The sequence below is a fragment of the Proteiniborus ethanoligenes genome, assembly GCF_900107485.1.
Taxonomy (GTDB): domain Bacteria; phylum Bacillota; class Clostridia; order Tissierellales; family Proteiniboraceae; genus Proteiniborus; species Proteiniborus ethanoligenes.
Map to the genome: position 1 here is coordinate 1 of NZ_FNQE01000019.1, position 57,671 is coordinate 57,671.

The 57,671-nt window shown below is 32.6% G+C and carries 53 protein-coding genes (1 of these 53 running past the window's edge); 39 read left to right on the forward strand and 14 right to left on the reverse strand.

Annotated features, from left to right (window positions below; translation table 11 throughout):
* Positions 1-168 precede the first annotated feature (168 nt).
* The 18 genes from BLV37_RS08830 to BLV37_RS08915 all read left to right on the forward strand — a co-directional run bounded on the left by BLV37_RS08830 (position 169) and on the right by BLV37_RS08915 (position 19,442).
* A complete protein-coding gene (locus BLV37_RS08830) occupies positions 169-879 on the forward strand; it encodes a PrsW family intramembrane metalloprotease (protein ID WP_091730167.1) in 711 nt (236 codons plus the stop codon).
* A gap of 84 nt (positions 880-963) precedes the next feature.
* On the forward strand, positions 964-2,190 hold the full coding sequence (locus BLV37_RS08835; protein ID WP_176967931.1) for a CapA family protein: 1,227 nt from the start codon (positions 964-966) through the stop codon (positions 2,188-2,190).
* A 242-nt stretch (positions 2,191-2,432) separates the two neighbouring features.
* Complete coding sequence (cdaA, locus tag BLV37_RS08840; RefSeq protein WP_091730172.1) at positions 2,433-3,254, forward strand: diadenylate cyclase CdaA; 822 nt, start codon at positions 2,433-2,435, stop codon at positions 3,252-3,254.
* Positions 3,247-4,464, forward strand: coding sequence for a CdaR family protein (locus BLV37_RS08845; protein ID WP_091730175.1), 1,218 nt, complete (start codon positions 3,247-3,249; stop codon positions 4,462-4,464). Before cdaA ends, BLV37_RS08845 begins: the two co-directional genes overlap by 8 nt.
* A gap of 21 nt (positions 4,465-4,485) precedes the next feature.
* On the forward strand, positions 4,486-6,210 hold the full coding sequence (locus BLV37_RS08850; RefSeq protein ID WP_091730177.1) for a sigma-54 interaction domain-containing protein: 1,725 nt from the start codon (positions 4,486-4,488) through the stop codon (positions 6,208-6,210).
* 237 nt (positions 6,211-6,447) lie between these two features.
* On the forward strand, positions 6,448-7,542 hold the full coding sequence (gene buk / locus BLV37_RS08855) for a butyrate kinase (protein WP_280140130.1): 1,095 nt from the start codon (positions 6,448-6,450) through the stop codon (positions 7,540-7,542).
* Entirely contained in the window at positions 7,535-8,440 is a 906-nt protein-coding gene (locus BLV37_RS08860; RefSeq protein WP_091730181.1) for a phosphate butyryltransferase, read from the forward strand. Before buk (BLV37_RS08855) ends, BLV37_RS08860 begins: the two co-directional genes overlap by 8 nt.
* 12 nt (positions 8,441-8,452) lie before the next feature.
* Positions 8,453-9,529 (forward strand): butyrate kinase, encoded by a 1,077-nt coding sequence (buk, locus tag BLV37_RS08865; RefSeq protein ID WP_091730184.1) that lies wholly within the window; start codon positions 8,453-8,455, stop codon positions 9,527-9,529.
* Positions 9,530-9,541: 12 nt separating this feature from the next.
* The gene (locus tag BLV37_RS08870) at positions 9,542-10,222 is read left to right on the forward strand and encodes a nucleotide-binding protein (RefSeq protein ID WP_342026603.1); all 681 of its coding nucleotides are present in this window, start codon (positions 9,542-9,544) and stop codon (positions 10,220-10,222) included.
* A gap of 64 nt (positions 10,223-10,286) precedes the next feature.
* Positions 10,287-10,517 carry a 4Fe-4S dicluster domain-containing protein gene (locus tag BLV37_RS08875; RefSeq protein ID WP_091730189.1) on the forward strand — a complete coding sequence of 77 codons (231 nt, stop codon included), beginning with the start codon at positions 10,287-10,289 and terminating at the stop codon, positions 10,515-10,517.
* A gap of 20 nt (positions 10,518-10,537) precedes the next feature.
* Positions 10,538-11,599 (forward strand): 3-methyl-2-oxobutanoate dehydrogenase subunit VorB, encoded by a 1,062-nt coding sequence (locus BLV37_RS08880; RefSeq protein ID WP_091730192.1) that lies wholly within the window; start codon positions 10,538-10,540, stop codon positions 11,597-11,599.
* Complete coding sequence (locus tag BLV37_RS08885) at positions 11,599-12,345, forward strand: thiamine pyrophosphate-dependent enzyme (RefSeq protein ID WP_091730195.1); 747 nt, start codon at positions 11,599-11,601, stop codon at positions 12,343-12,345. The genes BLV37_RS08880 and BLV37_RS08885 overlap by 1 nt, the downstream gene beginning before the upstream one ends.
* A gap of 1 nt (position 12,346) precedes the next feature.
* Positions 12,347-12,892 carry a 2-oxoacid:ferredoxin oxidoreductase subunit gamma family protein gene (locus tag BLV37_RS08890; protein ID WP_091730198.1) on the forward strand — a complete coding sequence of 182 codons (546 nt, stop codon included), beginning with the start codon at positions 12,347-12,349 and terminating at the stop codon, positions 12,890-12,892.
* 63 nt (positions 12,893-12,955) lie between these two features.
* The gene (locus tag BLV37_RS08895) at positions 12,956-13,183 is read left to right on the forward strand and encodes a hypothetical protein (RefSeq protein WP_091730201.1); all 228 of its coding nucleotides are present in this window, start codon (positions 12,956-12,958) and stop codon (positions 13,181-13,183) included.
* 171 nt (positions 13,184-13,354) lie between these two features.
* The gene (locus BLV37_RS08900; RefSeq protein ID WP_091730323.1) at positions 13,355-14,317 is read left to right on the forward strand and encodes a P1 family peptidase; all 963 of its coding nucleotides are present in this window, start codon (positions 13,355-13,357) and stop codon (positions 14,315-14,317) included.
* Between the two features lie 506 nt (positions 14,318-14,823).
* A complete protein-coding gene (gene glmS, locus BLV37_RS08905; protein ID WP_091730203.1) occupies positions 14,824-16,650 on the forward strand; it encodes a glutamine--fructose-6-phosphate transaminase (isomerizing) in 1,827 nt (608 codons plus the stop codon).
* A gap of 223 nt (positions 16,651-16,873) precedes the next feature.
* Positions 16,874-18,070, forward strand: coding sequence for a helix-turn-helix transcriptional regulator (locus tag BLV37_RS08910; protein WP_176967932.1), 1,197 nt, complete (start codon positions 16,874-16,876; stop codon positions 18,068-18,070).
* Positions 18,071-18,206: 136 nt separating this feature from the next.
* Positions 18,207-19,442 carry an MFS transporter gene (locus BLV37_RS08915; protein ID WP_091730207.1) on the forward strand — a complete coding sequence of 412 codons (1,236 nt, stop codon included), beginning with the start codon at positions 18,207-18,209 and terminating at the stop codon, positions 19,440-19,442.
* Positions 19,443-19,508: 66 nt separating this feature from the next.
* Here the strand turns inward: BLV37_RS08915 and BLV37_RS08920 are convergent, their stop codons facing one another.
* A complete protein-coding gene (locus BLV37_RS08920) occupies positions 19,509-20,471 on the reverse strand; it encodes a GIY-YIG nuclease family protein (protein WP_091730210.1) in 963 nt (320 codons plus the stop codon).
* Positions 20,472-20,544: 73 nt separating this feature from the next.
* Complete coding sequence (locus BLV37_RS08925; protein ID WP_091730213.1) at positions 20,545-21,606, reverse strand: AI-2E family transporter; 1,062 nt, start codon at positions 21,604-21,606, stop codon at positions 20,545-20,547.
* Positions 21,607-21,820: 214 nt separating this feature from the next.
* Between BLV37_RS08925 and glnA the strand changes: the two genes are divergently transcribed.
* The 3 genes from glnA (at position 21,821) to BLV37_RS08940 (ending at position 25,950) form a co-directional block, all read left to right on the forward strand.
* A complete protein-coding gene (glnA, locus tag BLV37_RS08930) occupies positions 21,821-23,173 on the forward strand; it encodes a type I glutamate--ammonia ligase (RefSeq protein WP_091730215.1) in 1,353 nt (450 codons plus the stop codon).
* A gap of 120 nt (positions 23,174-23,293) precedes the next feature.
* Positions 23,294-24,640 (forward strand): phosphoglucosamine mutase, encoded by a 1,347-nt coding sequence (glmM, locus tag BLV37_RS08935; RefSeq protein ID WP_091730217.1) that lies wholly within the window; start codon positions 23,294-23,296, stop codon positions 24,638-24,640.
* 194 nt (positions 24,641-24,834) lie between these two features.
* Entirely contained in the window at positions 24,835-25,950 is a 1,116-nt protein-coding gene (locus BLV37_RS08940) for a C39 family peptidase (RefSeq protein ID WP_091730219.1), read from the forward strand.
* A gap of 88 nt (positions 25,951-26,038) precedes the next feature.
* Here BLV37_RS08940 and BLV37_RS08945 read toward each other — a convergent pair whose 3' ends face one another.
* From BLV37_RS08945 to cuyB, 7 genes are all read right to left on the reverse strand, one after another.
* Positions 26,039-26,584, reverse strand: a complete 546-nt coding sequence (locus tag BLV37_RS08945; RefSeq protein ID WP_091730222.1) for a hypothetical protein — start codon at positions 26,582-26,584, stop codon at positions 26,039-26,041.
* A gap of 59 nt (positions 26,585-26,643) precedes the next feature.
* Positions 26,644-27,714 carry an SGNH/GDSL hydrolase family protein gene (locus tag BLV37_RS08950; RefSeq protein ID WP_091730224.1) on the reverse strand — a complete coding sequence of 357 codons (1,071 nt, stop codon included), beginning with the start codon at positions 27,712-27,714 and terminating at the stop codon, positions 26,644-26,646.
* Positions 27,715-27,723: 9 nt separating this feature from the next.
* On the reverse strand, positions 27,724-29,166 hold the full coding sequence (locus BLV37_RS08955) for an MBOAT family O-acyltransferase (protein ID WP_244270509.1): 1,443 nt from the start codon (positions 29,164-29,166) through the stop codon (positions 27,724-27,726).
* A 162-nt stretch (positions 29,167-29,328) separates the two neighbouring features.
* Positions 29,329-29,559, reverse strand: coding sequence for a phosphopantetheine-binding protein (locus BLV37_RS08960; protein ID WP_091730230.1), 231 nt, complete (start codon positions 29,557-29,559; stop codon positions 29,329-29,331).
* 2 nt (positions 29,560-29,561) lie between these two features.
* On the reverse strand, positions 29,562-31,085 hold the full coding sequence (locus BLV37_RS08965) for an amino acid adenylation domain-containing protein (protein WP_091730232.1): 1,524 nt from the start codon (positions 31,083-31,085) through the stop codon (positions 29,562-29,564).
* A 44-nt stretch (positions 31,086-31,129) separates the two neighbouring features.
* The gene (locus tag BLV37_RS08970) at positions 31,130-32,359 is read right to left on the reverse strand and encodes a transglutaminase domain-containing protein (RefSeq protein ID WP_176967933.1); all 1,230 of its coding nucleotides are present in this window, start codon (positions 32,357-32,359) and stop codon (positions 31,130-31,132) included.
* A 344-nt stretch (positions 32,360-32,703) separates the two neighbouring features.
* Positions 32,704-33,411, reverse strand: a complete 708-nt coding sequence (cuyB, locus tag BLV37_RS08975) for a cysteate racemase (protein WP_091730237.1) — start codon at positions 33,409-33,411, stop codon at positions 32,704-32,706.
* Positions 33,412-34,127: 716 nt separating this feature from the next.
* On the opposite strand from cuyB, the gene BLV37_RS08980 reads away from it, so the two are divergent.
* From BLV37_RS08980 to BLV37_RS09005, 6 genes are all read left to right on the forward strand, one after another.
* Complete coding sequence (locus tag BLV37_RS08980; protein ID WP_091730240.1) at positions 34,128-34,334, forward strand: hypothetical protein; 207 nt, start codon at positions 34,128-34,130, stop codon at positions 34,332-34,334.
* 107 nt (positions 34,335-34,441) lie between these two features.
* Positions 34,442-35,176 (forward strand): OmpA/MotB family protein, encoded by a 735-nt coding sequence (locus BLV37_RS08985; protein ID WP_091730241.1) that lies wholly within the window; start codon positions 34,442-34,444, stop codon positions 35,174-35,176.
* A gap of 235 nt (positions 35,177-35,411) precedes the next feature.
* On the forward strand, positions 35,412-36,602 hold the full coding sequence (locus BLV37_RS08990; protein WP_091730244.1) for a carboxylate--amine ligase: 1,191 nt from the start codon (positions 35,412-35,414) through the stop codon (positions 36,600-36,602).
* 34 nt (positions 36,603-36,636) lie between these two features.
* Entirely contained in the window at positions 36,637-38,121 is a 1,485-nt protein-coding gene (locus BLV37_RS08995; protein WP_091730247.1) for a UDP-N-acetylmuramoyl-L-alanyl-D-glutamate--2,6-diaminopimelate ligase, read from the forward strand.
* 13 nt (positions 38,122-38,134) lie between these two features.
* Positions 38,135-40,012: an asparagine synthase (glutamine-hydrolyzing) gene (asnB, locus tag BLV37_RS09000; protein WP_342026604.1), complete on the forward strand. Its 1,878-nt coding sequence runs from the start codon at positions 38,135-38,137 to the stop codon at positions 40,010-40,012.
* Between the two features lie 117 nt (positions 40,013-40,129).
* Positions 40,130-40,450 carry a putative heavy metal-binding protein gene (locus tag BLV37_RS09005; protein WP_091730252.1) on the forward strand — a complete coding sequence of 107 codons (321 nt, stop codon included), beginning with the start codon at positions 40,130-40,132 and terminating at the stop codon, positions 40,448-40,450.
* 65 nt (positions 40,451-40,515) lie between these two features.
* Here BLV37_RS09005 and BLV37_RS09010 read toward each other — a convergent pair whose 3' ends face one another.
* From BLV37_RS09010 to BLV37_RS09020, 3 genes are all read right to left on the reverse strand, one after another.
* Positions 40,516-40,983 carry a demethoxyubiquinone hydroxylase family protein gene (locus tag BLV37_RS09010; protein ID WP_091730255.1) on the reverse strand — a complete coding sequence of 156 codons (468 nt, stop codon included), beginning with the start codon at positions 40,981-40,983 and terminating at the stop codon, positions 40,516-40,518.
* Positions 40,984-41,064: 81 nt separating this feature from the next.
* Positions 41,065-42,342: a UV DNA damage repair endonuclease UvsE gene (uvsE, locus tag BLV37_RS09015; protein WP_091730258.1), complete on the reverse strand. Its 1,278-nt coding sequence runs from the start codon at positions 42,340-42,342 to the stop codon at positions 41,065-41,067.
* A 137-nt stretch (positions 42,343-42,479) separates the two neighbouring features.
* Entirely contained in the window at positions 42,480-43,259 is a 780-nt protein-coding gene (locus BLV37_RS09020) for a TetR/AcrR family transcriptional regulator (protein WP_091730261.1), read from the reverse strand.
* A 488-nt stretch (positions 43,260-43,747) separates the two neighbouring features.
* Here BLV37_RS09020 and BLV37_RS09025 point away from each other — a divergent pair, with 488 nt between their 5' ends.
* Complete coding sequence (locus tag BLV37_RS09025) at positions 43,748-45,448, forward strand: methyl-accepting chemotaxis protein (RefSeq protein WP_091730264.1); 1,701 nt, start codon at positions 43,748-43,750, stop codon at positions 45,446-45,448.
* A 12-nt stretch (positions 45,449-45,460) separates the two neighbouring features.
* Here the strand turns inward: BLV37_RS09025 and ytaF are convergent, their stop codons facing one another.
* Positions 45,461-46,084 carry a sporulation membrane protein YtaF gene (gene ytaF, locus BLV37_RS09030; protein WP_091730266.1) on the reverse strand — a complete coding sequence of 208 codons (624 nt, stop codon included), beginning with the start codon at positions 46,082-46,084 and terminating at the stop codon, positions 45,461-45,463.
* Between the two features lie 179 nt (positions 46,085-46,263).
* The gene (locus tag BLV37_RS09035; RefSeq protein ID WP_091730269.1) at positions 46,264-46,647 is read right to left on the reverse strand and encodes a helix-turn-helix domain-containing protein; all 384 of its coding nucleotides are present in this window, start codon (positions 46,645-46,647) and stop codon (positions 46,264-46,266) included.
* 90 nt (positions 46,648-46,737) lie between these two features.
* Between BLV37_RS09035 and BLV37_RS09040 the strand changes: the two genes are divergently transcribed.
* From BLV37_RS09040 to BLV37_RS09090, 11 genes are all read left to right on the forward strand, one after another.
* Positions 46,738-46,983, forward strand: coding sequence for a hypothetical protein (locus tag BLV37_RS09040; RefSeq protein ID WP_208975239.1), 246 nt, complete (start codon positions 46,738-46,740; stop codon positions 46,981-46,983).
* Positions 46,984-47,291: 308 nt separating this feature from the next.
* A complete protein-coding gene (locus BLV37_RS09045; RefSeq protein WP_176967934.1) occupies positions 47,292-48,596 on the forward strand; it encodes a GGDEF domain-containing protein in 1,305 nt (434 codons plus the stop codon).
* A gap of 181 nt (positions 48,597-48,777) precedes the next feature.
* Positions 48,778-49,362 (forward strand): rubrerythrin, encoded by a 585-nt coding sequence (gene rbr / locus BLV37_RS09050; RefSeq protein WP_091730276.1) that lies wholly within the window; start codon positions 48,778-48,780, stop codon positions 49,360-49,362.
* A gap of 145 nt (positions 49,363-49,507) precedes the next feature.
* Positions 49,508-50,725 (forward strand): oxygen-binding di-iron domain-containing protein, encoded by a 1,218-nt coding sequence (locus BLV37_RS09055; RefSeq protein WP_091730279.1) that lies wholly within the window; start codon positions 49,508-49,510, stop codon positions 50,723-50,725.
* Positions 50,726-50,806: 81 nt separating this feature from the next.
* Positions 50,807-51,757 (forward strand): copper amine oxidase N-terminal domain-containing protein, encoded by a 951-nt coding sequence (locus tag BLV37_RS09060; RefSeq protein WP_091730282.1) that lies wholly within the window; start codon positions 50,807-50,809, stop codon positions 51,755-51,757.
* A 171-nt stretch (positions 51,758-51,928) separates the two neighbouring features.
* The gene (locus BLV37_RS09065) at positions 51,929-52,633 is read left to right on the forward strand and encodes a TraX family protein (protein WP_091730284.1); all 705 of its coding nucleotides are present in this window, start codon (positions 51,929-51,931) and stop codon (positions 52,631-52,633) included.
* Between the two features lie 39 nt (positions 52,634-52,672).
* Positions 52,673-53,563 carry a GGDEF domain-containing protein gene (locus BLV37_RS09070; protein WP_091730287.1) on the forward strand — a complete coding sequence of 297 codons (891 nt, stop codon included), beginning with the start codon at positions 52,673-52,675 and terminating at the stop codon, positions 53,561-53,563.
* 64 nt (positions 53,564-53,627) lie between these two features.
* Positions 53,628-55,253 carry an amidohydrolase gene (locus tag BLV37_RS09075; protein ID WP_244270510.1) on the forward strand — a complete coding sequence of 542 codons (1,626 nt, stop codon included), beginning with the start codon at positions 53,628-53,630 and terminating at the stop codon, positions 55,251-55,253.
* 212 nt (positions 55,254-55,465) lie between these two features.
* The gene (locus tag BLV37_RS09080; RefSeq protein WP_091730293.1) at positions 55,466-55,945 is read left to right on the forward strand and encodes a permease; all 480 of its coding nucleotides are present in this window, start codon (positions 55,466-55,468) and stop codon (positions 55,943-55,945) included.
* Positions 55,942-56,478, forward strand: a complete 537-nt coding sequence (locus tag BLV37_RS09085) for a permease (RefSeq protein ID WP_091730295.1) — start codon at positions 55,942-55,944, stop codon at positions 56,476-56,478. Before BLV37_RS09080 ends, BLV37_RS09085 begins: the two co-directional genes overlap by 4 nt.
* Positions 56,479-56,711: 233 nt before the next feature.
* On the forward strand, positions 56,712-57,671 hold the 5' portion of the coding sequence (locus BLV37_RS09090) for an anaerobic nitric oxide reductase flavorubredoxin (protein ID WP_091730298.1). 228 nt of this gene lie beyond the right edge of the window; 960 of the gene's 1,188 nt are visible here — the first part of the coding sequence; it begins with the start codon at positions 56,712-56,714; the stop codon falls past the right edge of the window.

The window sequence follows — 57,671 nt, forward strand, 5'->3', positions numbered from 1 at the left end:
AATGTCTTTATCAGGAAATCGTAGGTAGGTCAAACGCAATGAGAACCAAATTTGCACGACTGGAGGGAGTGAACAAATTTGTGTTTCGAAACTGCTGAAAATAATCTGAATTAATTATACTTTTATATCAAATAATAATAGCTATAAAGGATGAAAGGGTGAGAAGCATTGAATACTAGGTTGTTTATTATTGCAATAACGCCAGCAATATCCATAGCAGTTGCTGTATACTTAAGTGATAGATATGATAGAGAGCCCATTTCTCTATTAGCTAAAACATTTATATTTGGTGCATTGTCAGTTATTCCCACTATAATTGTAGAAAGATTTCTCTCATCAATAAACATATTCTCAGGATTATTAGGAATAGCATTTACAGCATTTGTAGTTGCAGGCTTTACTGAAGAATTTTTTAAGAGGCTAGTAGTACTTAAGTTAATGTGTAAGGATAAGCATTTCGATGAAAAGCTAGATGGAATAGTATATGCTGTGTTCTCTGCCTTAGGCTTTGCAACAGTGGAGAATATAATGTATGTAGTATTTAGATTTAGCTATAACCCGTATATAGGATTATATAGAGGAATTTTATCTGTGCCTGCGCATGCTATTTTCGGAGTGACTATGGGCTATTATTTATCCTTAACTAAATTTGCATCAAATAAAGCAAGGGAAAGAGCAAATCATAGGAAGTCTTTATACATGCCTTTAATCTTGCATGGAACCTTTAATTTTATACTAATGGCTGGAATTCCCCAGTTTGGAATAGTATTAGCTCCTTTTGTAATATATTTGTGGATAAGTAGCCAAAGAAAGTTAAACACATATATTTTTGACTCTCAATCAAGATTCGACAGATTAAACCTAGATGACGAAGAATAAGATAAAAGAGTTATAGAAATAATTTTAGAAATAATATAGAATAGATAAAAAGATGTTTATTATTTCAAGGAGAGAATGATTCCAATGAACAAAAAAAGGCTTACTTTAGGAATTATCATAGTACTATTCTTTATATCTTTATTATCCGCTGGCTATATTGGGGAGAAAATTAAATCTATACATAGGGATGATATTCTCGCTGGTGAAATTGAAGTAGAGGATCCCAATTCTGAAGATTTAGAGACAATAGCTAAGGAAGAGGAAAAGCTTCCTTCAAACATAGAAGTTACAGTCACAGCAGTTGGGGATATAATGTTTCATGCTCCTCAGATAAAAGGCGCTTATATACCTGAAAAAAAGGAGTATGATTTTAATTTTTCTTTTGAACATGTGAAGAAATATATAGAAGCTGCTGACCTAGCTATTGCAAACTTTGAAACTGTAACAGCTGGAGATGAATATGGCTATAGAGGGTACCCAATGTTCAACTCTCCCAAATCATCTATTGAAGCATTAAAAAATGCTGGTTTTGATGTGCTCTCCACTGCAAATAATCATAGCCTAGATAAGGGAAAGAAAGGAATAACAAACACTATAGATAATATTAATGAATATGGGCTTAAAAATGTAGGAACTTATAAAGAGCCTACTGACCAAATATATATACATGATATAAAAGGTATTAAAGCAGCTATTCTAGCATATACATATGGTGTAAATGGACTAGAAAGCTTGCTAACACCAGAAGAACTTGGCTATATGGTAAATATAATTAGAGAAGAAAAAATAAAAGAGGATATAGCAAAAGCTAAAGAAAATAATGTAGATGTGACGATTGTATGTATACATTGGGGAAATGAATATCAAAGACAACCATCAGAGTTTCAAACTGATTTAGCTAGCAAAATGTTTGAGTGGGGAGCCGATATTATACTAGGAAGCCATCCCCATGTAATTCAAAGGTCAGAAATGATAGAGCATAATGAAGATAAGAAATTCATAATATATTCAATGGGTAATTTTTTATCAAATCAAAGAAGAGAGACACTAAGCATTAATAACAGAAATTATACAGAGGATGGAGTCATAGTACAGCTAACTTTGGAGAAGGATTTTTCATTAGGAAAGACTATAGTAAAGGACGTGGACTATATCCCTACATGGGTTTATAGATATGGGGAAACTGGTGTGCAAAAGCATGTCATATTGCCTACAACTGAATATTTAGAAGGAGATAGTAATAGCTTAAGCAAAGAGGTTATGAAGAAAATACAAGAGTCCTATAACAATACAATTAAACAAATGAACTAGAGATATAAAAACATCTCTAGTTTTTTTCGATAAAGCATATTAGCAAATAAGGAAGACAAAATCAAGTGAGGATTTCTATGGAATACATGGAATGAATATGCATAAGCCCAATAGGAAAAGCATAATGTAATTTTCTGCAAAAATTACTATTCTAGTCTTTATTCACTATTTAAATATAAGTATATTTATTATATAATTAAGAATAGGACTAATAGTTAAATATAATCTTTTGAGGTGCGACAATGCAATATTTTACAAATTTATTTTTAAACATAAGATTTAGAGATGTTATAGATATTTTAATAGTTGCTTTTGCTTTTTATAAGCTGTTTATGCTCATAAGAGAAACTAGAGCAGAGCAGCTTATTAAAGGAATTGTAGTTTTGCTTGTGGCTACAAATCTAAGCGAAATCTTAGAGCTATATACTGTATTTTGGATATTTGAAAAGACTATGACGGTTGGAGTTATTGCTCTTTTGATTGTATTTCAGCCAGAGCTTAGAAGGGCCTTAGAGCATATTGGTAGAACAAGGTTTTTTACTAAATCCTTTGCAGAGATAAAAGACGAAGACATAAACACATTGGCTGAGGAAATTGTAGAGGCTGCTGCATCTCTTTCCAGACAGAAGATAGGTGCTCTTATAGTTTTTGAAAGAGAAACAGGGCTTAGTGAAGTTGTAGATACTGGCACTAGGATTAATGGTAAAGTATCCAGCGGACTTTTAATAAATATTTTTATACCAAACACACCTCTTCATGATGGGGCAGTAATAATAAGGGAAGATATGATAAGAGCAGCGGGCTGTTTCCTACCATTAACTGATAATGCAAACCTAAGTAAGGATATAGGAACTAGACATAGGGCTGCCCTTGGAATAACTGAAAGATCTGATAGTGTTGCCATAATAGTTTCTGAAGAGACAGGAGTTATCTCTGTGGCAGAAAACGGCGTATTGACAAGATATTTAGACATAAAAGCACTAAGAGAGATATTAGTTAACATGTACAAGCCTAAGTCTCCAAAGACAAACTTTTTATCTAAATGGAGGGATAGGTATGAATAAAGGAAAAAGAAATAATATTACTATAAAAATCGTATCTGTGTTGATAGCAGTTATTATGTGGTCATATGTAATGAGTGAGGTTAATCCAATACGAACTCAAGAGTTTCCTGGTATAAAAGTTAACTATTTAAATCAAAACTCATTATCAGAGTCAGGACTTCAAATAATGGAGCCTATAGAAGCTACAATTTCGGTAAAGCTAACAGGTAGAATAAGTGATATTAAATCTATTAATCCAAATGATATAATAGCACAAGTTGACTTATGGGGTTATTCTGAAGGCTTAAATAGGGTTCCTGTAGAAGTAAAGGTTCCTGAAAATGTTTCATTAGAATCCACTAATCCTAAATATATACAATTTAAGATGGACAGCATAATAACTAAGGAACATAAGGTGTTTTTAAGAACTACTGGAAAAACAGAAGATGGTTATACTCTTGGAGAAGAAGATATAAGACCTAGTACTGTACTGATAAAAGGTCCAAGAAGCTGGGTAAACCTAGTGTCTAAGTGTGTGGCTACAGTGGAGTTAACCAATATAACATCAGACATAAAGACTAGCGTGCCTATTAGAGCAGTAGATGATAGTGGAAATGAGGTTAGGGGAATAGAAAAAGAGCCTAACACAGTAGAAATAGGAATCGTAATGCTTAGAACTAAAAACATATCAGTTGAACCCAGAATCAAAGGAGCACCTTTAGATGGATATGAAATTACAGATATCCAGATAAGCCCAGCTAATGTAATGATAAAAGGGCGAGGCGAAATATTGAAAGATATTGAGTTCATAGAAACAGAGCCAATAGATGTTGAAGATATTAGTGCTTCAAAGGAAGTATCAGCAAATATTGTACTACCCGAAGGTGTAGAGCTTATGGGTGGAGGTTCTAAAACATCAGTTAGTGTAAAAGTAGAAAAAATAGTTGAAAAAGATATAGAATTAAATACAAACAGGCTAACCTTTATTAATTTAAATACTAGATTATATATAGATAAAGAAAGCTTGCCAGAGACAATAACATTGACTGTTAGAGGAACGGAAAGCATAATTACAGAGCTAGATGAGAGAGATGTTACATTCTATGTTGATTTATCAGGTCTAGAACTAGGAACCCATAATGTAAACATTAAGACTATAATTCCTGATAATGTAGAGCTCATAAACATAAATCCTGACACTATTCAACTGAACATTAAAGATGAAGTTTAGACCTTTTTAAGGAGGATAAATTTGAGAAAAGACCTTGAAGTAGTTCTAAATTCAACATATGATGCCATGCTTGCAATAGATAAGGATGGCATCATAACAATATTTAACAAAGCAGCTGAAAAGCTTACGGGGATAAAATCAGAGGATGCTCTAAATAAATTTGTTGTAGATGTAGTTCCAGATACAAGATTAATGCATGTAATCAGAACAGGTGAGCCTGAGCTTAATAAACAGCAGAAGCTAGGAGATATTATGATAATAACTAGCAGAATGCCTATTAAAGAAGAAAATGGCCAAATCATAGGTGCTGTTGCAATATTTAGAGATATAACAGACTTTTTAGATTTAGCAGCCCAAATTACAAATTTAAAAGAGATACAAAGTATGCTTGAAGCCATTTTTCATGCAACTCAAGAGGCTATTTCAGTAGTAGACCAAAACGGAATAAACCTAATGATAAATCCTGCATATACAAAGGTAACAGGACTTAGAGAAAGTGATATTATAGGCAGACCTGCCTCTGCTGATATAGCAGAAGGGGAAAGCGTCCATATGAAAGTATTATCTACTAAAAAACCAGTAGAAAAAGCAAGACTTAAGGTTGGACCAAATAAAAGAGATATAATAGCAAACGCTGCTCCTATAATAGTAGACGGTGAGCTAAGGGGAAGTGTTGCTATACTAGATGATGTTTCTGAAATAATTAAGCTTACTAAGGAGCTAAAGGAAGCAAAGCAGATAATTAGAAAACTAGAAGCAAAATACACCTTTGACGATATTGTAGGCTACAATAAGCTTATAATTGCTGCCATTGAAAAGGCTAAAATAGCAGCTGATACTCCTGCCACAGTAATATTAAGAGGTGAAAGCGGAACAGGAAAAGAGCTTTTTGCACATGCAATACACAATTTAAGCAAAAGAAAATTTAATCAATTTGTTAGAGTAAATTGTGCAGCCCTTAGCGAAAACCTTCTTGAAAGCGAACTGTTTGGCTATGAAGAAGGGGCTTTTACTGGTGCCAGAAAAGGCGGGAAAATAGGACTCTTTGAGCAAGCAAGCGGAGGAACCATATTTTTAGACGAAATAGGAGACATAAGCTTAAGCACCCAGATAAAACTCCTAAGAGTATTGCAGGAAAAAGAGGTAGTTAGAGTTGGAGGAACAAAGCCAATAAGCATAGACGTGAGAATAATAGCAGCTACAAATATGAATCTAGAGGAAGCCATTAAGGATGGCAGATTTAGAGAGGATCTTTATTATAGGATAAATGTAATCCCAATAGTAATACCGGCATTAAGACAAAGGAAAGATGATATAAATATACTAGTTCATCATTTCATTAATATATTTAATCAAGAGTATGGTAGAAGTATATTGGACATTTCTGATTCTGCAATAGAAGCATTAAAAGGCTACGATTGGCCAGGTAATGTTAGAGAGCTAGAGAATATTATAGGAAGAAGCATTATCAATATGACTCATAACGAAAATATAATACAAGTAGCCCATTTACCCAAGCTAAATAGCAGATATGAAGGAGATAATCATGAGCTAGATTCATATATTAAGAGCAATAAGCAATATAGAGATATAACTCTTGAAGAGGCAAGTATAGAAGCAGAAAAGAGAGCCATTATATCAGCACTGAATAAGTATAATAATAACAAAACTCAAGCAGCAAAGGTCTTAAACATTTCTATAAGAACACTTTATTATAAGATTGAAAAATATAATATCCAAGCATAAGTGCAATTATTTGCAAACCACAGTACTTGCAAATAATTGCATGCAAAAAATTGCAAAACATGTTAGCTTAGATAAAAAGGCACAAGATTTTAAAGGTATAAAATATATTTTATACCTTTTTATATTGTGAATCCAACTCTACGGAGAAGGACGAAGGATATAAGATTTATATAGAAAAATATTGGCACAAATATTGCTATAATATAATTATTAGGTAATACACCTTAAGGGGGAGATATTGTGGAAAGAAAATATATTTTAGTAATAAATCCAGGCTCTACATCAACGAAGGTGGCTATATTTAATGGCGAGGAAAAGGTTTTCACCAAAAACATAGTACATCCAAATAAAGATATTGAACACTATAATAATATTATTCATCAGTATGATTACCGCCTAAATGTAATACTAGAATGGTTAAAGGAAGTAAATATTACACCAGATTTATTAAGGGCAGTTGTTGGACGAGGAGGTATGCTCAGACCTATGCCTGCTGGAACATATTTAGTTACTGATGCTATGGAAAAGGATTTAAAGGATGCTATAGGTGGAGAGCATGCATCAAATTTAGGAGGATTACTTGCTAGGGGAATCGCAGAAGAAGAGGGGATAAAGGCTTATATAGTAGATCCTGTGGCAGTCGACGAGATAAATGACATTGCTAGGATATCAGGTATGCCAGAAATACAGAGGAAATCACAGCTCCATGCATTGAATATAAAGGCAGTATCCCATAGATATGCTGCTGAACACAATATAGACCTGAAGAGCATTAACCTAATAGTTGCCCATCTGGGTGGGGGAATTTCTGTAGCGCCTATAGAAAAAGGACGGATAATAGATGTAAATAATGCAAATGAAATGGGACCATTTTCTCCAGAAAGGACAGGAGGACTTCCTGTAGGAGATCTTGCAAAAATGTGCTATTCAGGAAAGTATACCATCAATGAAATGAAGATGAAGCTTAAGGGCAAGGGTGGTTTAGTAGCTTATCTTGGAACTAATGATGCTAAAGAAGTAGAGGAAAGGATTAAGGACGGAGATGAAAAAGCAAGGCTTATATACATGGCCATGGCATATGGAGTATCTAAAGAAATTGGAGCGATGTCTACAGCACTATATGGGAAAGTAGATGCAATAATACTAACAGGAGGATTAGCTCACTCAAAGCTGCTTACGGATAAAATTCAAAGCATGACAAGATTCATAGCGCCTGTAGTATTATATCCAGGAGAAGATGAGCTAGAAGCATTGAATCAAGGTGTACTTAGAGTATTGAAAGGACTAGAGATAGAAAAAATATACGAAAACGAGGTGGATATTTATGATTAAAAGCTTTGAAGAGGTGTTACAATTAGCTAAAGCCCGTGGACCTAAAACTATAGCTGTGGCAGTTGCACAAGACAAGGAAGTACTTTTAGCAGTAAATGAAGCAAAGAACTTAGGAATAGCAGATGCAATCCTAGTGGGAGATAAGGAAGAAATTATCAAGATAGCCAACCATATTGCAATGGACTTAAAGGAGCTTCCAATTATAGATGTTAAGGATACTATAGAAGCCTCAAGAAAGGCAGTAGAACTCGTCAGCACAGGTGAAGCACATATAGTAATGAAGGGTTTAGTTGATACCTCAATTATCCTTAAAGCAGTTTTAGATGAAGAAATTGGTCTTAGAACAGGCAACATATTAAGTCATGTTGCAGTATTTAATATAGATACATATCATAAGCTACTTTTAGTTACAGATGCTGCTATGAATATAGCTCCAGACATAAATCAAAAGAAGCAAATCGTAGAAAATGCAGTATTCCTAGCACATTCTCTAGATATAGAGAATCCAAAGGTAGCAGTAATATGTGCAAAGGAAAAGGTAAATCCTAAAATGCCTGCAACAGTTGATGCAGACCAGCTTGTAGGGATGAATAACAAAGGAATTATAAGTGACTGCATGATAGGTGGCCCCTTTGCATTAGACAATGCAATATCAAGAGAAGCTGCATTTCACAAAGGTATAAGTCATCCTGTAGCAGGAGATGCTGATATTGTCCTTGCTCCAAATATAGAATCAGGAAACATACTGTATAAGGCTCTAGCATTTTTAGCAAAATCAAAAAATGCTGGTATTATAGTAGGAGCAAAGGCTCCAATAGTGCTTACATCAAGAGCAGACAATGATGAGGCAAAGCTAAACTCCATAGCTTTAGGAGTGCTGATGGCATCAAAAAAATAAGGGGGAAGAAAAATGACACAAGTATATAGACTTTTGGTTATAAACCCAGGCTCTACTTCTACTAAAATTGCTATATTTGATAATGAAAAGCTTGTTCTAGAAGAAACCTTAAGACATTCCTGTGAGGAATTAGAAAAACACACTACAATATTTGACCAATACGAGTTTAGAAAAAATATAATTTTAGAAATATTAAATGAAAAAGGAATAAATATTACAAAGTTAAACGCTGTAGTAGGAAGAGGAGGCTTATTAAAGCCTATACAAGGAGGAACCTATAGAGTTAACGAAAAGATGCTAGATGATTTGAAAAAAGGTGTGCTTGGAGAGCATGCTTCAAACCTTGGGGGCGTTATAGCAAATGAGATTGCCTCCCAGCTAAATATTCCATCTTTCATAGTAGATCCAGTAGTGGTAGACGAAATGGAAGACATAGCCAGAGTTTCAGGGATGCCTGAGATAGAGAGAAAAAGTATATTTCATGCTTTAAACCAAAAAGCTGTTGCTAGAAGATTTGCTAAGGAAAAGAGAAAAAGATATGAAGACATTAATCTAATAATTGCTCACTTAGGTGGTGGAATTTCTGTAGGTGCTCATAGAAAAGGGAAAGTAATAGATGTGAACAATGCATTAGATGGAGAAGGACCATTTTCACCTGAAAGGAGTGGAGGCCTTCCAGTAGGAGATTTAATGAAGCTTTGCTATTCTGGGAAATACACATTAGATGAAATAAAGAAAAAAATAAAAGGTAATGGAGGACTTGTAGCATATCTAGGAACAAATGATGGGAGAAAAGTAAGCAGTATGATTGAGGCAGGAGACCAAAGAGCTAAGCTAGTATATGAAGCAATGGCATATCAAATAAGTAAAGAAATAGGCAGCTTAAGCACAGTACTAGAAGGGGAAGTAGATGCAATTATATTAACAGGTGGAATAGCTTATGACAAAGAGTTTGTATCTTGGATTAAGGAAAGAGTAGAATTTATTTCAGAGGTTATAGTATATCCAGGAGAGGATGAGCTTATAGCATTAACTGAAGGAGGACTTAGGGTGCTAAGAGGAGAAGAAGAGGCTAAAGAGTACCTATAAACACAAAGGGTGATGAAAATGTTAAATGACAATAGAATTAGAATCATAGTAGGACACTATGGCAGTGGTAAAACAGAATTTGCAGTAAATTATGCTGTTAAGCTGGCCAAATTAGGGAAAAAGGTAACTCTAGCTGATTTAGATGTGGTAAATCCATACTTTAGGAGCAGAGAAAAGGAAGAAGAGTTGGAAAGACTAGGAATCAAGGTTCTAGGAAGCTCTATTAAAGGAGGTGCTGTAGACGTACCTTCTGTGTCCGCAGAAGTTTATGGGCCATTACAGGACAATAGTGTAGAGGCCATATTAGACGTAGGAGGAGATCCGGCAGGAGCTAGAGCCTTAGGCAGATATTACAGCTATTTTGAAGAAGGAAAATATGATATGCTTTTTGTAGTCAATGCTAATAGACCTGAAACTCAAACACTAGATAATGTATTAAAATATATACGAGAAATCGAAGGAGCATCCAGAGTTAGAGTAACAGGGCTCATAAATAATACTCATTTACTAAAGAGTACTACAGTAGAGGATGTATTAGGGGGACAAAAGCTAATAGAAGAGGTATCTGATTTTTTAAATATACCCATAAAGTATGTATCAGCCTTAGAGCATGTGGCAAAAGATCTTCCACATGATATAAAAGGAGAAATATTTCCTATAAACTTATTCATGCGAGAAGATTGGATGATATAGTCTGATTTTTATCTCGTTAATTCTTAATCTTTAATTCTTAATTAAACCAAAGGGGGGGAGACAAATGGCAAAGGCAAAAGGTAAGGTTACCTTTAATGAAGACAGATGCAAAGGCTGTGAGCTATGCACAACAGTATGTCCTACAAAAATCGTAGTGATGAATAAGGAAAAAATAAACGTAAAGGGGTACCATCCAGCAACAGTAATCGAAATGGAAAAATGTATTGGATGTGCAAATTGTGCACTAATATGTCCAGATACAGTAATAACAGTAGAGAGAATAATGGTTGAATAACTTTAAAGGAGGGAGATTAAATGTCTAAAGTCTTGATGAAAGGAAATGAGGCTATAGGTGCTGCTGCTATTAAAGCAGGATGTAAATATTTCTTTGGCTATCCTATTACGCCACAAAATGAGTTGCCTGAATACATGTCGAGAGAATTACCTAAAGTTGATGGAGTTTTTCTACAAGCTGAAAGTGAAATAGCTGCTATTAATATGGTTTATGGTGCAGCTGGAGCAGGAGCAAGGGTAATGACATCTTCTTCAAGCCCTGGAATCGCATTAAAACAAGAGGGAATATCATATACTGCTGGAGCTGAGCTTCCATGTGTAATAGTTAATATAGTAAGAGGAGGGCCAGGCTTAGGTGGTATACAGCCTGCTCAGTCTGATTACTATCAGGCTACAAGAGGAGGAGGAAATGGGGATTATAGACATATAGTATATGCCCCAGCAAGCATTCAAGAAGCAGTAGATCTAGTTATGGAGGCTTTTGACGTAGCAGATTATTATAGAAATCCTGTAATAGTCCTTGGTGATGGAATGATAGGTCAGATGATGGAACCGGTAGAATTTAAGGAGCCTGTGAAAAGAGAGCTACCTCCAAAGGATTGGGCAACAGTAGGAACAAAAGGAGAAAGAAAGCCTAATGTTATTAATTCATTATATATAGATCCTAAAGCGCTAGAGGATCATGTTATAAAGCTAGAACAAAAATATGCTAAAATGAAGGAAAATGAAGTTAGATACGAAGAATACAACCTTGAAGATGCAGAAGTAGTTATAGTAGCTTATGGAACCACATCTAGAATAGCTAAAAATGCTATTGCAAAATGTACAGAGGAAGGAATAAAAGTAGGACTTATAAGACCAATTACATTGTGGCCATTCCCAGATGCAGCATTTGATAAAATTACTGATAAAACTAAAGCAATCCTTACAGTAGAAATGAGTACAGGTCAAATGATAGATGATGTAAAAATAGCCATAAATGGAAGAAAGCCTGTTTATTTCTATGGCAGAACAGGTGGTATGGTACCTACTCCAAATGCTATCCTAGAAGAGATAAAGAAAATCGTTGGGGGTGACAAATAATGGCCATAGTATTTGAAAAAACTAAAGGACTTACAGATAAGCCTTTCCATTATTGCCCAGGCTGTACCCATGGTATTATTCATAGATTAGTAGGAGAAGTATTAGAAGAGCTAGGAGTTTTAGGAGATACTATAGGGGTAGCACCTGTTGGCTGTGCAGTATTTGCATACGATTACTTTAATGTTGATATGCAAGAAGCAGCTCATGGTAGAGCGCCTGCTGTAGCTACAGGAATAAAAAGAGTACACCCAAATAAAGTTGTATTCACATATCAAGGAGACGGAGACTTAGCATCTATAGGAGCAGGTGAAATAGTGCATGCTGCCGTTAGAGGAGAAAAGATAACTACCATATTTGTAAATAACGCTATATATGGCATGACTGGGGGACAAATGGCTCCAACTACATTAGTAGGACAAAAAGCAACTACAGCACCATATGGTAGAGATGAAAATCATGCAGGAAAACCAATTAGAATGGCAGAAATGCTAGCAACTATTGACGGAGCAAAATTTGTAGAAAGAGTTTCAGTACATGATCCAGCCAATATTAGAAAGGCTAAAAAGGCTATAAAAAGTGCCTTTGAGCTTCAGCTATCAGGAAAGGGCTTCGGTATAGTAGAGGTTCTTTCAACATGTCCTACAAACTGGGGAACTACCCCAGTAGAAGCACTTAATTGGTTAAAAGAAAATATGATTCCATATTTTCCACTAGGTAATTTAAGAAAACCTGAGGAGGTGGAGTAAAATGGAAGAAAGATTAATAATAGCTGGTTTTGGTGGTCAAGGTGTTATGTCTATGGGACAGCTGCTCACATATTCAGGCATGATAGAAAATAAAAATGTTTCATGGCTTCCATCCTATGGTCCTGAAATGAGAGGTGGAACTGCAAACTGTAGCGTAATAGTTTCAGAGGACCTTATAGGCTCTCCTGTAGTTACAGAAGCATCTACAGCAATAGTAATGAATAAACCATCTCTAGATAAGTTTGAGAAGGATGTTATAGAAGGTGGAAATCTTCTAATAAATAGCTCACTAATAGATAATAAGGCTAAGAGACATGACTTAAAGGCATACTATATTCCTGCAAATGACATAGCAAACGAGCTAGGTGATAATAGGATAGCTAATATGGTTATGCTAGGGGCATACCTAGAACTTACCAAAGCAGTTGAAATAGAGTCAATTATTGAAGCCTTCAAAAAAGTATTTGGAGAATCGAAGACACATTTAATTCCAATGAATCAGCAGGCACTAGAAAAAGGAGCAGAAGCAGTTAGAGTACTACTGTAAGAATAAAAAACCTCCATATGGTAAAGATATCTATTAAATAGATCAAAAAATGGAGGTATTAGAATGAAAGACATCTTAAAGTCACAATTAGAGTCCTATAAAAGAGACAATAGTAAAAAAAGCAAACAAGCCATGCTATCTACTCTGAATGCCATGGTAGGGACAATGACAAATAATGACAGCTCAACATTAAATTCAATACAAACAGCTAAAAGTGCTTTAACAAGTAGCTCTAGCAATAAAAATGAGATAGTTCAATCAGTAGAAAATGTAATATCAAATCTAAGTTAAAATCATATAGTTTTATGTGATAAAGAATTACTTAAAAATCATGGATAAATATCAGTTTTCATACTGATTGCTCCATGATTTTTTTGTAAAATTATATAATAGGATTAATATGTGGAGGTTTTTAAAAATTATTATAGAATAAGGTATATAGCAAATAAAAGAGGTGGAGAAATGAAAGAAATAAAATTTACAGACATAGATGGAATCAAAGTAGGCCATGAACAAGATTTAGAAGCTGCTACAGGCTGCACTGTAATAATATGTGAAGAGGGAGCTACTGCAGGAGTAGATGTAAGAGGAGGCTCACCTGGAACTAGGGAGACAGATCTATTAAACCCTGTAAATATGATACAGCAAATACATGCAGTTATGCTATCAGGAGGCAGTGCCTTTGGATTAGACGCTGCATCTGGAGCTATGAAATATTTAGAAGAAAAGAATATAGGCTTTGATGTTGGAGTAACCAAAGTTCCGATAGTTTGCTCAGCTGTGTTATTTGATTTAGTAGTGGGAGATCATAGAGTAAGGCCAGATATGATTATGGGCTATAAAGCTTGCAGTAATGCCACTGACAAAGAATGCCTAAACGGAAGTATAGGGGCAGGGACAGGAGCTACAATAGGCAAGCTTTTAGGTCTAGAAAGAGCCATGAAAGGTGGGCTAGGTAGCTTTGCACTACAGGTAGGAGATTTAAAGGTGGGAGCAATAGTAGCAGTAAACTGCCTAGGAGATGTTGTGGACCCAAAAACTGGGGAGATAATAGCAGGATTATTAAACGAAGACTTACATACATTTGCTGGAACAGAAAATTTAATGGCAGCACAATATGATAGCAAGAAAAACATATTTAGTGGAAATACGACAATAGGAGTAGTTGCAACTAATGGAAAATTTACAAAATCAGAAATCAATAAGATAGCCTCTATGGCACACAATGGATATGCTAGAACCATGAGGCCAGCACATTCAATATTTGATGGAGACACTATATTTGCATTATCAACAGGAAGCGTTCAAGCAGATATTAGTACAGTAGGATTTTTAGCAGCTAGAGCTATGGAGCAAGCAGTTATAAATGGAATAAAAAATGCAGAGTCCTTGCAGGGAATAAAAGCATATACTGATACAAAATAAATATTTATTCAAATCTAATAAACTATATCTATTATATTTACATTTTTTGTTTGTAGATAGACTTTAGTTATGTTATTATTAAAAATGGAATAAATTCATAGGGAGTAAATCCTCCCTATGAATTGCCAAATATTTTCACTAGTATTAGCTTTTAAATCTTATTACTAAAGTAAAGGTGGTGTTGCTTATGATACATGAAAGTAAAAACTAAATATTAAGCGCCAGAGCTCAATATTTTGAGTTGACGAGGACATGGTTTATCGAAAATTCGGCGGATGCCATGCGGTGCAGCTACCATCGTTAGTAGTCCTACAAATACCACAAGTGATTGTGGAGACAAAAGGATTAAGTAGATATAAACTCATTAAAAAATGGGTTTGTTTGCCATGCTCAAAAACAGAGCATAAATGTATATTAATACTTTAATGATTTAACTTAAATGTAAGTGGATTTAAATGCTGATAGTGATAATAATATAGATAAAAATATTGAAGAAGGTGATATATATGTGTGGAATAGTTGGATATATAGGAGATAAACAGGCTACTGATATACTTATTGAAGGACTTGAAAAGCTTGAGTATAGAGGATACGATTCTGCAGGAGTTGCAGTATTAAACAATAGTAGAATGCATTTAAGAAAGTATAAAGGCAGATTAAACATATTGAAAGAAAAGATTGAAGAAAATCCAATAGAAGGAGTAGTAGGTATTGGGCATACTAGATGGGCAACTCATGGTGAGCCTTCAGATGTTAATTCTCACCCCCATAAAAGCAGTGATAATAAGATTGCAGTAGTTCATAACGGCATCATAGAAAACTATGCTGAAATTAAGGAAGGACTACAAGAAAAGGGATATAGCTTTGTATCCCAGACAGATACAGAGGTTATAACTCACTTGTTAGATTATAATTATAAGGACGATATTTTAGAGGCAGTAAAGAAGACAATTCCCATGCTTGAAGGAGCATATGCACTAGGAATAATTCATAGTGATTATCCAAATATGATGATAGCCGTTAGAAAGGATAGTCCACTAATAGTAGGCATAGGGGAAGATGAAAATTTCATAGCTTCGGATATACCTGCAATATTAAAGCATACAAGAAATATATATATATTAGAAGAAGGAGAAATGGCAGTAATAAAAAAAGACAGTATAAAGCTTATGACAATAGATGGAGCACCAGTAGAAAAACAAGTATATAGAGTAACATGGGATGTAGAGGCAGCAGAAAAAGGTGGATATGAACACTTTATGTTAAAAGAAATATATGAGCAGCCAAAGGCTATTAAGGATACATTATTGCCAAGACTGAGAAAGTCTGATGAAATAAAGCTAGATAGCATAAAAATAACTGTGGGAAATATAGAAAATCTGAAGAGAATATATATAATTGCATGTGGTACAGCTTATCATGCAGGACTTCTTGGCAAAGACATGATAGAAAAACACACTAAAATACCAGTAATAGCAGAAATAGCATCTGAATTCAGATATAGTGAGCCCCTTATAGACAAAGAAACATTGATGATAGTAGTAAGCCAGTCTGGTGAAACAGCAGATACGTTAGCTGCCCTTAGATTAGCAAAGGAAAAGGGTGCAAGGGTCATAGCAGTAACCAATGTAGTAGGAAGTACAATATCTAGAGAAGCAGATGATGTGTTTTATACATGGGCAGGTCCAGAGATTGCAGTAGCCTCCACAAAGGCATATACTACCCAGATAGTATCCCTTGCATTGATAGCATTAGACATAGCTATAAAAAAGGGTAGTATTTCAAATGAAAAATATAAACTAATACTAGAGGAGCTTAAGTCTATTCCATCAAAGATAGAAAAAGTGTTAGAAGATTCGGAGGAAATAGAGAAGCTTGCAGATATCCTATGTAAAAAAGAGAATATTTTTTTCATAGGAAGAGGGATAGACTATCATGTGTCTAGAGAAGGCTCACTAAAGCTCAAGGAAATATCCTATATACATTCAGAGGCAATGGCAGCAGGAGAGCTAAAGCATGGTACATTAGCACTCATACAAAAAGACACTCCAATAATAGCTTTAGTAACACAGGATAAGCTATATGACAAAACAGTAAGTAATATAAAAGAAGTAAAAGCAAGGGGGGCATATGTAATAGCAGTAGCAAAAGAAGGAAATACTGACATAGAGAAGTCAGTAGATAATGTAATATATATTCCAGAGATAATAGACGAAATATCCTCATTAGTAAGTATAATTCCCCTACAACTATTATCATACTATGTAGCATACAAAAGAGGCTGTGATATAGATAAACCAAAAAATTTGGCAAAAAGTGTAACGGTAGAATAGATTTTGTCGAGAAAAGGTGGATTTTATTCCTCCTTTTCTTTTTTTCTCTAATATTTAAGAAATATAAATTTAAAAATCTTATTTATCTAAACACTTTGCAAATTATGGTATAATACAGACAGGATTATCCATTATGCTTTGAAGCCATAAAAAACTTAAATAATGAAGAAATAAGATGAAGATAACAATTATTAATAGAAAATTATTAGAATTGGAGGTTACCATGGATAAATCTAGAAAATTAGCTGGAAGTCTAATAAAGTATCATAGGGAAAGACTTGGAATTACCCAGAAAGAGCTATGCAGTGGTATATGCGTAGTTTCTCATTTAAGTAAGATCGAGAACAATAAGGTAGACTCAAGCCCACAAATTATTCAAGAATTATTTCAAAAATTAGGTATGAATTATTATGATGATGAAGATTTTATTAAAAAAAATCAATATAATTTTGAAAAGTTTTATTCTAATATCAACTATCATAGGAAGACAGACAGTATAGTTGAAGAAATTATAAAAGAGAAAGATAGACTTATTAATAGTCCTTTAATCATAGATTATCTTTTAGTTGAAGCCTATTCTGATATCAACAAACATAACAATATAAAAAGACTTTCTGAACTAGAAATCTACATGAACACACAGCAAATAGGTTGGTTCTATATAGTAAAAGCTTGGAATTGTGGTAAAAGCAAAGAGGATAATGTTAGAGAGTTACTCTCTAGAAGCTATGCATTATTAAGAAACAGTTATTCATTATTAACATTGATGAGTCTTGAATTAGGAGAAGGAAATTTTTACAAGGCTATAGAATTAGGCTCTGAGACTATAAGTCTAGCACTAATTGAAGGCAATGTGATGGCAATAGCCAATGTTAACTTGCTTATAGGCAACTGCTATGCTGCACAAAATTTACCAGATTTAATGTTGCCTTATTATGAAAGAGCTAAGAATATTCTTTTTGAATTAGACAGGCAGGATTTAATCGCAGCTATTAATTATAATATTGGAGCTACTTTTTTTGAGAGTGGTCAGCATGAAAAGGCCTTATATTATTTAGAAAAATCACATGACAAAAGATCAATGGAGGATTATTCTGCATTTCTTTTATATCATAAATTAGGCTTAGTGCATTTGAGATTAGATAGCAATAATAAGGCTAAAGATTATATCGAGAAAGCAAAAGAAAAGTTGAACCTATTATCGGAAGACTATGATGTTAATTCTCTCATGATAGAAGTAGCTGAATTACAGCTAGAAAATGGTTATTTGGATAATCCAGTTTATTTAGAGAAATTGGAGAAGCTATGCAGGATATTAAATGTTCAACATCCTAAAGGATTTTATCTTTTTCACAAAAGGATGTTAGAGCAAGTATATTGTCACTTAAGGCAATACAAAAAAGCTTACCTTCTTAAATAAGTTTCCTAGCAAAACATAAAAACTGCTATTAAATATGATTGTTAACCATAATATTTCCCAAAATTAAAAGATTGAACTAGTTTTAGCAAGGTGGTACAATTAATTCAGCAAATATGTATTTCAAGGAGCTGGAAAAATGAAAAGAGAAAATGTGTGGTCTAAGGACTTTACACTAATCACCATAGGTACGATTATATCTGCCATAGCTGGTCAAACCATTAACCTTCCAATGAGCCTTATGGTATTTGACGAAACTGGATCTACTTTATTGTCCGCATTTCTATTCATTGCGGGGATGATTCCTAGTGTTATATTACCTATATTAATCGCTCCATTTATAGACAGATATCCAAAAAAGAAAATTATAGTAGGCTTAGACTATCTTATGGGGCTTTTATTTCTGCTGATTGCTTATATTGTCAATATTACAGGATTTCAATACTCCCTTTATCTACTTTTTAGCCTAATAACAGGATTTATCAGTACCATTTATCATTTGACATATCAAGCTTGGTTTCCTGATTTAATACCTGTGGGTTTTGAGCAACAGGGCTATGCAGTTTCATCCTCCATATATCCTACTGTTATGATTGTTATGTCGCCTGTTGCAGCTTATTTATATAAAACATTTTCAATAAGTATATTGTTTATAATTATAGGCATACTTACAATTCTAGCAGCAACCTTTGAGGTTTTTATAGCTAATATACATAATGGCCAAAAGGATGGCAAGCTTGATTTTAAACAATACAAAGCCGATATCCTAGGAGGATTCAGTTTTTTGAAAGAAGAAAAAGGAATAAGAAACATATATACTTATATGAGTATAACAAATGGAACAGCTACTGGATTACATTTAATGGTGCAGGCCTATTTTCAGACTGTTAGCTTTTTAACAGTTACCATGCTTGCATTTCTAAAGAGCGCAGAAACAGTAGGTAGAATTATTGGGGGAGCAGTCCAATACAAAGTGGACGTACCTCCAAAGAAACGATATGGGATTACTAAATTTGTATATATTTTTTATGAAACTATGGATATTATTTTATTATTTATTCCTTACCCATTTATGATAGTAAACCGCTTCTTATGTGGTGTTTTAGGTATGACATCAGCAACACTACGTGAAACCAGTGTCCAATCCTATTTGCCAAGTAATATGCGGGCAAAAGTCAATGCTGTATTTAATGTATTTATGGCTTCATCTATAATCCTGTTTCAAATTTTAACTGGATTTTTAGGCGATATGATTGGATATAGAAAGACTGCAGTTATATTAGCTGGAATTTCTTTAATCTCTATATTTATTTTTATTATAGTTCCTTCTGCTGAGAATAGCAAAGTATATGAAGCAACCAGAGCAAAAATTTAAAGCTGTATATTTATGAGAAAGAATTAAATAGACTTGAAATTAAATGAGTTAGGGGCAGACCCTAACTCATAAATATATGACCATTTCTTCAGGTAAGGAATTAATTTCAGAGTACAATATATCTCTAAAATCTATATTGGCTTTTTCATTTCTATCGAGAGAATTAGAGAGGCTCAGGTTTTTACCGGCATTAATGAAATTTTCAATATCTTTCTCTTTTAAAACGGGAAAAGTAGATTTAGACAAAATCTCTCCCTTAGATACAAAAAATAATTTATAGCCAGTATCTATAGGCATCTTTAATAGTATATCTTTAAAGAACATCGTTTTATAGCCATATAGCCCAGTTTTTAAATAATTAAAACCATAAATCATATCCCTATAAATAGAAGCAGTTACATATTGAAGCTTAGAAGCTGCTTCTTTCATTTTATCCTCTAGCCTGTTAATAAATAAAACCATACTCTTATCATAGAGAAAAATTTCTTGTAATGAGTTTTTATTTTCTTCAAATAATTTCCTATTCATAGTAATTGGAATAAGATTGTATTGGAAATCATACCCTTCATGGGTTTTAATTACTGGGTATATGTTTTTTAAAGAATTAAGTAGCTCCAATAAGAAAAATTTTCTCCTGAAAGGACCAAAGCTATTTTCTTCTCTTTTGCTTATCATAGATAAGGATTTATGAATATTATAATCCTCAACCTTTATATATGCATATCGCTCATCATTTTTAAGCTGAGTATTAAACATAGGCTTTATTTTCTTAATTAATTCACATTCTAACAATACTGCTTCTAAGTGAGTGTCTGTAACTATATATTCAATATCATTAATGAAGGATATCATTTTTTCTACCTTACTCCATTTAGGCTTTTTTACAAAGTAAGACTTAACCCTATTTCTAAGAGAGATACTCTTACCAATATAGATAATTCTTCCATTAAGGTCTAGCATTTCATAAACACCTGGCTGAGCTGGAATCGTGTTTATTTTTTCTAATAAATCTTTAGAAATCTTATTCATTGGTTCACCTTATCCTTAGTTATCACCTATTTATATTAATATAAAAACAATTAAAGAGTATAGGTTTTTATTTTTAACTAAGCCTTTCATCTAAATACAGCTTAAATTGAAAGATATATTTAATAAGCACCTTGATAGTTCCAGTTATAGGTACGCCTAATATCATACCAAGTATCCCAAAAATGTTTCCAAATAATAATACTGAAAATATAACACTTAAGGGGTGTAGTCCAACACTATGTGACATAATTTGTGGAGATAAAAATGTGGATTCAATTTGTTGAACTACAATTATTAACACTATTACCCAAATAGTAGTCATAGGGCTGTTCATTAGAGATAGTATAACTGGCATTATTCCACCGATCCAAGGACCAAAATAGGGAATAATATTTGTTAGGCCAGCAACTAAGCCAATAGTTAGTGCATAGGGCACACCTAATATTTTACAGCCTAATCCTGTCAAGAAGCCTACAAAAGCAGCAACTATCAGCTGTCCTCTTATAAAACCTCCTAAGACTTTATCGATTTCACCTGCGATTTCTTTAAGCTTTTCACTAAACCTTTCTGGTATAGCTTCCATAATAAGCTTAATAAACTTATCCTTATCCTTAAGATAGTAAAAGGTTATTATGGGAGTCATAACTATATCTAACAAGCCACTTGTTGATGAAATAAGTATTGATAAAAACCTAGTTAGTCCTTGCTTTATAGATGTAGAGATTTGATCTAATTGAGAATCAATATTAAAAAAATCATAATATTTTTGGAAAGAGATAAAAAAATCCCCCGTTTTTATATTATTTACTGTATTTTCTATAAACTTAAAAATATTTGGAATATCTGAAATCAAAACAGAAATATCACTTACTAGCCTAGGAATGAATGACATAAAAAGTACAAAAACTATTAAAAAAATCGTTAAAAAAATGAGAAGAATAGCTATGCTTCTTTTAAATCCTTTTTTCTCAATCCAATTGACTAATGGATTTAAAATATATGCAAATACTAATGCATATAAAAAAGGATTTATAACATCCGCTATATTTTTTCTAATAAAAAATAAGCCTAATATTATTACTGCAAACAAACCAATATCAAAGGCTAATTTATAATGTTTTTTATTTATATCCATCTTTGAACTCCTTTAGAGGTAATTTATTAAATTTTACCATAAATAAATGTAAATGAGAATAGAAAAAGAAAAATAACGAAAAAGCATTCACATATCAGCTGTTGTGTAGCCTAATAGTGTCCAGATTAATATTTAAAAAAGTTTTTGTTATATTTAAATGAATAATGTATAATGTATTATATAATTTTATTCTATACAAAAGGAGCGCTGTCTCATGATAAAATCCTTAGCTAACAGAGATGAACAAATTGAATTTATTAAAAAAACCATAAAAGAAAAAAATGTTAGGTTTATTATTTTACAAATTGCCGATATTCTCGGCTCGGCAAAAAGCATGGCATTACCTATAACTCAGATAGATAAAATTCTTAACAATGAGGTTATGTTTGATGGCTCTTCTATTGATGGTTTTGCACGTATTGAAGAGTCAGATATGTATCTTAATCCAGACTTATCTACCTTTATAATTTTACCCTGGAAGACTCATAATGGTTATACAAATGCTAGAATGATTTGTGACGTATATATGCCTAATGGGAAGCCCTTTAAAGGATGTCCTAGATATGTGCTTAAAAAAGCCCTTGAAAAGGCTTCGAGTATGGGATTTGATTTTTTTGTTGGTCCTGAGCCTGAATTTTATATGTTTAATGTAGATGAAAAAGGAAGCCCAGTATTAGAAAATAATGATAAAGCAGCATATTTTGATATGGCACCTATGGATAGAGGTGAAGATGTTAGAGAGGCTATTACTATCGCTTTAGAAGGCTTCGGCTTTGAAGTTGAGGCTGCTCATCATGAATGCGGGCCAGGTCAGCATGAAATAGACTTTAAATATGCAGATGCACTAACTACTGCTGACAATATTATGACCTTTAGATATGTTGTAAAAAAGGTTGCAGATGACTTCGGATTATTTGCTAGCTTTATGCCAAAGCCCGTAGAAGGAATTGCAGGTTCTGGCATGCATCTTAACATGTCTTTGTTTAAAAATGGACAAAATATATTCTTTGATGAAAACAAGGAGAATGGATTAAGTGACGAAGCAATGTACTTTATTGGAGGTATATTAAAGCATATCAAAGGCTTTACTGCAATTACAAACCCTTTAGTAAATTCCTATAAAAGGTTAGTTAGTGGATTTGAAGCACCAGTAAATATAGCTTGGTCGGAAAAAAACAGGAGTCCTCTTATAAGAATACCTGCAAAAAGAGGCTTAAGCACAAGAGTTGAGCTTAGAAATCCAGACCCTTCATGCAATCCTTATTTAGCCTTAGCAACGGCTCTAACTGCTGGTCTTGATGGAATAAAGAACAAAATATACCCACCAGAGCCTGTGAATAAAAACATTTATGAAATGTGCCTAGAGGAAAGACAGGAAAACCATATTGAAGCTTTGCCAAAGAGCCTATATGAATCTATACTAGAATTATCTAAAAATGAAATAATTAAAGATGCCTTGGGAAGTCATGTAACAGATAAATTTATCTCTGCTAAGCTAGGAGAGTGGGAAAATTATATTACCAAAGTGCACAAATGGGAGATAGAACAATATTTAAGAGCATACTAATAAAAACACACATGCTGTGAATAATTTATATTCATAGCATGTTTTAGATTCTGTTTGTAGATAGGCTTTAGTTATGTTATTATTAAAAATGGAATAACTTATAGGGGAGGTTGCATTTTTATGGGAAGACTTTTTGGAACAGATGGAGTTAGGGGAATCGCTAATAAGGACCTGACCTCAGAGCTTGCATTTAAAATAGGAAGAGCAGGAGCTTATGTATTAGCTAAAAATAAAAAAGACGTAAAAATAGTTGTGGGAATGGACACTAGAATATCTGGAGATATGCTAGAGGCTGCATTAGTATCGGGTATATGCTCAGTAGGTGCAGATGTAATATCCGTGGGCATAGTGCCAACACCAGCAGTAGCCTATTTGACAAGAGCACTAAATGCAGAAGCAGGAGTAGTCATCTCTGCATCTCATAATCCTGTAGAGTACAATGGAATAAAAATTTTTAGCGGTACTGGTCATAAGCTTAATGATGAAGTAGAGGAAGAAATAGAGAGCTATATTTTAGACGATATAGAAGTACCATTAAATCCTACAGGGGGAGAAGTGGGCAAGAGAATTATTATTGATGATGGAGTAAAACGATATACTGATTATATAAGAAAAAGCATAAGCGTAGATTTTAAAGGTATAAAGGTTGCAATGGATTGTGGGAACGGAGCTGTGTATAAGGCTGCACCTGAGCTTATTAAAGACTTAGGGGCAGAGGTAGAGGTCATACACAATAACCCAAATGGAGTAAATATAAATGTAAACTGCGGCTCAACAAAGCCAGAGGAAGTTCAAAAGCTTGTATTAGATACAAAAGCAGACATAGGTCTATCTTTTGATGGTGATGCAGATAGACTGATAGCTGTAGATGAAAAAGGGAATATAGTTGACGGCGATCATATAATGGCTATATGTGGACTGCATTTAAAAGAAAAAGGCATGTTAAAACAAGACACTATAGTAGCCACAATAATGAGCAATTTAGGCTTAGATATTTGCTTGAAGGAAGAGCATATAGGACTAATCAAAACTAAAGTAGGAGATAGATACGTTATAGAGGAAATGCTTAAAGGAGGTTATTCTTTAGGTGGAGAACAATCAGGCCATGTAATATTTCTTGATTATAATACTACAGGAGATGGATTGCTAACAGCATTACAGCTTATTGCAGCAATCAAAGAAAGAGGAGAAAAGCTTTCTAAGCTAGCTGGAATAATGACATCTTTGCCTCAAATTCTTATAAATGCAAAAGTTAGCAATGAGAATAAAAATGCATACCTGGAGGATGAGATTATAAAAGAAGAAATTAGGAAGCTAGAAGAAAAATTTCACGGAGAAGGAAGAGTGCTTATTAGACCTTCAGGAACAGAGCCACTAGTACGTGTTATGATAGAAGGAAAAGATCAAGAAGAAATAACATTAATGGCTAAAAACCTAGCAAACATTATAGAAGAAAGATTAAATTAATACTGAAAGATTTAACAAAAAGTCTAATAGTAGAAAATACAGGCTATTTCCTGGGAAATAGTGTCGAATCACGATTAACTTAGGAAATAGAAAAATAACAAAAGAAAAACAGCTAGGTAAAACTCCGTAGGGTAATTATACACAAGCCTTTACGGGGTTTTTGTACAATATACGGTTTTAAGGAGGCTGACAAAATGAATGGACCAAACATAAGAAGAACAAATAGAAGAACACAAAGAAAAAAAGCAAGAAGAAGGCTTTTGAGATTTATATATTCAACGATAGTTTTAGCATTACTTATTTTTGCAGGGGTTAAGACTATAAACCTTATAAAAAACATTGGAGTTCCCCAAATTGCAAAAGATATAATAAAAAAACAACAAGGAAGAATAACTATATTGAATCTAGATAGGGATACTGAGCTTCCTATAAAAAACAATAAATATAGAATAACTAAATTAGATTCTGGCGAAATAGTCCAGATTATATCTACTGATAAAAATGGCATAGCTACTTCAATGCTACTTGATTATGGTAGTAAATATGAGGTAAAGTGGATTGAGTCCAACCCTAATTATCCAATTAGAGAAGAAGTCTTTATACTAGAAATAGACCAAGAAAATCATGAAATTATTATTGAGAGTAAAATGCATGATTATATTAAGCAGGTACATCATACAGAGGAGGGTGAGCTAGTAGTAGATGAAGTGTTTATTGAAGTGCCTACCATTATGCAGCTACCTGAGCTTCCAAATGGTTGTGAGATTACTTCACTAACTGCTGTTCTTAACTATAAAGGCTATAATGCTGAAAAAACAGAAATGGCAGACACATATTTGCCTAAAGAGCCTTTTTATCGTAAGGATGAAAAATTGTTTGGTGCAAATCCATATGTGGCTTATGCAGGAGACCCTAGAGAAAAGCATGGTTTTTTTTCCTATGCTCCTCCTATTGTGGAAGCAGCAAATCATTTTTTAGACAAGATTAAAGGAGAGGAAAAGCCTATAGATATAAGCGGCAGCACACGAGAGGAGATTATTAAATATTTAGAGCAAGGTATCCCAGTAGTGATCTGGGTAACTCTTGATTTAAGCAAGCCTATAAAAACCTACTCATGGCATTTAAGCGATACTGGTGAAAAAGTAGATATGCCTATTAATTTACACTGCGTTGTGCTTAATGGCTATGCAGGGGATAATGTTCATGTAATGAATCCATTAGAAGGGCAGGTCATATATAATGCAGATGCTTTTTTCCAAAGCTACGTTGAGTTGGGCAGTCATGCTATGACTTTAGACGGTTTAAAATAATATACTAGAACAAATAAATGCTCTTTTCTGGATATGGCATTATATCTAGAAAAGAGCATTTATTATTAGATAATTATTCAAACATTGTTTACTCAGGAACTGCAGTATATTCAATTGAAGTTACTTCATTGTTTTCAATTAGAAATGAGATTTTAGATTTATTTAGCTCATATGTATATAAGCCTAATTCCTCTGTATAATTATCTCCATAGGCTTTTAGAACATCATCTAAACTAGAATATAGATATATACCTTCTTTTGTTCCAACACTATCATCTAGAAATATAACGGCAGCAACATAATCTGTTCCATCAGCTTCATATGTATAGAGCTCAAAGCCACTATAAGTATAGACTTTTTCCATACCTTGAAACGCACAGCTTTCAGCTTCGAAATAATCCATATTATCTCCTAAGCTTTCTAAAATTGGTGCAGCTTCTTTATGCATAGGGATAGCAACACCCTTGTACTCAAACACATAGCCTTCACTTTTTGCTTCCTGAATATCATTTGCTTCTTGAACATCTGCTGCAGCACTACTATCTTCAGGGCTTACAGAGGTGTTTTCTCTTCCATTACTACATCCTACTAACAACAATATTAATAGTATTAATACTATACTTAGCTTTTTCATTTCATATCTCCTCTCAATAAAACCAAATATAATTATTTAATTACAATTAAAATAATTATTTATGGTGCTCTCCCACCAAAGTTTTTAAGGTATCCGTATTCTTCCAAATCCTTATATTGATTTTCTTTCATCTGGTAATAAAAATCAGCTTTTTCTGCCCATATTGCATTGAGCTGTTCATCATTTCTCCTATCTTCTAATTCATATGCTTCCTTTAATATGTTGCCAAAATATACAGAAAGCTTTTCTGCACCAGTTATATTTAAGTGTAGTCCAGCATCATATGTATCCTGGTTAAAGTCAATTCCCACTTCATCAATTAGCTCAAGGAAATTAATGTACATGAGTCCATGTTTTTCTGCATATTCTTCCATCTGAACTTCCCATTCATCATACCAATAGGGATATAAGCTAGGAGCCTTAATTAGTATTAGCTCAATATCATTAGTCTTACATAATTCTACCATACGATCAAGATAATAATAAGCATTTTCTCCAAATTGATAATTAGGTAGCTTTTTTCCTTTAGGAATAGATTCAACTGCTTTAACATCTACTCGCATAAGGTAGCCATTGTGAGATATTTTGTCCTTATTAAACAAGTACTTGAAATCTTCAGCTTTTAGCTCATCCCATCTAGAATGATATCTTAATATTGGGAAAACATACTCTATTAAGTTCTCCTCTTCCATCATAGATGCATTGATGGATTTTAATTTTGAAGAGGATAATTTCATCCCATCTAAAGTCATTCGGTTATATGCTTCTTTTTGAGGCTCATTATATTTCATAGATAATATATTAAAAACAACTACCTTTGGCTTTTCATACTTTAATGTTTCTTCTAATAGATAATAGGATTGCCATATTAACTGTTGAGCACTACCACGAATATAGCTAGTAATACCATAGTTTTCCCATAATGTAATTGGAGAAAAATTATCATAGACCTCACAATCTCCTATAAAAACCACATCATGAGTTGTTTTTTCCGTGTAATATTCTTCTATTAAAGCTCCCTCTAATATTTCAGACATATATTTAGGCATAAATAATCGCTGTAACAGATAAAGACTTCCAACAAAAAAACATACTAGGATTAAACCAATTATTAATTTCTTTTTCCTCATAACATCCTCCTAGAACTGATTATAAATAAATTGACTTGAGTCGTAGCCTACTCCATAAGCCCCTACTACAAGAATAGAAATAAATAGGGCGTAGTATACTAAATAACGGACTAAATGAGGTTTTTCAGCAAGCTTACACCTTACACTTCCACTTCTTTGAATTAAACTTACAGTAAGCAGGATAACAAGACTAGCTAGGAGAAGGGCGTAGTCAGCTATTCCTAAACCAAGATTCATTAATTTACCACTAAATATTTCACTAATATTAAATTTAGTGAACATAGTTCCAAACATTCTAAATGCTGTGGGAACATCTCTATAGCAATCTAAAAGCCTTAATGAACTCATTAAAAGCACTGTACGAATAACCTGGAACAAACGGAATGCAAAGGTATGCATTACATTAAATTTATTGTGAAACCATCCATAGAATGGCTCAAGTTCTTGAGAAACAATGATAACGAGACAATTCATAAGACCCCATACAACGAAGTTCCAGTGTGCTCCATGCCAAATCCCTGTAATAAACCAAACAACTATAGTTGAAATATATACTGGTACTCGTTTTCCCATAGCATCTCCAAGCTTACGTCTAGAGGATTTAGATAATTCTAGCATGGGCTTAGATACAGAAATAGGGTAGAAAACATACTCACGAAACCAAGAACCTAAAGAGATGTGCCATCTTCTCCAATATTCCACTATGGATTTAGAGAAATAAGGTCTCTCAAAGTTTTCTTTTACTTTAATGCCTAATACTTCAGCAATACCAATAGTAATATCAATACCACCTGTAAAGTCTGCATAAAGCTGAAAAGCGTAGAAGAGCATACCTACTAATACAAAAACTCCATCATATATTTCAGGGTTTCTAATGATTGTATTTACTGCTACTAAAATACGGTCTGCGATTACTAGCTTTTTAAAATATCCCCACAAAATTCTTTGAAGACCAAAGCTGATATTTCTAGAGCTATATTCATGTTCTCCTAAAAGAGTTTGTGACAACTCGTCAAATCTACTAATAGGTCCTTGAACTAGCTGCGGGAAAAATGAAACAAATAAGCCAAGTTTAAAAAGATTTTTTTCGGGAGGATATTTTCCTCTATATACATCTATAATATATCCCATAGTTTGAAAGGTATAAAAAGATATACCCATTGGCAGTGCTAGGTTCAAGAAAGAAAGCTGTTTCTCACTGCCCAAGGCTTGTACTATAAAGTTTATATTAGCAATGGTAAAATTAGCATATTTTACTACAGCTAAAACTCCAAAGTTTAGGAATAAGCAAAATAAAAGCCACTTCCATTGTATGGATTTTATGGATGCTCTATATTCTTTCTTTTCTTCTCTAGATAATTCGTTTTTATATTTAGCTAAATATTCTGATTGAGTTTTATGTAAATTGCCGATTTTAATACTTACAACATAGGTGGAAACCGTTGTTAGCAAAATATATAATAAGTATTTTACCCCTGCAAAAGAATAGAACAAGTAGCTTGCACCAAGTAGTAACATCCATTGAAATTTCTTAGGTATTATATAATAAATTAGGAATAATAAAGATATAAATATTATAAAGCTATACGATGTAAAAAGCATATACTCCCCCTATTAATATTCATCTGATAAACGTTCAATCAATGCATATAAAGCTTTAGCAGAGTTAAAATTTTCAGGTATTATTTCTTCGGCAGGTATAGCCACATCAAATTCACTATTAATTTCAGATATAATTGCTATAATATCAAATGAATCTAAAATATTAGAATCAATTAATGTATCACAATTTTCAAAATCAACATCAGGATGTAGCTCTTCTAAAATTTCTAATAGTGTTTCCATGTTTATCTCTCTCCTTTTTTTGTGTTTGCATATTCTTTTAAGTATACTCTATTGATTTTACCATTTGCAGTTAAGGGCATAGTCTCTAAAGCTTCAATATGATTAGGAACCATATATCTAGGTAGCCTATTCTTTAAATTAGTAGCTATATCCTTTGTACTTACATCACCTACATAAAAAAGAACAATTCTTTTTTTATCTTCGTTGTAAATACAGCAGGCACTTTTTACACCTTCTATCATATTTACACTAACTTCAATTTCACCAAGCTCGATACGATGACCCATATGTTTAATCTGATAATCCTTACGTGAAACAAAAACTAATTCTCCTCTACCGTTATACCTTCCAATATCACCAGTGCGGTATATAATCTCTGGATATAAATCATTTAAAGGATTTTGTACAAATACCTCACTAGTTTTGTCAAAGGCCTTATAATAGCCCAATGTAAGGGAGGAGCCTCTGACGCAAATTTCTCCAGGCTCTCCATGAGGAGGTACTTTGTTGTTCTCATCTAATAGGATAATCTCTGTATTTTTAAATGGCTTTCCAACTGGAAGCACCTCGTCGTCCTCAAAGTCTCTTTCAACCTTAAAATAACAGCATACTCCTGTAGTTTCTGTAGGCCCATATAGGTTTACAAATTTTGCATTTGGTAGTGTTTTTCTCCAAATATTTAACTGCTTCATGGGAAATACTTCTCCAGCAAAAGCAATGGTATGTACATATTGAGGTATTATTCTATCAAAAGTCTTAAAGGCAGATATCATAGTCAGAGCTGAAACTACCCAGCATACAGTATTGATCTTATGCTCATTTAAAAATTCAACTAATTTAATTGGAAACATGAAAAGGCCTTTAGGTATTATGTAGGTTGTTGCTCCAAACTTTAAAGTAGGATACAGCTCTTTTAAGCATGCATCAAAATACAAGGGACTTTGATTGCCAAATACCGTGCTCTCATTGAATTCTAGTACATCAGATAAGCTTTCGATGTAATCAATAACTGAACGATGACACGCAACAACTCCCTTTGGTATACCAGTTGATCCTGAGGTAAACACCACATATATAGGATCAATATCAAGAGAGGCTTCACGGATGCCCTCTATGACCTTTTCATCAATGCTTGTCTCTACTATATTATCATATAAGTATATGTCTCCATTGTATTCAAAGGTTTCTACAACCTTTTTAGAAGCTTCATCACAAATAATAGCCTTTGGATTTAGGCTCTTTAATATTAGCTCAATACGAAAGCGTGGCATTTCTTCATCAATAGGTACATAATAGTTGCCACTATAAACTACTCCAAAAAAAGATACTATGGTTTTAGGATGCCTGTCCATAAAAACTACAACAGGCTGTTTATAAATTCCTTCCTTGTTTAAAAAGGTACCAATAGCTCTTCCCAGGTCATAAACCTGTTTAAAATTAAAACTATTTTCTCCATTTGAAAAAGCAATCTTATCAGGTACACGCTTTACAGTATGCTCCAAATATTCTAAAACATTGTTCTGCATAATTACCTCTCCTTGTTATGTGATTATTTTTGCCAATAACTATGCTACTCTAATGGGGTTGTTGGTGTTGCAGGATATTTAGTTTTATCAAAATTATAATAGTTCTTGTTTATTTTTGTATACTCTTCTACCTCTTCATCTGTACGCAAAAAGCAAACATATGGGTATTTTTTATGGTGAGGACATGTGTCAAAATGATACCAGCCATCCTCATAATAAACTAAGTTCCAATAATGTGTGCCATCCACTCTAATGACAACCATATTTTCAAAGCCAGCTCTTGTTAATAATTCTCTTGCAGTTGCATAGTAGGTAAAGCAATCTCCAGAGCCTTTTTTAATTCCTTGAATAGCTCCCTGCATCCAATCTGATTTATCTGAATAGCCTGTATAGGTAATACGTTTTTTTATCCATTGGAAAATTTCCCAAAGCTTTTCCTTATCAGTCATATCCTCATTGATGATACTAGCAAGTACATCATCAGCCAATTTATGCAGCTCTTCTGGATCTACATAGTTTTGTGGCTTTTCCCTTACTGTAAATGTGACTGTTTCAGTTGAAGTGTTTCCAGCAGTATCAGTTGCACTATAGGAAACAGTATAAGAGCCTTCTTTTTTTAAGTTAACGGCACTGCTATCTACTATTAGCTCTAAATTTTCGTCTCTATTATCTGTGACAGATACATCTTTTCTATAGGAAACCTTTTCACCTATGTAAACGGTTTGGTCAGTGGCACCTATAATCTTAGGTGGTTCAGTGTCTTCCCTTATAGTAAGTGAAGACTCCAGCTCTGATTTATTTCCACTTGTATCTTCTAAAACTATTAATATTTTTTGTACTCCAGCCTTACTAAAATCAGGCTGCTCTTTAAAATATACCTTAACATCTGTAACGTCAAAGATGTTCTCTACAAACTCTTTAGCTTCTATTATCTCATTGGTCCAGATTTCATGATGAACTACCTCTCCTGCTGGGGCTATTGTATCTATGATGTTAAGCGTAGAACTATATGTTTTTCTTCCGATTTTTATTTCTACATCATATACTCCAGGTAAAGAAGTGTTGATTTCTTTTACATCTGAGACAAAGGTTCCTGACTTTTTTTCGTCTTTTATAAAAGCAGAAGCCTCTGGTATATCAGTTCCTGCTTCAACTTCTATCGATTCATATAACTTATTTGAAGGAAACATTCCAACAAAAAATACAGAAACTATTATAACTATAGATATAATATAAATAAGCTTTTTATTAATGCTTTTTTTCACCGAACACATATAAAAACTCCCACCTTTTATCATAGACATTAAAAATCTGTGGAAATATGAAAGTCTTATGACTAATTATAGAAAAATTCCACAATATTTGACCAATTATTTAACTCCATATCTATTTAATATTAATTGTTAACAGGGCCATTGTCAATAATATGTAGGTAAGATTAATTATGGACTTTTAGGAAACATATTTCTAAACTAGTTCAAAATCTCATAGTTCCTAGGTCCTACTAGAAAAAGCATATAATATGTGCGCACAAAAAGTATTGCCAAAATTATAAGCCTATTTCCAGTCTTATAATCTTGGCAAATAAAAATTGTACCATCTATTAAATCTACGAATATTATATAGAGTCTTTTACTGCTGAAACTGATTTTTTTGCCATAAGAGTTAGTGGGTCTATTAAGGGGATATCTATATCAGCCTGGTCTAATACTATACTTATTTCAGTACATCCTGATATAATAGCCTCAGCACCTCTTTCCTTTAATCTATGAACAATTTCTGATAGATAGGTTTTAATCTTACCAGATCTATTGCCAGCTTTTACTCCTTCTTCACCATAAATAACCTTCATAACAAGCTCTTCTTGTTCTTCATCAGTGGGAATGATAATGTCCTTGTTTTCTAGCATTTTTTGAAAGAGATTTGTCTTAATAGTTCCTGAAGTTGCAATGACACCAATTTTATTAATACTCTTATGCTCTTTATCTATATGTTCCTTAGTTATTTGCAAAGCATTCAATATAGGAACACTTATCTCTTTTTGTATATCATCAAAGAAATAATGGGAAGTTATACAGGGTATTATTACAAAGTCTACTCCGGCATTTTCCAAATTAACTGCTGTTTTGATTAATTCTGGAACAGGGCTATTTGTCCCCTTTAAAATAGCACTTGTACGATCAGGTATTTTAGGGTTATTATCAATTATTATTCTAATATGCTCATTGTCAGATTTGGCATTGGTTAAGCTTATTATTCTTTGGAATAAAACACATGTTGCATCTGGTCCCATGCCGCCTAGTATACCAATTATTTTTTCCTTCAATTATCTCACTCCAATTTTTACGTAGTATAGATTAAGTCTAGTAAACTATTAATAAAAAAACACTTTAAATATTTTTGTTCAATAAATTAATTTATATCATAGATTTATAGTTTTGTCTTTATTATTTAGAAATTTTCGAATTATAATTATAGATAACCAACATGATAATAAAAAATACTAAGTGAGTGCATTTGCAGAATATGGCTATAACTCCCAATGAATGAAGATGAAAAATCCGTTAAGAAATTTATGTGTTTGAGCGAAGCGAGTTCATAAATTTTAGGATTTTACATCTGAATGAATTGTAGGAGTTATCCATGTTCGAAACAGCAGGAACGTGTATTTTTTATTATGTTTTCATGTTGGTTACCTATATATAAAAATTAATCTAAATGAAGAGAAGAGCGGAGAAATAGATTTTTATATAAGACCTAAGTAGGAAAAAAACAGCACCATTCTTTGTCAATTCTAAAAAAACGACTCTAACTATTGAAAAATAGGGGTTATAACTATGACGAAGCTTGTCATAGCATATTGTAATATTTGTATAATTGTATTATAATAAATTAAATATGGACTATGGACAAACCACTGAGATATAGGTTGTAAAGACAAAATCTAAAGAAAAATTTTACATATATATTTGTTAAACTTTTAATACGTTATATAGATATGTCCATTTTAAGGAAACTAAATATTAGATGAGGGGAAGTTAAATGACGATAAAAGAAATTGAAAGCTTTGAAAAATTTTTAGCTGATGCTTTTAGCGATGGAGTAGTTTTTAGAGAACTAAGGCTATCAAATGAAGAGATAGAATATTTTAAAGTAACATATCCAAAAGTAAGCTTAAACAAAATCCAAGAAAGTAGCTGTGCAGATGGTAAGATATGGGTTGAGGTTAGACTTCATAATTTTGTTTAGGACAAGCATTTATTAAGAACTGTTGCAGTAAAGTCTAGGATTTATATGTATTTATAGAAGCCTAGAATGCTAAAAATAAAGGGTAATCTAAAGGGGCGATTGGAACAATGAGAAGAACAAGGAATAATTCTGAAGAAAAAAAGGGTGCACCGGAATGGATGACTACTTATGGAGATATGGTAACACTCCTACTTTGTTTTTTTGTTCTTTTGTTTTCTTTTTCTGAAATTGATGCTCAAAAATTCAAAATGATTATGAGTTCTTTTCAAGGATCACTTGGAGTATTAGAATCTGGGAAAACTATTAAACCTAATGACTTTGTTCTAGATTCTAAAACAGAAGGTTTAGGTTCTATTGAAGAATTGGAGAATATAGCAAAGGACTTGGGAGAGTATCTTAAAGGAAAGGGATTCAGTGAGCAGGTTAGTATTGAATATAATGAACGATATGTAAAGCTAAACTTTTTAGATGGAGTTCTATTTGATCCTGGAAAAGCAGTATTGAAAGATGAGGCAATTCAAGTTTTAGATGCTGTTGGAGTTAAACTTTTAGAGTATGAAAATAATAGAATAAAGGTTGAAGGGCATACAGATACAGTACCTATGAAATCTTTTCAGTATCCTAACAATTGGTACCTTTCAGCAGCTAGAGCTATTACTGTAGCGGAATACTATATCAATGAAAAAGGATTTGATCCTAAACGATTGTCAGCAGAAGGATTTGGAGAATATTCTCCAATTGCTACAAACGATACAGCAGAGGGAAGGACGAAAAACAGAAGAATAGAAATAAAGATTCTAAATAGTATATATGATGAAAAAAACCCTTATGACGGAGACTAAGAGTTTATCTAAATAGATAGCAGAAAACTTATATATGCTTATTCTTATGAATAGGCATATATAATGATGGCAAAAATATAAAAACAAATTCATAAGCTTTCCGTAAAAAACAAGAATACCTATGGACTTAATTCTTGCCATTAAAACTGTATAAACCTATGTTTTTTTGTTTTAATATAGAGAAAAATTAATGCTATTATAAATGTAACTATAAATGAAATAGGAAGGTGTCAGTATGAAGAATAAAGCAATAGTTTTAGGAACGAACTATTATATCGCACTTAGTACAATTCGTTGTTTGGGAATAAATGGTGTGCCTGTAGTAGCTATAGATTACTCTAATAAGGATACCTATGCTGCTAAGTCAAAATACCTTTCAGAAAGGTTAATATCACCACATTATAAAAATGATACAAAAGGATTTATCCAATTTTTAATCGATTATGCAAAAAAACAAGATTGTCCTCCTGTGCTTATACCTTGTCATGACTTGCAGGTAGAGGTAATAGATGAGCATTTAGAAGAGCTTAAAAAGTATTTTCTTATACCTCAAACTGAGCCAGGTTTATATACAAAGCTTATGGACAAAGGTTCACTGCACAAAATAGCTAAGGAAATGGGAGTAGCAGTGCCAGAAACTGTTAGAGTAGATGAAGAAAACTTTCTAGAAAAAGTTGAAAATATACTTAAATATCCCTGTATAGTTAAGCCAGTAGATTCTCCATCTTTTGTAGCTCAATTCAGAAGAAAGCTATTTAAGGTTCACAATAGGGAAGAGTTAGAGGATGCTCTAAGCAGAGCTAAAAGTGCAGGTTTAGAGGTTATTGTTCAAAGAATTATTCCTGGTTTTGATGATCATATGTATACCTTTGATGCATACTTGAATCAGGAAGGCAAAGTAACACATTGGTCTACCTGTCAAAAATATAGACAATTTCCTATAAACTTTGGTGCCTCTGTATATACTGGCCACAAGTACGTTCCAGAGCTTTATGAAATTGGAGCAAGGTTTTTTGAGGAACTAAAATATAAAGGCTTTGCAGAGATAGAATTTAAAAAAGATGCTGAAACAGGACAGTTTTATTTGATAGAGGTAAATGCTAGAATAACAAACTTTAATAACTTATTATATAAGCTTGGACTAAATATGCCCTATATTACTTATAGAGAATTGACTGGGTCACCATTAGAGCCAAAATCATTTAAAGAGGATATAAATTTAGTGTTCTGGTATGCTTATGAGGATTTATTAGCCATTAGAGATTATATTAAAACAGGACAACTTACCTTAGGAGAAGTACTGAAATCACTCCTTAAGCCTAAGGCATATGCAATATGGGATTGGAAGGATCCTATGCCAGCCCTTGCATTTAGCAAAATAATATTAGATAAAGTGTTTAGAAAAATTTTCAAAACTAAAGATTAAATTTATGTATCCCTCGAGGAGGAGTTGATATTAAATGCTTTTAACCAGAGTAATTAAGGAGCTTGATTATATTAAAGTTGCAGGAGAATTAGATATAGAAATTAGCAGTATAGCCTATGACTCTAGAGAAGTAGTAGATAAAAGTGTTTTTGTAGCCATTTCGGGATTTTCAGTAGACGGGCATGATTTTATCCAAAAAGCTATTGAAAATGGAGCAAAAACAATAATTTTAGAAAAAGATGTAAGCATAGATGCGGATAATATTACCATCCTAAAGGTTGAGGATTCAAGAAAAGCATTAGCTAAAATATCATCTAATTATTATGATAATCCTACCGAAAAAATCAATATGATAGGCATAACTGGAACAAATGGTAAAACATCAACATCATTTTTGATTAAATCAATATTTGAGCATTCTAATAGATCTATTGGTCTAATCGGAACTATTGGAACTATCATAGATAACAAATTGACACAGAATAAAAACACTACTCCAGAATCTCTTAATTTACAGCAGCAGTTTTCAGAAATGGTAAGTGTTAACACTGAAAATTGTATTATGGAAGTTTCATCACATGCCCTAAGCCTTAATAGAGTAGCATCATGTAATTTTAACACAAGCATATTTACTAACCTCTCGCCAGACCATTTAGAGCTACACAATAGCATGGAAGAATATTTTCATGCTAAGGCTAAGCTATTTAAAATGACAAATAACTATAATATAGTAAATACTGATGATGAATATGGTAAGCGTTTAGTAGAAGAGCTAAAGGAATTAAAGGCTAAAACAGTAACCTATGGAATTGGAGAGGGAGCAGATATTTATGCAACAGATATCCGCTATTATGCAGAATCTACAAGATATACTGCAAATACACCAAAGGGAAGCATAAAGATTAAAATAAACTTTCCAGGAGAAATTTATGTATATAACAGCTTAGCAGCAGTAGCCTGCGCTTACTGCAATGATATAGAGCTTAAGGATATTCAAAAAGGAATTGAACTAGTAAAGGATATAAAAGGAAGATTTGAAATAGTCTATAAGGATAAAGATTTTAAAGTAATTGTTGATTTTGCCCATACAGAGGATGGCTTAGAGAAAGCTCTAAGGGCTATTAAGCCTTTTACAAAAGGTAGACTTATTTTAGTCTTTGGTGTTTACGCAGCACCTGGAGAAAAAGGAAGTGCTAAGCGTAGAGGAATGGGTATGGTAGCAGCTAAGTATTCTGATATTGCTATTGTAACATCAGATAATCCTAAGGATCAGGACCCTAATCTTATTATAAAAGAAATAGTAGAAGCAATGAAAGAGCATAGCGAAAATTATATAGCTATTGTTGATAGGGAAGAAGCTATAAAACATGCTATCCAAATAAGCAATAAAGACGATATTATATTTATTGCTGGGAAAGGACATGAAACCTCACAAAAAATAGGGAAAGTAGAAGTACCTTTCAATGAAACTGAAATTGTTACACAAATCATAAAGAATAGTATTAAAAAAATCAGTTAATTTAATATGCAGGATGCTTATATATGAAAGAAAGGTGATAAAAATGTGTGGTTTTGTCGGTTTTGCAAATGCTAAATTAGATATAGACAAAGAAAAAGTAATTAAGGATATGGCTGATACTATAATCCACAGAGGACCTGACAGTGAAGGATATTTTACGGATAATAATGTTACCTTTGGATTTAGACGTCTTCAGATAATTGACTTATCTGAAGAAGCAAGTCAACCAATGTATAACGAGGATAAAACTTGTGTAATGGTTTTTAATGGAGAGATTTATAATTATCAGGAGCTAAGGCGTGAACTCCAAGAAAAAGGGCATATTTTTAAAAGCAATACAGACAGTGAGGTTATTATACATGCTTATGAAGAGTACGGTATAGAACTGTTAGGTAAAATAAGAGGCATGTTTGCATTTTCTATATGGGATATGAAAAAAGAAACCATGTTTCTTGCAAGAGATTTTTTTGGTATAAAGCCATTATATTACACAAACAATACTTTAGACAATTCATTTATTTTCGGCTCCGAGATAAAATCATTTTTAAAACAACCTGCATTTATAAAAGAATTAAATGAAGATGCACTACGTCCTTATCTTACTTTTCAATATTCTGTACTTGATGAGACATTTTTTAAGGGTGTGTACAAGCTTAAACCAGCACATTATATGATTTATAAAGAAGGTAAAACAGAAATAAAGCCTTACTGGGATCCAATGTATAAGGAAAAGGAAAATAGCCTAGAGTTTTATGTTCAGAGGATAAAAGACACCGTAAAAGAGTCTGTAAAATATCATAGAATTAGTGATGTAGAGGTAGGTTCTTTCCTATCTGGGGGTGTTGATTCAAGCTACATAACCTCCTTACTGATGCCTAGCAAGACCTTTTCAGTAGGCTTCAAGGATTATGAAGATATATTTAATGAAACAAATTTAGCTAAGGATTTGTCAGATATTTTAAATATAGAGAATCATAGAAGGTTTATATCAGCTGAGGAATCCTTTGAGGCATTAGAAGCTATACAATATCATATGGATGAGCCTCAATCTAATCCATCAGTTGTGCCACTATATTTTTTATCTAAGCTAGCAAGTGAGCATGTAACTGTTGTATTGTCAGGTGAGGGTGCAGATGAAATATTTGGAGGCTATTCCTGGTACGAGACTACACCTACTATGAAGAAGTATAAAAAAATACCCTATATTATCAGACGGCCAGTCTCATTAATGAGCAAGGCTTTACCTCAAAACAGAATAACTAGCTTCTTAACTAAAGGCGGACAAAAAGTAGAAGAATGGTTTATTGGTCAGGCTAAGGTTTTTGATGAAGAACACGCATTGAGAGTACTAAAGGCCAAATACAAAAATGGACCATCTGTCCATAGTATTACAAAAGAAGTCTATGATAAAGTTAAGGACCAAGATGATGTTACTAAAATGCAGTATATTGATATGAATTTATGGATGCCAGGAGATATTCTTCTGAAGGCTGATAAAATGAGCTTAGCTCATTCAATTGAGCTTAGGGTTCCATTTTTAGATAAGGAGGTTATGTCTTTAGCATCCCAAATTCCTACAAGATATCGAGTTAATGAGAAAAACAGCAAGTATGCATTAAGAATTGCTGCAAAGGAAACATTACCAGAGGAGTGGGCAAACAGGACTAAGGTAGGATTTCCAGTGCCTATAAGACATTGGCTTCGTGAAGAAAAATATTATAACATTGTAAAAAACATGTTTAAGTCAGATGTAGCAGAAGAATTTTTCGATACAGAGGAGCTTACTAGAATTATTGACGAACATTATACAGGAAAAAGAAATTATGCTAGACAGATTTGGACAGTATATGTTTTTCTTGTATGGTATAAGAAGTATTTTATAGAATTATAATAAAATAATTAAGCTGTGTAAGAATTCATATTTTATTATTCCAGAGCCATATAATAAACATATCTAAAGCTATTTTTTCTAAAGTGCTAGTCTAAACAATTGTAAGGAGGGTGTAATATGATAATAACCACAACACCAAGTGTAGAAGGCAGAAGAATCAAAGAATATAAGGGTATAGTTTTTGGAGAAGTAATTTCAGGAGTGGATTTTATAAAGGATTTTGCTGCTGGACTTACAAACTTTTTTGGAGGACGTTCTCAGTCCTATGAAGGAGAGCTTATAAAGGCTAGGGAAGATGCTCTAAGAGAATTAGAAATGAGAGCCGCTTCAATGGGATGCAATGCTGTAGTCGGAGTAGATATTGACTATGAGGTACTAGGCCAAGGTGGAAACATGCTTATGGTTACTGCTTCAGGAACAGCAGTAGTTATTGAGTAGATACTCATAATAAAACAGCCAGTAATATTCAAAATTACTGGCTGTTTTAAATCCTTTTCAATATTTTACTGAGGATTGTACATTCCTTTGCTTTGCATGTAATTAAAAATACTCTCCCCATGCTGCTGTTCTTCCTTCTGGATATGATTTAATGCTTGACGAATATTTGAGTCTCTAAACTCGAATATTGCTGTGTCGTAGGTTCCAGAAACATATTTTTCTGTGGACAGAAGATCTGTACAAAGATCCGAATCATTTTGGTTAACCATCCCACTTTTTGCGGATGATTGAGTTTGCATATATGTAGCACTTTGGTTGCTTTGCTGCTGATTAGTACTAGGAACCTGACTGCTAAGGATTTGATTAATAGTATTTAGGTGCTGCTCTTCCTGCTTAGCATGAGATTCAAACAGCTGCTTTAGCTGAGGATCCTGAGCCTGAGCTGCATAATTGTTATATTTTTTAATACATAATTCTTCGTGACTTTTTTGATCCTCTAATAGATACTTTTCTTTTTGAGTTAAACTCATCATAAATCCACCTCCTAGCTTTAGGATTTACAATAAGCATATAAATATTCTATAAAAAGATTTTTTAATTATTATTTTATTTATTTAGATTTCAGTACTATGGAACACATGATAGAAATAGTAGCTATTGATTATATAAGAAATATTATATTTTATACCTAGCTTATATAAAAATTTTCTAAGGGTGCTTATTTTACTCTGATCTTGCTCATATACAGAGATTAGACTATTTAGTTTTTCTTTTTCTTGCTGAGTAGAGATTTGCTTAAAGTAACCCCATATATGATAAATGCTATTTAATTCTTCTTTTGTATTAGGAAGAATATTTAGTCCTTTTTCGATTAGATTGTAAAATGCAATAGCAGATATATTTTCTTTATCCTTTAAAAGCTCTCTAATCTGGAGATATGTATTTTGAGAGCGACTAAGTATAAGGTATTTATACCTAGACCATTCTCTTTCTAAGAAAGCTACTGGAACGCTATGACTTATGGAATAAGAACACTTTAAAGCAGAAATATTTTTATCTTTAACCTCAAGCATAATATCTGGACTTACTTCTTTGATTGAATTGTAATAGTCTAGGAATTGAGGCAAAGATATGGTAGTTGAATGAGAGCCTTGTCTTCCCTCTAAACTTTGTTGCGAATAATGAATTTTTTGTCTCCCATCCTTTTCTATCCAAGTCCTCCTGCATATTTTAATCCATTCAAGATCGTCAAGCTCTTTTTCAGGCTTATTGATACTGTGATGCAAATTGTCAAAAACTACTGGAATATCTAAGGCAGTACCTATATCCAGAACTTCTTCAATATTAAAGCATTTTTCATCATTTTCAATAACAAGCCTTTCTTTAATATTTGGGCTTAGAGAACAATAATTTTGAATAAATCTTTTTATAGACTCATTCTTACTGTCGTAAACTCCACCTATGTGAAGAATTATTTTATTAGCACTATCCATGCCTAAAGCATCTAGAAAAAGAGTATGGTATTCTAAATCCTTTATAGCATTTGTTACTACTTGGCTCTTTGGAGAGTTTAAAATAGTATATTGGCCTGGGTGCATGGATACTCTTATATTAGAATTTTTTATTTTTGAACCTATATAATTAAGAAAATCTTTGTATTCATTCCACCATTCTAATCTGTTTATAGGATGGGAGCCAAAGGGAATAATATCAGAGCTAATTCTAAATAGCTTAATACCGTTTTCAATGTTATAATCTATCATTTTGTCTAAAGTATTTAAATTCATCTCAATTATTTTTCTTAAATTTTCTGGGGTAGCATTCTTCAATGTACAGCCTTTGATCCTGTAAATATCAGAGCCGATTATTTGACATGCATAGCCTATAGACATATATAATTACACCCTTCCATATTTAATGATGATATAAGAGATTGTACACTAATCAAAATAGACTAATCAACTATTTTGAAGAAAAACTTTATATGAAATGATAGAGAGGAAATATAAAGGAGTATTTAGTATAAGAACTAAATATTTTCAAAAGAACCATCTTCTATTAGTACATTATATAGAAAGCTATTAAATATTTTTTTAGCTTCTTCTAAATTACTTGCTTCTGTGAAGATCAAACCGGATAAGAAAACAGTGAAAAAATTAGCAATAGAAACAGGATTCAGACTATTTTTAAAAACACCTTTTTGTTTTCCAATTTTAATTAATGATGTAAAAAAGCTTATTCTCATATCTATGATTTGACTAAACCATTTCTGCATTTTTGTATTATTTATATAGTTATACTTGCTAATCATTATCAGGGCATTAATATGTTTGTTTTGAGGATTACATAAATAGTCTACATATTCCTCAATTGCCTTTATGGGATTCTTAGCAGTCTGTATAATCGAACTCATGAGTTTTTTTTGTTTGTTGATTTCATACCTTATACAGCTTTCCCATAGTTCTCTTTTACTAGAAAAATAGTTGTATATAGTAGTCCTATTTATGCCTACTAAATTTGCGATATTATCCATATTGATTTCTTTAAGACCATATATAGAAATTGCTTCTATTGCTTTAATTATAATTAAATCCCTTGTTCCTGAAACAAATAAACCATCTGTAGCAGAGAAACTGTTTAGATGGTTTATTAAATCTTCCTTAGACAAAAAATAGTTATAGAATGTAGATTTACTAATATTACATCTTTGAACAATATTACTTATAGTTAGTGCATCTTCACCATCAGCCTTTAATATTTCTTTTGCACAAGAAAGTATTTTCTGACGATATATATATTCTTTATCCATTAACAATCACTCCATTATTTAGTATGTATTTTCATTACCCATTTTGAAAAGACAGCTTACAAGTGTTATACTAGTACGGCTGATATTTTTAAAATATGCTCTAGGTTATGAAATGTTATTATCCAATGAGGTGAAGCTAAAAAATAGTTAAGATTAATTTAACAAATATAGTGCCTTTATCATAGCATAAAATGTTGACAAAAATGGAAATTGGTACTATAATAGGACGTGGTGTCGTATATAGTACTATACTGTTATATGAAAAATATCCTCATTTATTCAAATTTAAATTAAGAGAATATTTTTTTAAGAGATGTACATAAAATCACAGGTCTAGAGAAAGCACAAATAAAACTATTCTATTAATAAATACTTTGTAAATATACCGTGGTTTTTATGAAACCATGGTTTTTGTTTTATCAATACATTTGACTTAAAACAAATTGACTTAGAGTAGCATTATACTAACAAAAAAAGGGGGAAAATAAATGAAAATTACAGTAGCTAAAAAGATTCTATTTGGCTTCGGAGCATTGGTAATTATTATTATCGGTATTGGCTTGCTAGGAATATACGAATTGTATAACATGAATGACATGTTAAATAGTATGTATGAAGTAGAGTTACAAGGTATATCCAGCATCAAAGAAGCACAGGTAAACTTAATTACAGCACATAGAGCGGAAAAAAACTTAATATTATCTCAGGACCTTAAGGAACAAGCAAATCATACTGAAAACATAAGAGAGTATAGTAAACGATTTGAAGAAGCCATGAAAAAATTCGAGGGAACTATTGCTCTTGATGATATAAGACAAAAATCTGTAGAGATAAATAGACTGTGGGAAGAAGCTAAGCCAGTACAGGAAAGGATTATTCAGCTTAATTCACAGGGTAAATATGATGAGGCTTTTAAATTATCAGGACAAAATAGAGAGATTTTTGACAAAATAGAGGAATACATAGAACTCATTGCAACTCAAAAAGATGAGCAAGCATTAAAAGCATATAATGATAGTGATGCAATATTTAATTATACTACAAAAACTGTTGTTATTATATTAATAGTATGTATTATAATTAGCATTGGTGCAGCATTTATTATTTCAAGGTTAATATCTAAGCCTATTGTAGCTATTGCAAAGTCTGCTGAAGAAATAGCTAATGGGGATTTAACAGTTGAATCTATTAGAGTAAAAAATAATGATGAAATTGGGGAATTAGCAAAATCCTTTAACACAATGGCTGACAGCTTAAGAGATATGATAATGAAAATAGGCCATGCTTCCCAAAGTGTGGCTGCTTATAGTCAGGAGCTCTCTGCCTCCTCTGAGGAAACATCTGCTGCAACTGAGCAGGTAGCAAAAACTATTACTGAATTATCAAATGGAGCCATATCCCAATCTGAAGAACTAGAATCCGTAAGCTCACATTTAGGACAGATTTCTGCTACTATACAACAAACTGCTGCTAACACTGAAACTGTTGTAAATGAAAGCATGAAGGCTTCCGATGCTGCAAACAGGGGAGTAATAGAAGTTGAAAATGCTGTAAATAAAATAGAAAGAGTTAAAGAAGTTTCTATGGAGACTGCTAATGTGATTAACGCCTTAGGAGAACAATCAGAGCAGATTGGACAAATAATAGATGTAATTAAGAGCATAGCAGATCAAACTAACTTATTAGCACTAAATGCAGCAATAGAAGCTGCAAGAGCGGGAGAGCAGGGTAGAGGCTTTGCAGTTGTAGCTGATGAGGTAAGAAAATTAGCAGAAGAGTCCTCTGCTTCTACTCAGCAAATTGAAAAACTAATACATAATATTCAAAATGAGACTAACAAAGCTATAGATGTTATTGAGGCTGGAAGTCAAGAGATTTATGAGGGAGTAGAAGCAGTTAATAAGGCTGGAGACTCTTTTAAAATCATTGTTGAAGAAATTGATATTGTAGTAGAACAAATAGAGGGCATAAGCGTAGCCACACAGCAAATTGCCTCAGGTAGCAATGAAATTGTTAGATCCGTAGATAGTATTGCAGCCATATCTCAGCAAACAGCAGCATCTAGTCAAGAAGTAACCGCTGCATCGGAAGAGCAAACTGCTGCTATGGAAGAGGTTGCAAGCTCTGCTCAAGAACTAGCAAGTTTAGCAGAGGAATTACAAGAAATAATTTCTAGGTTTAACTATTAAGGGTGTAGGTTCTTATACTAATTTTAAAATAGCTAAAGCTATCAATATTACTCCAGATAGCCAGGATAAATCAACCTTAATAGTATTAACTAGCCTTCTACCAATAAATAATCCAGAAACTACAGATATGATGCCAGCTAGAAAAGAAAGTAGGATTGTGAAGATATAATCTATATCCCCTAGGCTGTTTGCAAATCCTACGGCTAAGGAATCAATAGAAAGAGCTACTGCAAGATACAAAGCTTCCTTTGAATTAAGATTTTTAGAATCGTCAAAATCTGCTTTAGTTTCATCTAGATAAATATCAAGAATAAGGTGTAAATTTAAAAGCCTTAGCTTAATTCTTTTATTTGAAGAAGGGTTTTTCTTTAGATAGGTTTTAATTAAGCCTTCAAATAAATAGTACACACCTAATAAAAGGAGTATTACAAAACTTATTGATATAGCAATTTTGCCAGGTATAATGTTTCTTACAATAGAACCTAAAAAAAGAGATACAGCAAGTAGACCTGAACAGATAGTACTTATAATAGAAATAGACAAAAATGGTATTTTTATTCTATTTGTTCCATAGGCAACACTAGCCACAAATGCATCTAAAGATAATACAAATACTAATAACAAGGTTTCTAGCAAATAATATCGCCTCCTTGAATTTAAGGAACTATTAGCATTGTATTCTCTTAGTAGCAAATTGTTACAAGGTAAAATTGATATTTGAAGTCTTTCAGAAATAAGATTTATTTATTGAAATGAAATAATACGAAGAAAAAAAGGATATGCTTTGAAAACTAACATTAAGTGAGAACTAGTTTTCAAAGCATATCCTTAAATATTTTTATACACTTTGTAAGCTTTTCAATATAATTTATTGATAGATTGTCTACCTCATAAAAAAGCTCCTCTAGAGCTTCTTTTTTGTTTAGATAGTAGCTAGAATTATCCTCATTAATTCTAGTGTTTTTTTTGTTAAGATCACGTTCGAAGGAGTTTCTAATATTAGTGGCACCCAAGAGGTAGTCCACAGATACATTAAAAAATTGAGAGATTTTAAGGATAAGGTGTGGATCATTAGGAAACCTTGTTCCCTTCTCATAATTGCTAACTGACTGCCTACTTATACTTAAGAATTTTGCTAATTCATTTTGAGTAAGATCGATTTCTTCTCTTAAAAGCCTTAAACGTTCTGGGAAACTCATAAAATCACCTCTTAAATATCCTAACACAAAACTAATTGTACTGATTTATTATGCTGCAAAAAGAAGAAATATATGATACAATATATACAAATGGAGACAAATAAAAGAAAAAAGGGGAATGAACTATTTAAAAATGTAATTAAAAGACTAGAAGACAAGGCTCCAGAGGGGAATAGGGAGTTCGCAGAAATTACATATGATGAATTAAAGGATGCTCTAGATGAAATAGCTAAAGATTTAGTCTATAATTATTTAATATTTGAAAAGGAGGTAAGTTTTGATATTTTTTTGTCGAATTTAAAGATATATTTATATATCATTAAAAACAGACTATGATTTATTAAGTTTATTATATTAAACTAGGCTACCGAAAATTGGTAGCCCTTATAATGAACAAGTTTTGAGCTTATAGAAATACTAAACTAAAAGATACTGACATAAACAACTTATGTAGTATAATAAATGTTCCCGTCTAATATTTTTTGTATTAGTTACTATAATTCTTGCAATGATAGGTAAAAAGTCCTATAATCTATATATTGAAGTTGGGACAGCAGACTAGTTTTGGACATTAGGTATTAAAACTTCATTGACGCATGAAATGCCATAATAATGAGGTGAAGGTTCAAATGCATACATCTAATATGAATAAGTATTATAGAAAACATTTTTTCGTTTTAATGATTATTTGGCTTATATCTCTATTTTCATTATCAATATTTTCCTATTATAAATTTAGCTCTGATCTAAAAAATGAGCTAGGAAATCAGGCAATGCTTATAGCTATAGATATTGCTGAAAGGCTAAGTATAGAGGAAAAAGAAATAGATAGACTTTTATCCTTAGACTTTAACCAATTGCTTAAGGATAATATAAATATTGAATTTGAAAAAAAAGCTCGTGCTGTAATGAATTATTCAAATATAAAATACATATATTTTGTTTCTCCTATTGATGATTCGAGAGTAAAGTATGTAGTAGAAGAAGGGGAGGAGGGCATATATAGCAGTCCAGCAGGCACTCCATTAAATATTGTATATTTGTTAGATGCAGTAGAGAGCCAGGAAACAAGATTGAAGGATACAAATGGTAGTTGGTATGTGGATAAGGATAGATACACTGTTAGAACTGAGAGATTAAAAAAAGCCATCACATATGATCGTCCTTCTTATTATATTAATGCAGATCAATGGGGCTCATATATTACCGGCTATGCTCATGTGTATACAGAAGATGGAAAAGACTTAGGATTAATAGGAGTAGATATTATACTAGACAAATATCAGGCTTCTATTAAGAAATATTTAATTATTATTAGTGGATTTGTTTTTACAAACATAGGCATAGGTATATTTGCTATAATTCTAATATTTACAGTTAAAAAGTCAGAGGAACAGATTTATGAAAAGACTGTATTATCATGTACAGACGAACTTACTTCAATATTAAACCGAAGAGGCTTTATAGAATTACTTGAAGAAGAATTACAAAAAAGCATTAAAGATAAGAGACAAATTTCCCTGCTGCTACTAGATGTTGATTATTTTAAGGAGTTTAACGATGCATATGGTCATTTAGCTGGAGATGATGCTTTAAGAAAAATAGCGACCTTACTAAAAGAAAAGGCCAATGAATATGAAGGATTTGCGGGACGCTATGGTGGAGATGAGTTTGCTATTTTGCTTCCTGACATAGATAGGGAAAAAGCAGAGGAAGTAGCAAACACTATAGTAAATGAAATAGGAGAGTTGTATAAAGTAGAGTCTTCTCAAAGGGGAATTCCTTTTAATACAGTAAGCATAGGAGTAACAAGCTTTGTTCCGGAGGAGGAAGTTACCATACAAACCTTAATTGACTATGCAGACACTGCACTTTATAAATCAAAAAGATATGGGCGCAATAGAGCATATGTTTTAGAAAAAAGTCCGTTGTGTAGTACAAAAGAGTAAAATAAGAGGAAAAGCATAGAATAGCTACAACAAAAGCTTTCGTGATTGTGCTTTTAAGTAAAATTTTCATATTCTTAATAAAAAATATGTTGTTTTATAAAGGAATTTTGATAAAAATGTAGAAAAATAATAAAGGTAAGATAGAATAACTGACGAAAACTATTTATAAGGGGGAATTGTTATGAAATCACTTAAAGGTACAAAAACTGCTGAAAATCTTATGAAAGCCTTTGCTGGAGAATCTCAAGCTAGAAACAGATATACTTATTATGCTTCTGTTGCAAAAAAAGAAGGCTATGTTCAAATTTCAAATTTATTTTTAGAAACAGCCGATAACGAGAAGGAGCATGCAAAGAGATTTTTTAAATTCCTTAAGGAAAGCTTAGAAGGTGAAATGGTAGAGATTAACGCATCCTATCCTGTAGGATTGTCAGATACTAAAGCAAATTTATTGTCAGCTGCAAATGGGGAAAATGAAGAATGGACCGAGCTTTACCCTCATTTTGCTAATGTAGCAGAGGAAGAAGGCTTCCCAGCTGTAGCAGTAGCATTTAGAAAAATAGCAGAAGTAGAAAAACATCATGAGGCTAGATATAGAAAGCTATTAGACAATATAGAAAAAGACCAAGTATTTAAGAAGGATACAGTTAAGCAATGGAAGTGCAATAACTGTGGCTATATCCATACTGGGGAAGAAGCACCAGATATGTGTCCTGCGTGTATTCACCCAAAGGATCACTTTGAGGTATTTGTAGAAGCTTATTAATAAAATGTAGAGCTAATAAAACTGTAGATTATCGTAATTGATATCTACAGTTTTTATCATATAATTAAAATAATGTTTAGATTAAATAAAGATGATGAATAAATATAGTGTTAATATACTATATAAAACTTACAGGAGGAAATCTATGAGCTATAAAATAACAGAAGGGGTCACTTGGGTAGGGAAGATACATCCTGATTTTGGACAGGTATTTGGGAAAAAGCTGTCTACAAAAATAGGGACTACATATAATTCTTTTTTAATAAAAGATGAAAAAAATGTGTTAATAGATACTGTATGGAGTCCATTAGGGAAAGAGTTTGTATCTGATTTAAAGAAAGAAATTGATTTAAAAGAAATTGACTATATAGTTATTACTCATGGCGAGCTAGATCATAGTGGTGCATTAGAAGATTTAATGGAGGAAATTCCCCATACTCCAATATTCTGTACAGGGGCATCTATATGCTCATTAAAGGGACAATTCCATAAGGACTGGAACTTTATTCAGGTAAAGACTGGAGATGAACTAATTATTGGAGAAAGAAAATTGATTTTTTATGAATCTAAAATGCTCCATTGGCCTGATAGTATGTTTGTTTACATGACAAAAGATAATATCTTATTTAGTACAGATGTTTTTGGACAAAACTATTCTGCACATGAAAGCTTGTTGTTTGACGATTGCTTAGACGGGGAAGAATTGTACCAAAGGGCATTAAAGGTTTATGTAAATCTTTTTGCATCTTATAACAAAATAGTTAATAAAAAAATTGAAGAGCTAAAAAACTTAAACCTAGATATTAAAATAATATGTCCCAGCCATGGAGTCACCTGGAGAAGCAATCCATGGTATATTATAGATAAATATGCACAGTGGTCTAATGATTATGAGGAAAACCAAATAACTATAGCTTATGAAACCTTGCGTGGAAGTACAGAGAAAATGGCTCAATATATAGAGGAAGGTATAAAGCAAGTGTGGAGTGAGATTAAAGTCAAATTATGCAATTTAGCCCACATGGATAATAGCGATATCATTGTTGAGATATTTAAATCAAAGGCAGTTTTACTAGGGTCGCCTACTATGAATAACGGAATATTTCCTTCTATAGCTGGACTTATAGAGCTAATAAAGGGAACCAAGCTAAAGGACAAACATTATTCTGCTTTTGGAAGCTATGGCTGGAGTGGTGAATCAGTAGGTCAGATTATTGAAGATTTCAAAAGATATAATTTTAGAGTAATAGACGAAGGAATCAAACAGCTATGGGCTCCTGATGAGGATGCTAAAAATAGATGCATAGAGTTCGGAAAAAGCTTTGCCAATAAAATTAAAGACAGTGATAAAAAAGAAATATAAATTGGAACTTTTCGTGAATAACTTCGTCAAACTATTGTAAATACTTTAAACATACATAGTTAATCAGGAAGGAGAATTCAAATGAAAAGACGAGTTAAAATGATAGGAACATTAACTTTAGCATTAGTAATGGCTTCACCTTTAACACCAATCTATGCTTCAACAGCGGAGGAAACTAATTTTCTTGTGAGAGATCATATTGCCTTAGAAGAAATATCAAACCTAAAGGATGAAAAGATGAATTATTTAAGCTATGAGGGTGTTGTCAAAGAAATAAGAACAAATGGAGTTTATCTATCTGTTTCATTAGAAAATGAAGGAGAAATTACAGCTGTATTTAATATTTTTGATGATACTCCTATTGTAGATCAAGCATCAAAAGAAGCCTTAAAAGGCCCTGAATTAAAAAATGGTCAAAAAATTATAGGATACTATAGAAAAGACATGCCGATGCTAATGATATATCCACCTATGATAAGTCCAGATTTAGTCATAGTAAAGGACCAGGAGGATAAGGACTTTATTAAATATTCATATTTTAATGAAGAGCTAGTAAGCGAGGATAATTTTCTTAAGCTAAATGTTTCTGATGAAACAATAATTACAGATCAATATGGAGAAAAGCTAGGCGTAGAAGACTTATATAATAAAGATTTAGTAGTATTTTATTCAGCTACAACTAAGAGCATTCCAGCCCAGACAAATCCAAGCAAAATCATAATACTTAGTAAAAAATCAAGCGAAAGCTCAGAGTTTATAGACATTGACGAAGTAATTAAGGCTGAAAGCTATAAAGAAGATGGTATCACAATGATTCCTTTAAGAAAAATAGCAGAGGCTTTAGAGTATAAAGTAGAGTGGAATAATGAAAGCAGAAGTGTTTTATTAACAAGAGGCAATAGCTCATTTACAATTAGTATAGGTCAAGAAAAGTTTGGATATAACAAGAGCATAGGGGTGTTTGAAAAAGCTCCTGTGATCAAGGATGGAAAAACCTATGTACCACAATCCTTTATGGAAAATTTGAAATAAATCGGTTCATATAATATAAATGTAATTAACCCTTAGATTTACTGTGCAACTCTAGGTAAGATGTAAATCTAAGGGTTTTATTTTGTTTTCAAAGTAAATGTTTAATCTAAACTAAAAATGGTATAATATCCTTGACATATGTTTAACATTAAAAACAACAAGGGTGATTGTATGAATATAAAAATATTCAATGGTTTTCAGTTGAAAATTATAATGGCTGCCCTAATGCTATTAGACCATATTGCTCAGTTTATACCCAATATGCCTATTTGGTTTCATTATTTGGGCAGAATTGTAGCTCCTATTTTTTTCTTTATTCTTGTTGAGGGTTTTATACATACAAGCGATAGGAAAAAGTATATGAATAGACTTTTTTTATGGGGATTTATTATGTATGGAGGATCAAGATTATTAGAGCTTATTCTACCCTACGAAGCAAGTATTCCAAACAATATTTTCTTGTCTTTAGGACTTTGCTTTACCCTACTATACCTTATAGACCTCATAAAAGAAGATGATGGAAGAAATAAAACTAAACTCAAAATTTACGCAGTGCTAACTGCTGCCATATCATTGTTCACAGAGGCTTCTTATTTAGGTATAGGCATGGTGCTTATTTTTTATTATTATAGAGAAAAGAAGTTAGCTCTTTCTATAGGGTATATTGTTTTGTCCAGTATATTCATAATAGGAGACTTTTCCTATGAAAATATTTTTTTAATAAACTATCAATGGATGATGGTGTTTTCATTACCATTTATACTTACGTACAATGGCGAAAGAGGCAAAAGCCTAAAATACTTTTTCTATGTATTTTACCCTATACATATTTGGGTATTATATATTATAGGGTATTTTCTACATAATACATATTGAAAATGTTAAGGGAATTTATATAATGAAAGGAAGTTTAAGATGGACAAGACTATAGCACTGGAAGAGCTGCAACTTCATCTGGATTTTTTTAAGAAAATGTATCAAGTAGTGAGGATAGTAGATCCCACTACGAAAAAAGTATTAAACTATAATGATAAATCCATAGAATATACGGATGGAATTTGTTATTCTTATTGGGAAAATGATAGCATGTGTGAAAATTGTGTATCTATGAGAGCGTTTTTTAGCAAGGATACGGTATATAAGCTAGAATACCTATCTGATAAGGTATATATGATTACGGCCATACCTATAAGGTCGACGGATGGCTTAGTTATTTTAGAGCTATTAAAAGATGTAACTCATACTATGCTTATAGATACAGAGGATAATGAAAAGGCACATAATATTAAGAGCTATATATCAAACATGAATGATATGGTAGTTAAAGATCCTTTAACAGGTCTATATAATAGAAGATTTATAGATGAAAGACTTCCAGTGGATATTATTCAAAGCCTCTTAAACGAAAAGCCATTATCCATTATAATGACGGATATAGATCAGTTTAAAGCTATAAACGATGAGCTTGGACATATAGAAGGAGATTCTAAAATTAAACAATACGGAGAGATATTGAAAAGTTCCATTAGACTAGAGAATGATTGGGTGGCTAGATATGGTGGAGATGAATTTTTAATATGCCTAAACAATACAGACAACGATACGGCATATTCAATAGCAGAAAGAATAAGAAAGAAAATAGAAAGGGACATGTCTTTAAATAAACATGGGAATATAAATATTACTGGTTCCTTTGGAATATGCACTATGTATAAAGAAGAAATGACTGCTGAGGACATGATGAAAACAGCTGATAATAACCTGTTTATAGCTAAGGAAAAAGGAAAAAATATAGTCATAAGATAAAGCATGGATTTAATAATAATCCATGCTTTATAATAATAAAGAAAAGAATATTGGGGGAGATAGGGTGGATTTAATATTAATTAATGGGAAGATTCATACAATGGATTTATCTATACCAGAGGCAGAGGCTGTTGCAGTTAATGGAAATAAAATATATAAAGTTGGGAGCAATGCCGAAATACTATCCTTAAAAGATGAAAATACAAGAGCTATAGATTTAAAGGGAAGAGTTTTAGTGCCAGGCTTTAACGATAGCCATATGCATTTATTAGGCTTTGGGTACTTTTTAAACATGGTAGACTTAAGCCATTGTAAATCAATAGAAGAAATAATCCAAAAAACTAAGGAGTTTATAGAGACAAAAACCATAGAAAAGGGTTCATGGGTACGTGGCAGAGGATGGAACCATGATTATTTTGAGAGAGAAAATAGATTTCCCACTAGATATGATTTAGATAAAATATCTACTGAACATCCTATAGTATTGACTAGGGCATGTGGTCATATTTGTGTTGCCAATAGTAAAGCTATTGAAATATCAGGATTAAGTAATGAAACAGACCAGGTAGAAGGAGGATACTTTGACACAGATGAACCAGGAAATCCCCTAGGTATATTTAGAGAAAATGCCCTAGATTTAATATATAAGCCAATACCAAGTCCAGAGCCCTATGAGGTAAAGGAAATGATTAAAGGAGCAATGGCATACGCAAATGCAAAGGGGCTTACTTCTGTGCAAAGTGATGACTTTGGCTCTATCCCTGGTTATAGTTTTAAGGAAGTCATTGAAATATACAATGAATTGAAGGAAAAAGGAGAACTAACAGTTAGAGTTTATGAACAATGCTTATTACCTACTGCTGAAATGCTTAATGAATTTATAAAGCAAGGATATACTACAGGTTACGGAGACGAAATGTTTAAAATAGGCCCATTAAAGCTCCTTGGAGATGGTTCTCTAGGGGCTAGGACTGCTGCGTTATGTCAGCCTTATACAGATGATTTTTCTACTGCAGGTATACTTGTATTTACCCAAGATGAATTAGATGAATTAGTAGCAAAGGCTCATGACAATGGAATGCAGGTGGCTCTTCATGCTATAGGCGACAAGACAATGTATATGGCCTTCAATGCAATAGAAAAAGCCTTAAAAGGGAGACCAAATCCAGACCATAGACATGGCATAGTACATTGCCAAATTACAGATGAAGAATTAATTAACAAATTTAAGGCTCTAAAAGCAATTGCCTATATACAGCCGATTTTCCTTCATTATGACATGCATATAGTGGAGAACAGATTAGGAGTAGAGAGAGCAAGGAAAACTTATGCATTTAAATCTATGGTGGATAGAGGTGTTCATGTAGCTTTAGGTACAGATTGTCCTGTGGAACCATTAGATGTTATGCCTTCTATATATTGTGCAGTAACTAGAAAGGATTTAAAAGGATTTCCAAAGAGGGGCTGGCTACCAGAGGAAAGTTTAACGGTAGAAGAGGCCCTATATGGCTATACAATGGGAAGTGCCTATGCTTCATTTGAAGAAAATATTAAAGGCTCTATTACAGAGGGAAAGCTTGCAGACATGGTTGTATTGTCTGAAGACATATTCAGTATCCTTCCAGATAAAATAAAGGACATAGCAGTTGAAATGACTATTCTAGGTGGAGAAATTGTTTACGAAAGATAAGATGATTAAATTATTGCTTTTAGTATCCTTAGCTATTTAGAAATTATATTTATCCTGAATGGTTAAGGATTTTTCCATTTCATGTATATATAATAATCTTGACTTTATTAATAACCATGGTACAATTATACCTATGGGGGGTATAATTAATATGAATATAAATTTAGATGATAATATAAAGAAATACACAAATAATTTTGAAAGGAGACAATATGTTTACAAAAGCTTTATACGTACTAGCAATTTTTTTAACTGTTTTTTCCTTTGTAAAGGATAAGAAAAAGACAAAGATTGCTTTAAAAAAAGCATGGAAATCCTTCGAGAGCATATTACCTCAATTTTTGGCTATTCTTATTTTAATCGGCATAATGCTTGCAGTTTTAAGTCCAGAAACTATATCAAAGCTATTAGGCTCAGGGTCAGGAATAATCGGTATGCTGGGAGCAGGACTCATAGGCTCTATTACCTTAATACCTGCTTTTGTTGCATTTCCACTAACAGCAGCCTTGTATAATAATGGTGCAGGAATAACTCAAGTGGCAGTGTTTGTATCTACCCTCATGATGGTAGGAGTTGCAACTATGCCACTAGAAATGAAGTATTTTGGCAAGGCAGGTACTATTACAAGAAATTTACTTGCATTTATTCTATCCTTTGTAGTCGCAGGTATAATGGGGGCGATATTAGCATGAAAAAGCTTATTAGCAGATATAAGTTTTTCTTAGTATTACTAGCAGTGAATACTGTCATATTATTTATTTATCCTAGTATTGGAAAATCGTCACTAGAAATAACTAAGAAAAATATTATTGAGATGATTTCTATAATACCACCAATTTTCATATTATTAGGCTTACTAGATGTGTGGGTAGAAAAAGAAACTATGATGAAGTTTATGGGGCCCAATTCAGGCATAACTGGAATACTTATCTCATTTCTTTTGGGCTCAGTAGCAGCAGGACCCTTATATGCAGCCTTCCCTGTAGCTGGAACCTTGCTTAAAAAAGGCAGCAAGCTATCTAATGTACTCATATTTATAGGTTCTTGGTCTACAACTAAAATCCCACTGCTTCTATTTGAAGCTTCATCAATGGGATTGAATTTTATGCTTTTAAGGTTTGCTTTAAATTTGCCTGTAATAGCGGCTATAGCCATAATAACTGAAAAAACTCTAAGCTCTAAAGAAAAAGAAGACATGTATAACAGGGCGGCATTACTAGAATAACAAAATGTTATTGTGAATATAATCTAAGGAACTCCTAGTTTTAAGGAATAAAATTCTGTAAATAGGAGTTTGTTAGATTATTTTTGTTTTTTGGGGTATATAAAAAATATGTTAAAATAATTATAAGTGTTCTAAAATTAAATCTTAATATATAATTGGATTACAAGTAATCTAGATGAAGGCATAGTTTTAGGATAACTTATATTATGATTATTAATATTAGGAGGTAGAAGATGGGGAGAAAAATTAGTGAAAAAGTAACTTGGGTAGGGAAAATTGACTGGGAACTTAGAAGCTTTCACGGAGAAGAACTATCAACTCACAAAGGCTCATCCTATAATTCGTATTTAGTTCGTGATAAGAAAACAGTACTCATTGATACTGTTTGGCAACCCTTTACAAAAGAATTTATTGATAACTTAAAGAAGGAAATAGACTTAAATCAAATTGACTATATTATCGCAAACCATGCAGAAATAGACCATAGTGGAGCTTTGCCAGAGCTAATGAAGGAAATACCAAATACTCCTATTTATTGTACAGCAAACGGAATTAAATCACTTAAGGGACATTATCATCAGGATTGGAACTTTGTTGAAGTAAAAACTGGTGATGAACTAGATATAGGGGACAGCAAGCTTATATTTGTAGAGGCTAGAATGCTTCATTGGCCAGATAGTATGTTTGTTTATATGACAGGCGAAAACATACTGTTTAGTAATGATGCTTTTGGACAGCATTTTGCATCAGAGCATCTGTTTAACGATTTAGTAGATCAATCAGAGCTATACAATGAAGCAATAAAATATTATGCTAATATATTAACACCATTTAGCCTTTTAGTGACTAAGAAAATAGAAGAAGTTCTTAGCTTTAACCTTCCAGTAAATATGATATGTACTAGTCATGGTATAATATGGAGAGATAATCCAGTTCAAATTGTTGAGAAATACTTAGAATGGGCAAATGCTTATCAAGAGAATCAAATAACTATTTTATATGATACTATGTGGGATGGAACAAGAAGAATGGCTGAGGCAATAGCAGAGGGAATACAGTCAGTGGATAAGGAGGTTACTTTAAAACTATTTAATGCTTCTAAAACTGACAAGAATGATTTAATTACAGAAATATTTAAATCAAAGGCTATTTTAGTAGGTTCTTCTACTGTAAATAAAGGCATAATGCATGGG

Bases quoted from the DNA above. Each gene is read 5' to 3' on its own strand.
- BLV37_RS08860 (WP_091730181.1), top strand. From the start codon at position 7,535: ATGATTAAAAGCTTTGAAGAGGTGTTACAATTAGCTAAAGCCCGTGGA.
- BLV37_RS09005 (WP_091730252.1), top strand. From the start codon at position 40,130: ATGATAATAACCACAACACCAAGTGTAGAAGGCAGAAGAATCAAAGAA.
- BLV37_RS08970 (WP_176967933.1), bottom strand. From the start codon at position 32,359: ATGTGTTCGGTGAAAAAAAGCATTAATAAAAAGCTTATTTATATTATA.
- BLV37_RS08910 (WP_176967932.1), top strand. From the start codon at position 16,874: ATGGATAAATCTAGAAAATTAGCTGGAAGTCTAATAAAGTATCATAGG.
- BLV37_RS08835 (WP_176967931.1), top strand. From the start codon at position 964: ATGAACAAAAAAAGGCTTACTTTAGGAATTATCATAGTACTATTCTTT.
- BLV37_RS09020 (WP_091730261.1), bottom strand. From the start codon at position 43,259: ATGGATAAAGAATATATATATCGTCAGAAAATACTTTCTTGTGCAAAA.
- asnB (WP_342026604.1), top strand. From the start codon at position 38,135: ATGCTTATATATGAAAGAAAGGTGATAAAAATGTGTGGTTTTGTCGGT.
- buk (WP_091730184.1), top strand. From the start codon at position 8,453: ATGACACAAGTATATAGACTTTTGGTTATAAACCCAGGCTCTACTTCT.
- BLV37_RS08885 (WP_091730195.1), top strand. From the start codon at position 11,599: ATGGCCATAGTATTTGAAAAAACTAAAGGACTTACAGATAAGCCTTTC.
- BLV37_RS09070 (WP_091730287.1), top strand. From the start codon at position 52,673: ATGGACAAGACTATAGCACTGGAAGAGCTGCAACTTCATCTGGATTTT.
- BLV37_RS08845 (WP_091730175.1), top strand. From the start codon at position 3,247: ATGAATAAAGGAAAAAGAAATAATATTACTATAAAAATCGTATCTGTG.
- BLV37_RS08890 (WP_091730198.1), top strand. From the start codon at position 12,347: ATGGAAGAAAGATTAATAATAGCTGGTTTTGGTGGTCAAGGTGTTATG.
- BLV37_RS08925 (WP_091730213.1), bottom strand. From the start codon at position 21,606: ATGGATATAAATAAAAAACATTATAAATTAGCCTTTGATATTGGTTTG.
- BLV37_RS09010 (WP_091730255.1), bottom strand. From the start codon at position 40,983: ATGATGAGTTTAACTCAAAAAGAAAAGTATCTATTAGAGGATCAAAAA.
- BLV37_RS09045 (WP_176967934.1), top strand. From the start codon at position 47,292: ATGAATAAGTATTATAGAAAACATTTTTTCGTTTTAATGATTATTTGG.
- BLV37_RS09060 (WP_091730282.1), top strand. From the start codon at position 50,807: ATGAAAAGACGAGTTAAAATGATAGGAACATTAACTTTAGCATTAGTA.
- BLV37_RS08920 (WP_091730210.1), bottom strand. From the start codon at position 20,471: ATGAATAAGATTTCTAAAGATTTATTAGAAAAAATAAACACGATTCCA.
- glmM (WP_091730217.1), top strand. From the start codon at position 23,294: ATGGGAAGACTTTTTGGAACAGATGGAGTTAGGGGAATCGCTAATAAG.
- BLV37_RS08965 (WP_091730232.1), bottom strand. From the start codon at position 31,085: ATGCAGAACAATGTTTTAGAATATTTGGAGCATACTGTAAAGCGTGTA.
- BLV37_RS09035 (WP_091730269.1), bottom strand. From the start codon at position 46,647: ATGAGTTTCCCAGAACGTTTAAGGCTTTTAAGAGAAGAAATCGATCTT.
- BLV37_RS08985 (WP_091730241.1), top strand. From the start codon at position 34,442: ATGAGAAGAACAAGGAATAATTCTGAAGAAAAAAAGGGTGCACCGGAA.
- glmS (WP_091730203.1), top strand. From the start codon at position 14,824: ATGTGTGGAATAGTTGGATATATAGGAGATAAACAGGCTACTGATATA.
- BLV37_RS08950 (WP_091730224.1), bottom strand. From the start codon at position 27,714: ATGAGGAAAAAGAAATTAATAATTGGTTTAATCCTAGTATGTTTTTTT.
- glnA (WP_091730215.1), top strand. From the start codon at position 21,821: ATGATAAAATCCTTAGCTAACAGAGATGAACAAATTGAATTTATTAAA.
- BLV37_RS09085 (WP_091730295.1), top strand. From the start codon at position 55,942: ATGAAAAAGCTTATTAGCAGATATAAGTTTTTCTTAGTATTACTAGCA.
- rbr (WP_091730276.1), top strand. From the start codon at position 48,778: ATGAAATCACTTAAAGGTACAAAAACTGCTGAAAATCTTATGAAAGCC.
- BLV37_RS08895 (WP_091730201.1), top strand. From the start codon at position 12,956: ATGAAAGACATCTTAAAGTCACAATTAGAGTCCTATAAAAGAGACAAT.
- BLV37_RS09025 (WP_091730264.1), top strand. From the start codon at position 43,748: ATGAAAATTACAGTAGCTAAAAAGATTCTATTTGGCTTCGGAGCATTG.
- BLV37_RS09080 (WP_091730293.1), top strand. From the start codon at position 55,466: ATGTTTACAAAAGCTTTATACGTACTAGCAATTTTTTTAACTGTTTTT.
- BLV37_RS08980 (WP_091730240.1), top strand. From the start codon at position 34,128: ATGACGATAAAAGAAATTGAAAGCTTTGAAAAATTTTTAGCTGATGCT.
- cdaA (WP_091730172.1), top strand. From the start codon at position 2,433: ATGCAATATTTTACAAATTTATTTTTAAACATAAGATTTAGAGATGTT.
- BLV37_RS08945 (WP_091730222.1), bottom strand. From the start codon at position 26,584: ATGAAAAAGCTAAGTATAGTATTAATACTATTAATATTGTTGTTAGTA.
- BLV37_RS09055 (WP_091730279.1), top strand. From the start codon at position 49,508: ATGAGCTATAAAATAACAGAAGGGGTCACTTGGGTAGGGAAGATACAT.
- BLV37_RS08960 (WP_091730230.1), bottom strand. From the start codon at position 29,559: ATGGAAACACTATTAGAAATTTTAGAAGAGCTACATCCTGATGTTGAT.
- BLV37_RS08870 (WP_342026603.1), top strand. From the start codon at position 9,542: ATGAAAATGTTAAATGACAATAGAATTAGAATCATAGTAGGACACTAT.
- BLV37_RS08915 (WP_091730207.1), top strand. From the start codon at position 18,207: ATGAAAAGAGAAAATGTGTGGTCTAAGGACTTTACACTAATCACCATA.
- BLV37_RS09065 (WP_091730284.1), top strand. From the start codon at position 51,929: ATGAATATAAAAATATTCAATGGTTTTCAGTTGAAAATTATAATGGCT.
- BLV37_RS08880 (WP_091730192.1), top strand. From the start codon at position 10,538: ATGTCTAAAGTCTTGATGAAAGGAAATGAGGCTATAGGTGCTGCTGCT.
- BLV37_RS08995 (WP_091730247.1), top strand. From the start codon at position 36,637: ATGCTTTTAACCAGAGTAATTAAGGAGCTTGATTATATTAAAGTTGCA.
- uvsE (WP_091730258.1), bottom strand. From the start codon at position 42,342: ATGTCTATAGGCTATGCATGTCAAATAATCGGCTCTGATATTTACAGG.
- BLV37_RS08990 (WP_091730244.1), top strand. From the start codon at position 35,412: ATGAAGAATAAAGCAATAGTTTTAGGAACGAACTATTATATCGCACTT.
- BLV37_RS08875 (WP_091730189.1), top strand. From the start codon at position 10,287: ATGGCAAAGGCAAAAGGTAAGGTTACCTTTAATGAAGACAGATGCAAA.
- BLV37_RS09040 (WP_208975239.1), top strand. From the start codon at position 46,738: ATGGAGACAAATAAAAGAAAAAAGGGGAATGAACTATTTAAAAATGTA.
- BLV37_RS08940 (WP_091730219.1), top strand. From the start codon at position 24,835: ATGAATGGACCAAACATAAGAAGAACAAATAGAAGAACACAAAGAAAA.
- BLV37_RS08900 (WP_091730323.1), top strand. From the start codon at position 13,355: ATGAAAGAAATAAAATTTACAGACATAGATGGAATCAAAGTAGGCCAT.